Below are 57,671 nucleotides of genomic sequence, written 5' to 3'. Positions count from 1 at the left end.
GCCGGCATCGCCGAGGCGACGCCGGGCGGTGGTGACGACCAGGGGCTCACGGCCGTCACGGTCCACGGGGCGACGTACGGCGTCACTCAGCCGATCACCCTCTTCGCCCCGGCAGAGGAACGGCGGTTCGGCATCGCAGGCTCCGACCCCGCCGGCGGCTCGGTGCGGCCCGCCGACCCCGAGCGGGTCGCCACGTCGTACTTGGAGGACCTCTTCCGCCGCGGCCGCGTCGACGTACCCGCCGAGCACCGCTCCGAGGCGGCGTTCGTCGACGACAACCCCTCCCGGCTCAAGACGCACGAGATCACACGGAGCACGACCGGCGAGGGTCTGGTCTTGGTCCGGCGGTGCTTCGACTGAGCAGTTCAGCAGAACTCAACGGACAAAGCGCAGACGGCGGACGGTAAGCCGTCCGTCGTCCCCGCGCTTGATGACGTGCGTCGTCCTGGGCGTCGGCTCCTCCCCCTCGAACACCGCCTCGCCCCGCGCCAGCAGGTCGCTGATGAATTTCTCGGTCGCTCGGCGCTCGGCGTCATCGCTCTGTCCGCCTTCACCGGTACCCTCCGGGCCTTCATTACTGTTTGCACCCATATAGTGCACTTTATTTCATTGACGGCAGGATGCCTGGATTCGTTCATTTCCAGGAACAGCGTTTGTCGATGGGTCGCGGCGGGCCCGGCGGCTGCCTTAAGAGGCTTTGTGAGGGGCGTCCGCGAGCGATTCGGCTGCCGAGGCCGGCTGGTCGTCCCGGATCGGCAATGGCCGCCGTGTCATCGCGCCGCAGGTCCGCGCTGAAACCGGCGCGCTCGAGCGCTTCGGCGCCCTGCGTGGTCACCGCGGCGAGCGCGAGCCGGTCAGAGACGGTCTGCACGACAAGGTCTCGGTCTCGTTCACGGCCCGCGGTCAACCCGGGTCACACACGGGCGCCCCGACCGGCGTCTCCATCACCGGCATCCCCGCGTCCGCCCCTCACGGCCACTGTCGCGGTCTCCGCGCCGGGACCGGTCCCCATGCCGGTCGATACCGACGCAGCGCGGGCGCAGGTGGGACGGCGAGGCCGGGCTCACCGAGATGACCCGCGCCCTGAGGGCGCAGCCGGAAGCTCTGCAACACGCCGTGGCAGGCGCGCTCGCCGGGGCGGGCACTGTCCGTTGCGGCCGGGTCGAATCAGGCTCCTTCCGAGGGGACCGGCGTCACGGCCGACGATCCATTGGGCGCCGAGGCTTCGAGCCAGTACGCAGTTGGTCAAGTGGCATGGCTTGGGGCGCCGTCGCCGGGTCGTTCGGTCAGTACTTGGCGGCCAGACTGACCTGAGTGTCGCCTCCGGCGCCTTCGAGCCGCCACCGCAGCCACTTGCGGTCGGGCGCGTTGGTGTTCACCGAGAGCCAGTGTCCCGGAACGACCTTGCCCTGCCAGTTCTGGACCCAGAAGCACTCCTGGCCGCTGCACTGCCACACGTCGACGAAGAGAGTGGCGTTGTGCGACCCCTCGCGGCCGACCATCGCGATCCCCGTCCCGAAACCCACGGCCCGATTCGTCCCGCAGGTCGCCCAGTCCCAACCCTGTACGCACGACTGGGCGCCGTTGCAGAACGTGTTCCGGAACCAGATCTGCTCGTCCGTGGCGCGCGCCGCGGGCTCGCCGTAGCCGGCCCACTCACCACTGGCCTGCTTTCCGGCCTCGGGCGGTCCCTGAACCTCGCCCGGAGTGGCGGGAAGCTGGTCGATCGCGCGACCGCCCTCCACGATCGCCATCGTACCGTCGGGGAACGCGAGGATCTGGATGGCGTGGTCGTCCCCAAGTGCCATCGTTGTCTGAACGCGCGGAGGCAGCAGCGCCTGCTTGATGTCGGTGGTCATCGTCATCTCAGACTTCCTCTCTGTGGCCAGGGACGCGCGGCGGCGCACCCTGCCAAGACGAGTGTGCTGAAGGGGAATTGGGGGCCGCCGGTGCGTCCGGTCACGAACTTCCACCCGAACGGCCCCTGTCGTTTTCAGTCTGTCACGGCGCCTGTCGATGCGCTCGCCCGCTGCCCGGGCCGTCGAACCGGCTCAGCATCCCCTTTGAACTGGGCGAAGTCGGCGGCCACGGCGTCGGCGTCGACCGCCAAGCCGGCTCTCATCCAGCCCTTCACTCCCGCAGGACCCCGGGGCAGCCGACGGCGGCGAGGCGCTGAAGCACGCTGCGGCCGCGAGACTCTCAGCCGGGACCGGGCCGGACTGCGGCTCACCGGTGCTCGCGGCTTGGTGCGCTGCGTGGATGGGCAGGCGGTTTCCACCGCCGCCCGTGTGCACCTCGTGCAGCGCCATTGTCCCCAGTTCGCAGCCGCGTGTGGTGGCCGGGGAACCCCTTGCGCTCGCATCGGTGACCACATCAGCCGGCACATCTGCCGAAGGGCTTCACCTGGCGGGACTACCGTGAGCCGGTCGTCCGCGCGCGCGTCCAGCTGGCCCTGTCCACCGAACGGCTCCGTCCCGCATTCGGCTCTGTCGCGTAGTCGGTGGTGGCGCAGCGCGTTGATCACTGGAGGGGGATGCGGTGGCGGAGTAGGGCGAACCGGGCCCGGCCGTGTCTCTGCCGCGTGATCCTCTTGGTTCGCGTGTTGACGCCCTCGGTGCGCCGTTGCGAGGGGCAGGGTGAGGCCCGCATTGACCGCGGACCGGTCAAAAGTTCGAGGCCGTTCACGAAGGCGTGCAGGTGGGGTAGGGCGCAGGCGCCGACGGCTGTAGCCCATTGGTTGAGCCTGGCGTCGTTGCCGGTGCTGAGGGTGAGGGGTGCGGCGAACCCTGCGACGAGTTAGGTGAGTTCGGTCATCTCACGACAGGCGGCGAGGTCTCGCACGAGCGCGGAGTCCTTGTCCCGCAGGTTGTCGGGACGGGTCAGGACAAGGCGGGTGAGCCGGCGGGGCGTGGTGACAGGTCGGTCGCTCTCGGCACGACCCTGGGTGATGCAGCGGTCGAGGAGCGTGCGGCTGCCGGTGGAGCCCAGCTCTTTGATCTCGCCGAAGCGCTGGAGCACGAGGACGGCGGGGTCGGCTGTCCGGCGTTCGTGTAGGGGTCGCGGTAGGGGTCGCCAGGGTGGGCCGGGAGCGCGGTGCCCGACGCAGGGCCGGGGGTTCGCGGGTGCGTGCGTAGCGTTTGACGCTGTTGAACGATGGATTCAGGCGGCGGCCGCACTCGGAGGTTGTGCAGTGCCCGGAGTAGCGTGGAGATGGACGCCTTCCCAGCAAGCCCATCAGGCACGCCGACAGCGCCCTGGGCCGTATGCGCTGGAGCGAGCCGGAGGAGGGCCACGATGGCCGAGTCCCCGCGCATCTCGTACCTCAAGGTGAACGGTGCCGCCAGAGCCGCGACCGGAGAAGTCGGCGTGGCGGGCACGAAGGAGAACAGCCGGCCCGATGTGCTGCTCTTCCAGCAAGGGCTCAAGAAGGTGGTGGGCTTGGACTACTCGTCCGGACCCGGCATATTCGGCCCCGCGACCAAAGCGGCAACGACGAAGTTCCAGCGGTCGCATGGCTGGAGCGGAGCCGACGCGGACGGCATCCCCGGACCGGAGACCTGCAGACTGCTGGCCGACGAATCCGGCCTTTTCAAGGTCGTCGATCTCGGCGCCGCCCCCGGCGGCAGGATGCCTTCACCGTGTCCCGGGCACAAGGTGACCCACCCCTTCGGAGTCAGGAACGCGCGCTACGCAGCCGGCTACCACACGGGAGACGACTATGCCGCGCCAACCGGAGCCAAGCTTGTCGCGGTCCGGCCCGGCACCGTGGAGTTCTTCAACGGAGGTGCATATGGCAAGGTGGCCAGACTCCGGGCCGACAACGGCCGCGACTACTGGTGCTGCCACATGGAACGCAATGGAAAAGCGGGCCGGGTCAAGGCCGGCGACGTGATCGGCTACGTCGGCACCACCGGCAACGTAACCGGCCCGCACCTTCACTTCGAAGACCGGCCTCGCAACGCCGGGTACGGCCACGTGCGCAAGCCGCAGTGGTAGCGCAATCCGTCCGCGCGCGGCTGGCCGACAGCAGCTGCCGGCAGGGCCCCGACGAGCGACGCCGCAGAGGCAGGGCTGCCGGTGGCCGGTATTCTCCGGGGTACTGACGTGGAATGCGCGACGTCGTGTCCGCGGTGCCTGGCAGGGTGTGGCGGGTGCTGAACCGGCGGGGTCACGCGGTGGCCCGCTGCACCGTCGAACGCCTCCTGCTCGAGCCCGGCATCGCTGACGCCCGTCCGGGGCCGGAAGGCAGCCGCGGTGACCGCGGCCTGTGTGGCTTTCTCTCCTCAGATCGTGAACGGCCGCTGTCGAAGGAATCGGTTGCTGGGCCGACCGGTCACGAAGAGGTTCGGGCTCTGGGTGGCCGGCATCCGCTTGAGGATCTCGCGGTGGAATGCCTTGTAACCGCCCGGGAACTTGCCGCCGTTCCACACCTGAAGAAGGGTGCCGGTGAACAGGCCGTTACGCAGCCCGTCGGCGGCCAGCTGGTTGTCCTGGCACGCCGAGATCAGCACAGCGCTCGCGCCGAGTTCCCGGCTGTCCCGTGCGTCCAGCTCACGCTGGATGGCGTCGTAGAAGCCCTGGTCACGCCGGTAAAGCTCATCCTGCTTGTCCAGGGGCATGAGCCTGGATGTCGTCTCGATCTGGTTGGGGTCGGTCGTCTGGAACTGCTCTTCCATGGCTTCTGGCGTGAGCAGTTGCCGGACCCGCAGCCCCGTTCCACTGTGACAGCAGTCCAGGAAGGCCAGGATGCGAACGCCCTCGGCGAAAGCCTCCAGTTCCTTGTACAGCTCGTCGTCGATGTACTCGCGGTCGAAGAAGCACATCGTCTCATCGAGCCGGTCCGGCTCGTCCTCGGGCCCGTTGATGTCGGGGACTTGCCCGCCATGGCCCGAGTAGGTGAACAGCAGGATGTCACCCGGCGACAGGACCTTGGCTGCCCTGCGTAGTTCGGTGTTCACGTTGCCGACGGTCGCCTCGGCGGTCAGGAGCATGGTCCGGTCCTTGAACCCGGCTTGTTTGGCGAGCTGTTCCATGTCGCGAGCGTCGTTCTCGCAGGCGATGAGCTTGCCGTCCCAGCCGTTGTACTTGTCAGGGTCGACGTTGTTGAGTCCGATGTGGATGGACATGCTCTGAGCCATGGACTGGCTCCTTCCGTACGAGTGACAGCGCCCCGTGGGTCGCCCGCGGGTACCGAGAGCCGGTCATGGGGCCGAAAGCCCGGCCGATGGAAAGGGCCGGCTCCCGCTCCCTCCCCACTCCCGGCATGATCCTAATCGCCCGATTAGATGCCCAGTGTTCTATGTAGATCTATTTGGGTGATGTTGGGATGCATGCGGGCGTGCAGACACGGGCGGCACGGTAGGTAGCCAGTCATGGCCACTCCCCCCGATCCGTCACCGGATACCGCAACGGCGAGCCGTGAATCGCTGGCCCACCGCAAGGGCTACGACGAGCGCTTCCTCGGGCCGGCTGTGCCGCTGCCCCGGCCGACCGATCCGGGCATCGAAACGGTGATCCTGCCCTACACGCACTTCAGCGTGGTGTTCCGTCCGGACCGGCGCCTGGCAACGGCCACGGCTGTTGCGATCAACGGCGGCGAGCTGATGGACGTGGACCGCAACGACAACTGGCGTTTCGACCCCCGCCTTCCCGAGAGCCAGCAGGCCGGGCATGCGGTGTACAAGGACAACCCGCTGGACAAAGGACACCTGGTGCGCAGGCTCGATCCGGTATGGGGTCAGGCGCCGGAAGCAACCGTGGCCAACGGTGACACGTTCCACTACACCAACGCTGCTCCGCAGATGGACATCTTCAACCAGGGCAAGGAACTGTGGCAGGGGCTGGAAAACTTCCTCCTCGATCACGCCGGGCAGTTCGACCGCAAGCTGACGGTGTTCACCGGAGCAGTCCTTGAGGACTCCGATCCGCCGTACCGGGGCATCCAGGTCCCTCTTCGCTTCTGGAAGGTCGCCGGTTTCCTGCAGGACGGCGACTTGGCGTCCACCGCGTACGTCCTGGACCAAAGCCCCGACCTCAGCAAAGACGCTGCCGCCCGGGCCCTGGACGAAGCGGCCAGAGCCGGCGATCCCCCACCGCTGGGCGCCTTCCGCACCTTCCAGGTACCGGTCGCCGACGTCGCAGACATCACCGGACTGGACCTGGGCCCCCTGCCGGCCGCCGACCGCCTGCCTGCCGGGGCCCGCGCCGCCAAGCGCTGGACACAGCTGGAATCGTTCGACGACATCGTCGTATAGGGCCCCGCAGACTCGCCGGGCCTGGTGTCCTGGAGATCCGCAGGGCAACCGGCCGCCCGTGCACGCCACGGGTTGCCATTCCTTGGCGGGAGCACGGACGGCCGCTGCCCCGTACAGCGGGCGACCCGACGCTCGGCCCCGACCGGTACGCGGAAGAGGACGAGGCGCTCGCCGGTCTCGCCGCCGGGCACCACGACCTCTCGATCGGCACCATCCGGCCGCGTTAACCGGCTGCTCCTGCGGACGCAGACGCATGACCCCAGGCCGCGTCGATGGCAGTACGCCGGGTAACGCCGAACGGCGGCCCGGGCAAGCGCCCACCACGCATTCGTATCGGACAGTGGCTCCAACCGGCGCCGCCGGCGCCGGACCGTCCGTGACCAGAACCGACTGCCGACGCCCTGCCCCGCCGTTCGCCTTGCGTGAGCACCTGTTGGTGCACCGCCGCGACAGCGCCGGCACAGCCTCGTCCGACGAGGGGCATGGCACGGGTCGCGAGGTCCCGTGCCCGCGGGCCCGGCCGCCGCCACGGTGGTGCTGTCGGCACACAACACCACCCTTGGCCGGGCCGGGAGCACCCGGGTGCCCCGGCAAGCAGCCCGGAATACGGCTCGTTCCCCGGCCATCGCCCGTACTGCCGGCGCCCTGGTGACCTTGACCCGCGCGAACAGACCCCCTGGCCCCGTACCCGGATCGTCCCCTGCGACCTCCCCATACGATCACCGCCTGGCTTTACTTGGGGCGCCCCGGCAGATGAGGCCGTCAGCCAGGAAAGGCCCCTGCGAAAGGCACCGAGCCGTGGGGGGGCGTCGTTCTCCCGCCGGGGGTGGCGACGCTGAGTTGCGGGCCTTGCTACCCGGTGCGACGGTGTAGCGGGGGCAACGCCGACTGCCTGGCAACCGACAGCCTTGCAGGTCACGGCATCACGCGTCGACACGCGGCTGAACCGCTCCCCGCCACCCACCCTTGGCGCCTGACGACCCGTGAATCGGCGTGCCCCCATCCAGCCGGGGGGAAGCACACAGAAAGCGGGAAGAACCAATGGCGAACGGCCCCATGGACAGGCGTGCCTTCGGCGAACAGCCCCATCGGCCCAACGGCCCCGGTATAGGTCAAGGCGCTGAGTACACCGGCCGCTACGTGGTCCTGCTCGACCCGAGCAACCAGGAAAACGGACTGAACGCACTGCGATCGGCCGCCGACATCGCGCCTGTCGAACGCGTTCGAGGAACGGAGACCGGGAATGTCTCCGAACTCCTCGAGCGCCCCGACGTCTCGGTACTCTTCGAGGAACTCGGCGCCGCCGTCGTCGAGGTACGGCCCGAGCAGCGCCACGCACTGGTGACCACGGCCGAGGCGGAGCCCTCGATCATCGCGGCGGAGCCGGAACGCATGGTCTACGCCTTGCCGATCACCGCCCCGCAGCAGGCACCGACCGAATTCTTCCCCGCCTACCGCAGCGACGAAGACGTGGTCGCCCGCCACACCAGGGCCGAAGTCGCCGCCGTCCAGGGCCCGGCCTGGGACGAGCAGCAGTGGACCTGGGGCCTGCAGGCAATCCGGGCCAACCTGTCCAGCCTGACCGGACGCGATGTGAAGATCGCTGTCCTGGACACTGGCGTGGACACCGACCACCCGGACCTGGCCGGACGCATCGAGGCGACAGCCTCGTTCGTGCCCGGCGAAATCGTCGAGGACGGCCACGGCCACGGAACACACTGCATCGGCACCGCCGCCGGCCCGGCCAACCCCCAGCAAGGACCCCGCTACGGCGTGGCCTGCGAAGCCCGGATCCTCGCAGCGAAGGTCCTCAGCAACGCAGGCAGCGGCACCGACGGCCAGATCCTGGCCGGCATGGCCTGGGCCGTCGCCCACGGCGCGCGAGTGATCTCCATGTCGCTCGGCGCACGAGTCCAACCCGGTGAGCTCTTCCCGCAGACATACGAGAAACTGGCCCAGCGCGCACTCGAACGCGGGACGGTCATCGTCGCAGCCGCAGGCAACGACAGCCGTCGGCCCCCGACCATCGAGCCTGTCAGCCGGCCCGCCAACTGCCCCTCCATCCTCGCGGTGGCCGCCCTCGACAAGGGCCTCACACCGGCGTTCTTCTCCAACGGTGCCATCAACGGCCAGGGGGGCGAGATCAACATCGCCGCGCCCGGCTGGCAGGTGCGCTCGGCTGCTCCCGGAGGCGAGTACCAGTCCATGGGCGGCACCAGCATGGCCACGCCGCACGTCGCGGGTGTCCTCGCACTCCTCGCCCAGGCGAACCCCAACGCTTCCGCGGCCGACCTCGTGGCCAGCCTCAAATCCGGCGCCTTCCCGCTGACGCAACCCGTCAGGGACATCGGCGCGGGCCTCCTCCAGGCCCCGTGAACAAGTCGTCCCAGTCCGCGCCGGTCGGGGTCATCCTCGCGGTCGACCCCGACCGGTTCGCAGACGTGGTCATAGCCTTGAGGCAGGCCGGACTGACCATCACCAGCCAACAACCAATCCTCGGCACCCTCTCCGGCACCATCACAGAGAACCGGATACCCGCCCTGCAAGCAATCGACGGCGTCGAATCCCTCGACCGGGAACGCACCACCGAACTACCACCCCCCCAATCCCCCATCCAGTGAGCCCAAGGAAAGCCGTAATCGTTCCGGGGTCACCGGCCAGAAGCCGTGGGCGCACTCCCGGCACGGTCAGAAGGTGGCTGCGGATCTGGGAGCCGGTGAGGCGCTGGTGCAAGTGCTCGTCGAGATAACCGCTCAGCTGCCTGACGATCACTTCCGGGTCCCCGACGAACAGCAGCTCGTACTCGGAGACCACCAGGCGGCGCAAGGCTTCCGGTGAGTAGTGCTCCACGTACACGGCCTGCAGATACCGCCAGCCGACCTCCCGGTCGACCGGCGGGGGAGGCCGGCATCTGGCGCCCACTCTCGGAGCGATCCGTCGCTGCGCTCGCTCAGGCCTTGACCGCCTCGGTCTTGCCCAGTGCTCTGCTCAACCTCATGCACAGGGCGGTCACCGACAGCATCGGCTTCCGCCGGTACGGACACAACAGGTCTCGAACGGCACGGTTGGTGTGGCAGGCCGTAAGCAGTACCCCCGTGGAGCACCCCGTCGAGGCCGTTGTGACGGTCAAGCTCCCCGAGGTCTACGGCTCCACCCCCACAGCTCCGATTGCGAACGTCACCATCGACGTCATCTCCCGGGTCCGGCGCTACGCCGAAACCCTTGAGCGCGTGCCGGAGGACTACCGGTACCCAGTACCAGACCTGGCGGCGTTGTTCGACGGTATCCTGGAGACCGCCGTCAGCCGTGATGTCGTCACGGAACTCGCCCGTATCACTGACATCGACACCGCCCTGGTAGCGCAGCCCCGTGAACTCCACCTTGCCGCGGACCGGCAGGTGGCCCACCTGCTACACGAGGAAGGGCTGCGACAGGTCCCGAATGTCGGCGCGCCAACCCCGCCCTGGACCTGCGCCTCGCCGCCGAGCGCCAGGAACAGGTGGACGACTGGCTGCGCCAGCTCGGTCTGGACGCCGGCTTGAACGGCATGGAAGCGCTGTTGGAGCGCTACCGAGCCACGCCCACACCGGCGGCATAGCTCCCTTCGGAAGAGCTATAGCCCCGCGATGCGTCTGCGGGCCCAAGTACGGCGGCTACTCAGGTCGACACGCCACTTCTCACCAGATCGCCGGTGGCTGTCACCGGGCTCTGATGCTGAACCGGCCGCCGGCCCGCAGACGGCGTCCCAGCTGGTGATCTGTGTGAGGCAGAGTGCGGGCAGGGCGGCACACGGTATTTACTGCGGCGGCGGGGAGAACCGATACAAGTGGCCCCTGTCCGCCAACTTCCTGCCTGCTGACGATCAGCCTGAAATGATGAAGGTCATGGACGCAGTGATTGCCATCAAGGGTGCCGACGAGGTCGGGGAGTTGGCCGCGCTTGCCGGTTGGCTCCGCGCGGAGCGCGAGTTGCAGGGCGCAGTCCAGCTCGTGCGCAAGGACATTGCAGAAGGGGAGCTGGGCAGCGGGCTTGATGTGGTCAGCGTCGCTGTGGGTTCCGGCGGTGTCGGCGTGGCGTTGGCCCAATCACTGGTCGCGTGGCTCCGCACCCGGCGTTCAGACGTCAAGGTGACCGTCACCGCCAATGGCCGCACGGTCGAGGTCGATGCCCGGCGCGTCAGCGATCCCACGGCTCTGATCACCCGAGTGCTGGACAGCAACGATGACGCCGGGAACTGATCGAATCGAGCGGCCCGGCTCCCGTGCCGTGCTCATCGGTGTCTCCACCTACCAGGATCCGGCTTTCCCGTTCGTGCCTGCCGCCGAGAAGAGCCTGCGGGGCGTGCACCAGATGCTCGTCGACCAGGAGTTGGGCGGCTGGTCCGTCGACCAAGTCTTTCCCATCCTAAATCCGGACGATTGCCGTCGTGTGATGCGCGATCTGCGCCACCATGCTCTGAACACCACCGGTGTGCTGCTGGTGTACTTCGTGGGACACGGCACCCTCACCACGAAAGGGGATCTCGTACTCGCCGTGAGCGACACCGTCGCCGACGAACCGGACATCACCGGACTGGAGTACGAGAAGATCCGAAGCGTTCTACACGAAAGCCCCGCCCGGGTCAAAGCCGTTGTGCTCGACTGCTGCTACTCCGGTCGCATTATCAAGGTCCTCGGTGGGGATCAACAGCACTTGGCCAATATCACTGATGTGCAAGGCACTTACACCCTTACAGCGGCCGACCTCGCCGCAGACGCAGGGCAAGACGACACCTGTACGCCCTTCACCGGGGAACTACTCGATCTGATTGGCGCGGGGGTCGCGGGCGGTCCGCCTGTGCTCACCTTCGCGGATGTGTATCCCCGCCTGAGGCAGAGGCTGCTCGCCCATGGCCTCCCGCGCCCCAACCAGCGCGGCACGGATACCGCCGACAAATGTCCCGTGGCCAAGAACGCGTCCGGCAAGACCGTGAATGCCAGGCAGGTAGTACCCTCGGCCCGCCTTAGAGCATCTGATCCGCCCGTGCCCATGGAATCCCCGGCACCGCCGCTCACACGCTCGATGAGCGGCATACAGCACTCACCCGGGCCGGACGGTCCGTTCAGCATCTCGTGGACGGGAAAGGAGCCGCTGTCCGCCTATGCCGATACTCGGCCGCTGCGTGTCCGGGTCAATGCGTTAGCGATCACGTTGGCTGTGGCGCTGGTGGGTGTCTTCCTCTTGCTGGCGCTGGTGGGGCCAGACGAGATATTTACGTCCGAGCCCGGACATCCCGGCGGATGGATGGTCATGTTCATGATATTCGGCGGCATCGGAGTGTTTGCACTCGGAATGCTCCTCCTTGTCGTCGTGATGATGTGCCCCCTTGGCAAGTCCTCTTGGTCCCTGGAGATTGGGCGGCCGGGCATCAGGACTACCGGCGGCTTCGGCAAACATGAGTACCGATGGAGCCATGTGCAGACGTTCATCGTCGAGGAAGTCCTCGGCAGCGGGGGGGTGCACGGATGCAGCACCGGACTCCACGTGAAATTCATGGGGGGCGCTGAGCGCTCGACTCATCCCCGTCCGGCAGGGTGGCCGTACCTAATACGTCCCCTTGCCCGTGCCGGAATGGTCCCTATCTGCGCTTTCGGGCCGATGACGGACCAGCAGCGGGCCGCACTGAACGAAGCCCTCGCCCGGTACGGTCAGGGTAAGAACGACGCCGACGCCTGGGGTGAATAGGGGGCCGAGTGGCCGTTCCGTGCAGGGCTCAACGGGTCGGCTGTACCTCTCACGCTCATACGCTGCCGGCGGTCAGGCGGCTTATTCGAAGCCGACGGTGGTGAAGTCCTGATCGTGGAGCGGGGTGAAGTCGACGTCGGGCTTCGGGTCGTAGGCGTCGGGCTGGATGCTCCACGCCCTGGGCGCCTACACCGTCACCCTCCTAAACCGTGGCGACACGCCCTCCGCCGCTTCGAAGAACGTGCGGCTGTCCGCGAGAGGCTGCGTTTGGCTCATCAACTACGGAGGCGCTGGCTGCGACTCGCCGACCAGTCCCGGAAGGACGAATGCGTCACTGTCATCGACGTGCCACCGTCAGCTAGAGGAGGTCTGGTGCCTCTGTGGCAGGGCGTTTGCGTGTGGCTTGAGTGCACTGTCCAGCAGTCCAGCGTGCCGGGTTGGTGCGTTGGGCTGCACTCGCATGACGTGCACTATGTGGTCGCGCACGGCAGCGTTGCGCAGGCTGCCGGACTGCTGCCACGCAGGATATCGAGCAGGCCGGGACTGGACGTCTCCTGCAGAGCCTCAATCATTTCCAGTTCTTCGATGTCGACGATTTCTGCTGGATCGGTATCCGGCTTCTCGAACGGTCCTCTCGCCCGTGCGCGTTCCGTGCATCTGTCGTGCGATCCGCTTGGTTTTCGTGTTGATGCCCTCGGTGGGGCCGTTGCTGTACGGAAGCGTGAGCGCGGCGATCGCCGCGTCCCGGTCTCGCACCAGACCCCGGGCGAAGGAGTGCAGATGGGGCAGATCGGTTGCGCGGACCTGGACGATCCAGCGCGAGAGCCCGTCCGCGTTTCCTTCACGAGGTGTCAGGAGCTGGGCGAATTCCGCGATGTGGGCGACCAGTTGGGTCATCTCGGGGCAGGCTGCGGTGAGCCGTGTCAGGAGGTCCTGATGGTCGGTCTTGAGGTTGTCGGGCCTGGTGAGGAGCATCCGTGCGAGCCGACGCGGGGAGATGTGGCTGCGATCGGCGTCCGCCCGGCCTTGGTTGATGTACTTGTAAAGCAGGTTGAGGCAGCCCTCGTAGCCGAGGGCCTTGATCTCTTCGAAGAGGTGCTTGACGGGGACGGCGGGGTCCTCGGCTCGGCGTTTTCGCAGGTGCTCGCGGTAGGGTTCGACGAGGCCGGCGCGGTATTTAGGGACGCGGAGCATCCGCTCGGGCCGGTCGGCTCGTGCGTAGCGTTTGATGGTGTTCAGGGCCAGCTGTAGACGGCGGGCGCATTCGAGCAGGCCCACTCCCTGGTCGAGCAGGTCATGAATCTGGTGCCAGCGTTCCAGGGTGGTTCGGGCCCGTGGCCCGTCATAGATGGGTGCGTCCAGTACGGTGGCCCAGCAGCTGCTGTGCGCCTTCACCTCGCTGGGGGCGGCCTCGCAACAGGTTGTGCCACAGATGCCACCTGTCGGCGACCTGCACCGCGTCGGGCAGGGCGCGGCGGATGGCCTCGGCATACGTCGCGGAGCCGTCGCGACACACGACTTCGACGTCCGGGTGCTCGCGCAGCCACGCTTCCAGCGTGCTGGCCGTGCGGTCAGGCAGAACGTCGATCCGCTCATGCGTCTCGGCGTCGATCACCACGGTGGCATTGCGATGACGCCGGCGCAGGGCGAAATCCTCGACGCCGATCACACGAGGCGTCCGCCCGGTGGGCAACGGGATACGCAGCAGGGTGCGCAGGGCGGTGTGACGGGACAGGCCCACCGCGAGTATCGCCAGCAAACGTGATCCCGCTCGGCCCGCTGACTCTTTGACCACGGCCTTGACCTGCCTGGTCAGACGGGCCGTGCGTCGCTGGTCGCTCCAGCACCCCGGGCACCTGTTCACGAAAGGTGTGGCGGCAGCCTCGCGTGGGGCACACCAGACGCCGAACCCGCACACGGACCACCACCCGTCGCCCGTCGACCGGAACGTCGGCGACCGTCCGCCAGTAATAGCCGTGCACCCGACCCGACGAGGCCCCGCACACCTGGCAGACCGCGGTGTCCAACGGCGTCCGGGCCCGCACCACAATCCGCTCACCCTCGTCGGCCACATCCTCCATGACCAGCGGAGGCAGACCCGAAAACACCATCTGCACAAGCTCGTTGACATCCATCACATGAAAATCAACGACCCTCACAACTCTCCGTCACCACCGAATGTGAGACAGAGCCGTTCTTTGTACAGTCCCCCGGCAACGGCGGTCAGACGAGAGGCAGGCCAGTGATCGCGCCGATCATCTCGGCGGCGCGGGTACTCGCGTCACTGGGGCGCAGCCGTCCGGCGAGGACAGCCTCGAGCATCGCGTGGAGCTGTGCGGAGACGCGAGCGTAAGGGGGTGTGGACGGACGCACAACGGCGTGCTCGAGTATGGCCCCCGTTACTTTGAGGAACTGCGACTCACCGGCGGCTTGGTCGAGCGCGGTACGTCGTGGGGCGATCTGCCAAGTCGACTGGGACATTCGCTCCATGGCTTCGACAGACGTGACGGCGCGGAGCACCCGCCTGGCCAACTGCGGAGATGATGCCTGCCTGAAGATTCCATAGACCATACCTCCGGCGAGGGCGGCCGAGTTGCCGCGTGGCCCGGCGGGCATGGCGATGAACCCGAAGTGGTCGAGTACCTCTTCCGTGGTCAGCCCGGACGCCGAACCGAGGGCCGGGGCGTCGTAGCTGCCTCCGAAGGCCAGACAGGCCTTGCCGTGCGCGAGCTGCTGAATCGGGTGATGACGCTCATAGGTGACCACCTCGGCGGGGATGATGCCCTCGTCCAGAAGCTGCCGTAGGAACGTCAGGCATTCGGTGGTCGCCGCCGTGTCCAAGGTGACGACGTCGTGGCCGAGGACGGTGGCCCCGTTCGAGGCGAGCAGGGACAGCAGGCAGTACGTCGCTGTCTCCCCCGCGCGGGAGCCGCCCGGCAGCGTCAACGGGACGGCATGGCCGCGCTCGGCCAGTGCCCGGCCGAGCGCGGCAAGCTCATCCCAGGTCTGCGGTGGTTCGTGTCCGACGGCAACAAGATCGTCCCGCCGGTACCACAGCCCGGCGACGTCGGCCTCGGCCTGCACCGCGACGAGCTGGCCATCGAACCGGTTCGCCGACCGGAACGGCTCGACGAAGTCCTGGTCGTACTCGTTGCGGACCCACTCCGCATCGAGCTCCTCCAAAGTGGTCAGGAAGCCGGAGGATGCGAACTCGTGCACCCACACCGAGTCCAGGACCGCCAGATCGGGGCCTTGGCCTTCAGCAACGGTTCGCACCAGCGCCTGGCGCAGATCGGACAGACCTACCTGGACGACGTCCAGCGTGATGTCCGGCGGTGCGGCCTCCCGCAGGAGGGCTTCCCAGCTACCCTCCGGAACTATGACGCGGACCTCGCGGCGAGAGCCGTGCGGCGGCACCCAGTCAGGGTTCACGAAGGAGCCGTGCCGGCGGCGGCGTAGCACCACCCCTTCTTCGGCCAGCTCCGACAGAGCCCGGTTGACCGGGGTCCGGCTGATGTTGTATAGGGAACACAGCTCCTGTTCCGTGGGCAGGCGGCCCTCGGGACCGTACACTCCGTCGATGATCCCCTGCAGGAGCAGCGTTTTGAGCTGGACGTATACCGGCAGCCCCTGACTCGGATCGATCGCCGGGCACATTAACGTCTCCTCCTGTCAGGGTCTTCTCCCCTGCCCGGCCCTCGCAGTGCCCTCATCGACCAGGTGCGGCGCTCGTGCGCCATCTGCAGGCTCGGATCCGTGCATCGGATCCGGCCGCGGAGAAGGTCTCGGCTTGCGAGTCCGTGCAGGTTCACTTCGGATTGTTTATATCAAGGTGCAGCAGACCCATCACCGCTGCGGGCCAGGCGAACCAGTGGCGGGCGAGCCAGCCGCCGGTGTCCTCACGGTAGGTCTCGGGCAGCAGGCCGTCCACCTCGGCTACCAGGTCCAGCCGGTCCAGCACCGCGGTGGCGCGCGCCTCGTCCCCGGTCGCGTGGGCGAAGACCAGTTCCTGAGCGTCACCCAGCGTCCACGTGCCGGGTGTGTGCGCTGATCCGAGTCCTCCGTACTGTCCGCTGACGTAGCCGGGATTGTGTTCGGAGAGTGCAAAGCGCATGGTGGCGACCCAGTGGTCATCGCTCGGGGAGCAGAAGCCCCACTGCGGTGCGAACGCGGTCGGTAGGTCGTTGGCGTCGTGGTAGAGCCGGTACTGCCCGGCGCCATCGCTCTCGTAGGCCCACTGCTTCCCGAACGGGCCGTCACAAGTGAAATTCCGGTGGATGGCGGCGTGCACCTCATCAGCCACCGGGGCCAGTTGGAGAGCCTCGAGTCCCAGCTCAGCCGACCAGGGCGCGAGTTGTGCGGCCGTATGCCAGAACAGGATCTGGGAGGATAGAGAGAAGGGGAGTTCGCTCGGGTCGTCCGCCGGGTTCTCGCTGCCGGCCAACAGCCCGTCCGGTCCCTGCCTGGGCAGGTCGTGCCAGACCTCGGCGACCAGTTTCCCCCATTGCCTCGCTGTATCAGTGTGCCGGTCGTCCCCGGGGGGTGCGGGCCAGCCACCGGTGACCCTGCGGTAGTCGGCGAGTTCCAGGAGCGGATAGAGCTGCTGGTCGGCTTGGACCGCGAGGTCCTTGGGCCGGCCGTCCGGCAGATGGCTGCGCATCCACGGATGTCCGGGGGTCCTCCCTCGGCCCCACAACCAGCGCAGATGCGCGCCGACGACGTCCGTGACGTCCTGGGTCCGCGGGGCGGCGTGCAGCAGGAGCAGGGCCTGGTAGTACGCGTCGCGGGTCCAGCTCAGGGGCAGCAGTCGGTGGTCGGTGAGGATGGTGCGCTCGTCGTGGCCGACGTCCAGAGCGGTGCAGCCGAGGATGTACCGTACGGCGCCGTTCGCTATCCGCTCCAGCGCGCCGGGGCTCTCGCCTCGCGTAATCCGCGGTGCCGTGACCGCGGGGCGCCGCCCGCCTGGCCAGGCGGGCGAGTCCAGGGAGACCGAGACCGTGATCTCCAGGTCTTCCGGCTCGTCCCCGCTCGACCGGATCTCCAGGAGGGCGCCTGACTCGGCTGATGTCCAATCACCAGTCGGTGCCTGCACGGATATCCGGGCGGAGCACGAAAGACGGGGCGCGCGAAGCTCGAGTTCGGCGCCCTGCGCGACCGCTGTGGTGTGCACCTCAAGGGGGGCGGGCGGATTGACCTCGGTGATCTCCGCAAGTGCACACCGGTCGAGCCGTCCGCCGAACCGCAGCACAGCGTGCACGCCGGGGGCCTCGACCCGCAGGCGGTACTGCTGCACGAATTCCTGCCGGTCCGGCAGCGCCCACGCGGTCGCCGAGCAGGACCAGCCATTTCCGCGCCGCTGCCAGACGAGCCTGCCGGCGGCGTCCACGCCGGCACGCCGTTCCGACACGCTTTCAGCGGGCAGCTCCAGACGCAGGAATGCGGAGCTGTCCTCGGTCAACCGGCCGCGGTAACGCCGGACCGCGGGGGCATCCCCACGCCATTCCTCGTCGAAGGGCTGTGCGCCGGACAGCTCCACGAAGCCGTGAACCGGGTGCGGCGCGCCTACCGACAGCCACGACCCGTCGCCGCCGAAGGACGCGGCAACAAGCCCATTACCCACATCGAGCGGTTTGCGCAGCTCTGCGGCCACGGTGGTCTCCTCGTGGGCCTTGGTGACCTTAATCATCGGCCCACCACCGGCGAGGTTCCCAGCCGGTGCACCGCATCGGCCTGGTACAGGTCGGCCAGCCGCATGCCCAGCGCCGGCTCCTGCTGCCGTTCACGATCGATCGCGGACAGGTCGATACTCACCCGCAGCACGCTTTCCTCCGGACCGGCCTCGGCCAGAACGGCTCCAGCGGGGTCGACGATCAAGGATCGTCCACTGAAACCGCTGCCGGTGAGGTTGCAGGCGACCACGAAGATCTGGTTGTCCTGAGCGCGTGCCCTGGTCCGCAGGGTCAGCAGATACTCGTAGCCGATGGGTACCGCCGACGGGATGACCAGGATCTGCGTCCCGGCCAGGGCCAGTGTCGTGGCGAGCTCGGGAAACGCGTGCTCGAAGCAGATGAGCGGGCCAATCCGGCCGGCGGGGGTGTCGACGGTGACCAGCCCCTCACCCGCCGCAAACCTGGGCAGCTCATTGGGGTAGAGGTGGGTCTTGCGGAAGGGGTGCACCGTGCCGTCCGGGAGCACCATGGCCGCGGTGTCGTACAGGACGTCGCCGTCCCGCTCCAGCAAGCCCAGCACGACCGTGGTGCCGAGTTGCGCGGCGACCTCCGCCACAGCGGTCACGGTGGGACCGTCCAGCGGTTCGGCAAGCTCGCGACCCCGCTCGTCGATCATCGTGAGGTCGTATCCGGTGGTGACCAGCTCGGGCGTCACCACCAGACCGGCGCCGGGAGCGTGCGCGCGAAGTGCTTCCAGGAGTCGCTCCACATTGCCGGTGACGTCTCCCGGCTTGGCCGCCAGCTGCAGGGCGACGACGTCGAGTGCACTCATCCTTTGACTCCTCCCGCGAACAGTCCGCGCACGTAGTACCGATTCAGAACAGTGAAGACCAGCAGTGGCGGCAGAATCGCGATGATCGAACCGGCGGAGACCAGGTTCTGCTGGGCCAGGTGGGGGGACTGCAGGTTTGCCAGGCCCACCGTGAGCGGCTGATGGTCACGGTCGAGCAGGGTGAGGCCGAGCAGCAGGTCATTCCAGACGAACACGAAATCGATGATCGCGAAGGACACCAGGCCCGGCTTGGCCAGTGGTAGCACCACGTGCCGGAGCTGCTCCATGTGCGACGCGCCGTCCAGGCGGCTGGCCTCCAGCAGCTCCTCGGGGACGTCGGCGAAGAAACTGGACATCATGAAGACCGCCCAGCCCGCGCCGAACGCGGTGTGCACCAGGATGATCCCCAGATACTGCGCTCCGCCTCCGGCGAGCCCGAGCGCCCGCAGCCAGGGCAGCAGCGGCACGAGGATGATCTGGAGCGGCACGATCATGGTGGTCAGCAGCAGGAAGTACGCCAAGCGCTTGAGGCGGAAGTCCATCCTGGCGAACGCGTACGACGCCATCGATCCGAGGACCAGCGACAATGCCACCGAGCCCAGCGTGATGACGAAGCTGCTCACCACGTACTGGGACAGTCCTTGCTCCCAGGCGCGCTGGTAATTGCCGAACGTCAGGTCGGAAAAGCCGGCACGCCACCAGCCGTCGCGCGTCTGGCTGATCGGTACGACCGAGATCATCAGCGCAGTCACCACCGGGACCAGCCACACCAGGCTGCCGACGGTCAGGGACCCGTACAGCACCGTGGTGGTCAGTCGTCCCCTTCTCATCGGGACTCCTTCCGCGGCAGCATCGATTTCAGATAGGGGAACCCGAGGACCACCAGCGCGGCGGACATCAGCACGGCGACCGCGGCCGCCTGCCCAGCCTGGGGGGTGGTGAGGTAGGCGAACGCCTCCTGCCACGGAAGCAGACCAAGGACCGTCGAGTCCGTGCCGGGGCCGCCCTGGGTCGTCACATAGACGATGTCGAACGTCCGCAGAGCGAAGATCACGCTCACCACGAAGACGATCCGCATGGGCGCCCGCAGGTGAGGCACGATCACGTGGCGCACCATCTGCACCGTCCCGGCGCCGTCCACCTTGGCGGAGTCGAGGAGCTCACTGGGTAGCGACGAGAGCCCTGCGGTGAACGTCACCACTCCATAGCCGGCGAACGCCCAGACCGCGGCGATGATGACGGCGAAGTTGACTAGGTGGATCTGCGTGAAGCCCAGGTTCAGGGTGCCGATGTCGGAGAGCCACTGGCCGGTGCGCAGGTGCAGGGGTCCCCAGTTCAGCTGCCCGTCCAGGTGCAGCGTGTGCAGGACCGCGTTGAGCACTCCGATGTGCCGGTCGGGGTTGTAGATGAAGGTCCAGATCACGCCCGCCGCGGCCAGTGAGATGGTCATCGGAAGCACGAAGACGGTACGGAACAGCGCGGACCAGCGCCGCGCGTGCCAGATGGTGATCGCGATCAGCAGGGACACTGCCGTGACCAACAGCGGAAAGGTGATCAGCCAGAGCAGCGAGTTGAGCGCGGCGTCCCAGAACTCCCGGTCGGTCAGCGCCTGGCGATAGTTGTCCAGCCCGGCGAAGTTCCAGGTGGAGGTGTCCAGCGGTTTCCATGGCCGCAGCAGACCCCAGGTGAAGAAGCTGCTCAGCACGCTCTGAATGACGGGCCACAGATAGAACATCGCGAAGACGGCCATCAGCGGCGTCACGAACCCGTAGCCCGCTCGGCTGCCCTTCCTCGGGCTCCCGGGGCGCCGCCCCCGTCCGCCGCGCTCGGCGGACGGGGTGCGGCGCACCCGCGTCGATTGCTTGACGGTGGTGCTCATCGGCGTCTCTCAGTGCCCGGACCGGGTGTCGACCTGCTTCATCGTGGCGATGAAGCTGGTCACGTCGCGGTCGCGGACGAACTGGGCCAGCGCCTGCCGGTACTTGACCTGGATCTCCCCGCCGATCCAGTCGTCGAGGTCGTAGCCGGCCTGGTCCGAGGCGGACTTAGGCCACAGCGCAGCGGCGTTCCTGTCATTGACGTCGGGGTACGCGCTTGCCGGGACCTTGGCGTTGGGCGCGACGAATCCGCCGAGCTTGGCCCAGATCGACTGCGCCGGGGCCGAGCCGAGGTACTCCAGCAGTGCCCGGGCGGCGGCCGGATTCTTGGAGTCCTTGGCTCCCACGAAGAGGTCACCGCTCACGAACTGCGGCGCGGGCGTGTTCCCGTACGGGGGCATGAGGAAGAAGGACAGATCCTTCCCCGGCTGGAGCTTCTTGCCGCACTCCTGCGGGTCGACCAGGTTGATGAAGGCGCCCTGGTTCTCGAAGAGGTACTTGCCCGCGACCCTCGCGCAGGTGGCGTCGGAGAACGAGCTCGACAGGGCGTCGTCCGGGAAGTAGGAGCCGATCAGGTCACCGAACACCTTGAAGGACTTGACGATCCGCGGGTCGTCCCAGCCGATCTTGCCTCGGGCGAGGTCGTTGAACGCGGTTGCGCCCGCCACGCGGAGGATCACCGAGTCGGTCCACTGCGTGAGGGGCCACTGGTCCTTGCCTCCGACCGCGAAGGGCGCCACGCCCGCAGCCTTCGCCTTGTCGAGGACTGCGGTGAACTCCGGCCACGTCTTCGGCACCGACAGCTTGAGCTTGGCCAGTTGCTTCGGGTCGTACCAGATCAGGGCGTTGACGTTGCCCTTGAACAGGACGGCGTCGGTATGCCCGTCAGATCCTTGGGCGATGTCCCGCAGCGACGGCGCGTACTCCCCATCCGCGACCCACTTGTCCCAGGTCGAGTCGAGGTTCATCAGCAGTCCTTGCTGGGAGAACGACCGGACCAGTCCGGGCAGGGCCACGGCAACGTCCGGCGGGGATCCCTGGGCGAACTGCTGGGTCAATAGGGCCTGGCCCTGGTCGAAGGGAAGAGGTTCGACCTGGACCTTGACCGAGGGGTACTTGGCCTCGAATCCCTTGATGACGGCGGCGAAGGCATCCCCCTCACTGCCGGTCCAGTTGGTAACGACACGAAGCTTGCCTTCGACCTTTCCGCCGCTCGAAGCAATGCTGGTCGAGCTGCCGCATGCGGCCAATCCGGCGAGGAGCAGCGCTGTCGCGGCTCCGGTCACGACATGTGCGCGTCTGCCCGTCATGAAGCTCACAGGTTCCCTCCGGGTCTTCTCAGTCATCAGCGGTAAGCCGCCGGAAGCATTTGTCATTGTGGAGTGACGAATGGGGTGCGGCCCAGACTGAAGGAGTGCTTCCGGATCTGTCAACCCCCTCCAGCTAGGAGAAGCCGAGCACCGGAGAACGGTGGAGCAGTCATGGCACCGTCGTCGTGGGTGCCGGGCTGCTGGGCCACCGGGCTGGGCGGGCAGCCAGTGGGAGGTATCCTCTTGCGGCTCGTCCTGGGGCGAACGCTCGGTGTTCGACGTCGGGACACGTCAGCCTTCCCGCCCCCTCCGCACCATCGGCAGGCTCGCCGCACCGAGGGCGGGCGCCGAGCCATACCGCTCAGGCTGCGGCTACCCGCTGCTGGTGCGCTTGGACAACGTCGACGAACACCTGGCCTGCCGGCTCCACCCTGAGCGCTTTATCCGACAGGCCCTTGATGTCTACGGCAACTATTGGTCACTGCTATTGACGCCGGCAAAGGTCAAGAGCAATGCTTTCGTAGCCACATCAACCGCAAGGATCGGGCGCTTGATGGCCGGTAGGGCGTTGCGCCAATGAAATACATGGGCGCTCCAACCCGTGCCGCACCTCCCGGTCCGAAGGACCGCGCTCCTCGGCCTGACGGCCCCATTCGAGCACTCGCCCGCCCTCATCGATGAGCGCGACCGCGTCATCGTTGGGCATGCGAACGCACCTCCCTCTTCGCCCCTGCCCCACCAGGCCGACAACAAGCCCGATCAGCGGAAGGCGCCTACGACGGGGAGTAACCCGATCGAGCGGCTGACATCGTGCGGGTCGGGGGCCACCCCAAAATCGAACATGCGAGCGAATATCGAAATGCGGTCGAGCTACCGCCCTCGGGGCCGCCGGGGAGCCGCCGCCAGCGCGAGGCGGACGGACCTCATGCGCTTTTAAGGGACTCCGCTCCGCGTGGGCGGGAGTCAGCAGGTTCCATTCCCGGAGCAGGCTTTCGGGACCGGTGGGAATGTGTGGCCCTGCACATCCGTGCTGGTGAAGCGGTGGCCTTTACCGCACGTGCACTCATAGATGCCGCTGACCGGGACCTTTTCTCCGGGGCGGTGCATACGGGTCTTCTCGTCCATCCTGACCTCGGAGCGATACAGCTTGGATAGTGCGACCCGCCTCCACGGAACGAGTTCCGTCCCGCTGGGCCGGCGCCCCCGTCGCCCTACGCGATGCAGCGTGCAGACGAGAAAGGCAACCTGGCAGCATGCTTTCGAGCGAGCCGCCCGAGGTCATCGTGTACCCGCCGATCGACAGCCATCGAAATGTGACTGTCCGTGGCTGCTACGCCGGAGCCGCGCATCGTATGGCTGACCTCCTCGACATCCTCCGCCGCTCAGGGGTCGACTGTGACCAGATCGAGTTGACCGATCCGGCGGTGGTGGAGTGGCGTGGGGGCGGTCCCGAGGTGTGGGAGTGACGCGGCTTCGCCCGAGTGGATGAAGCCGCAAGCCACCCCGATGGGACGTGCCCGGCTCGGGCCCGCCCGGTCCACGTGATGTGACCTCTCGCAGGGTCAGGCGGGCAGCTGCGCCGACCCCGCCCTCCGGGGCAACTCCAAGTCACACGGACTCCCGCAGAACGACGCCCACACACCGTTGCGATCCCAGCCAAGCGGCGTCTTGGGTGCTGGCGAGCCAGGTCCGCGTACGGTCGGCGAGGACGTGGCTGGCCGAGCCGTGCCGCACGTTATCCGATCCGCCGCTACATCATCTGGCGGAACGGGCACTCCTCTGACCAGCGCCTTCGCAAGGTCGTGACTAGGGCGAACATCGCCTGAATCAAGCCGTGTTGGCGTTCACGGCTGCGCTCAGGCACCAGCCCTTCTGGCATCACGTTGCCCGGGCCTGACCGGTCAGCCACCGCTTCACTTCGTGCCAGGCGGCCCTCTCTTCCGCCGCGGTGCCCCACCACCACCAGAAAGGCGAGTCGTCGGACGTCAACTCCTCCCGCCACCAGTCGAGACTGTCAGCCAGGTGACGGCGGGCGGCCGGTCCCGTCTCCGCCTCCCAGCGGGCGAGCCACGGGGCGACCGAGGAACTCGCGGTCACGCAGCTCTCGAACACCGCACACGCCGAAGTGGGCGGCGACTTCGTTCTCAGGGTCTGCGTCCACCATGCGTCCAGGAATCCGGTCACTGCCCCAGCCTGCTCGCGGGGCCACCGCGACCAGCCTGCCGCGGCCAGTCCACGGGCCATGGAATCGCACTCGGCCTCGCCCTCGGCGAGCAAGACGACGAGCTGCGGCAGAACCCGACGGATGATCGCGGGCTGATCGCCCCAGTGGAAAGGATCTTTCTGCGCGACCCGGCGGACGAGGTCCGCCGGGAGCGGGACGCCGGAAGTCCGCAGCAGCTCGACCTCCCCCTCATCGAAGCACCGGCCACAGCCGGCCTCGTCCGCTTGGGCCGTCATGCCGTCGAAGGTCTTCGCGACCCTCGCTATCGCAGCGACAAGGACACTGCCATCCGGAGAGGTCACCATGCATCCCATCAAGACTCCAGCAGGCTGCCCCAGCCGAAGAGAGCGACGTCACCAGGCGACAACTCAGCCATCCGAACAGGGCGAACCTTGCCTGATGCGGCACTAGTAGTGCTTGGTCAGGTCGGTATTGAGGTGGGTATGTCGCGGTGGCAAGTGGGGCAGGCGCCGGTCCAGGTAGCGAGGAGGATCTGCAGGTCACGGACGACCTGGTAGAGGCTTAGGCCGACGCCGCGTCTTTTGGGGCCCGCCCCAGTCGCTGCAGGGTGCAGAACGCATGGGCGACGGAGACGAGGGTGACGTGGTGGTGCCAGCCGTTCCAGGTCCGGCCCTCGAAGTGCGCCAGGCCCAGGGCCTGCTTCATCTCCCGGTAGTCGTGCTCGATGCGCCAGCGGAGCTTGGCGAGACGGACCAGGGTGGTCAACGCGGTGTCCTCGGGCAGGTCGGACAGCCAGAACTGGACCGGTTCCTTTTCACCCGCGGGCCACTCGGCCAGCAGCCAGCACGCCGGCAGCTCGACACCCTCGGTGGCCTGCCGGATCTCACGTCCGGCGGGCCGGATCCGCAAGACAACGAACCTTGAGTAGATCCGCTTGACGCCTGAACGGCCGGTGCCGGGCCGCGATCCCTCACGCCACTGCACCGGCCGTGCCGCCGTCCGGCCTGCCTCGATGACCAGTTCCTTCACCGAACGGGCAGGCTTGGGGTATTTCAGCCCCGGTGGCCGACCGGTCCCGCAGTACGCCTCGGTGACCGGTGCCGCATCGCCCGGCTGGGCCGACAGCGTGCTGGAGATTCCCACCACGTAGTGCATGCCCCGCGCGTTCAGGCCAAGCCGAAAAGCCGCGGCATCGCCGTATCCGGCGTCCGCGATCGCCAGCGGCACATCGATCCCCCACGAGCGGGTCTCATCGGCCATGTCCAGCGCCAGCTGCCACTTCTCGACATGGCCGACGTCCTCGGGGATGCCGCAGGCCGCACGGCGTGCAACCTTGTCCGGGTCCGCCTTCGGCGAGGACGGATCCCAGGACGGGGGCAGGAACAGCCGCCAGTTCACGGCCGCCGAGGCATGGTCACGGGCCAGATGGAGCGAGACACCCACCTGGCAGTTGGTGACCTTCCCGGCGGTACCGGTGTACTGCCGCGACACACACGCCGAGGCGTTTCCGTCCTTCAGGAAACCAGTGTCGTCAAAGACCAGCACAGTGGGCCGGATCACCGATTCCATCTTCCACGCCAGACGAGCCCGGATATGAGCCGGATCCCAAGGGCTGGTGGTGATGAAGTGGGCCAGCGCCTGCCGGTTGCCGTCCTCTCCCAGCCCGGCGGCCATCGGCTCGACCGACTTGCGTCGCACGTCAGTCATCAGACCACGCAGATACACCTGCCCCCACCGGCGCTGATCCTTGCGCGCGAACGGCTCGAACACCTCCGCCGCAAACGCCTCCAACCCACCACGCACCACAGCAACTTCGTCCGGAGTCACACCTTCCCAACGCCAGACCAGCCCAACAAGACACGCAACAACTCAGCCGACCTGACCAAGCACTACTAGCTTGTACAAACCCCGGTCGACGGTCTGGTCGGACGGCTGATGCATTACCGTGCGGGCATGGCTCAGGAGACGAACGGACTGCAGTATCCCTGGGTACGGCGCATCTACTCGCCGGAGTTCCCTCCGCGGCTTGGGGCCACGGGTTGGCTCGACCCGATGGCTCCGCGGCAGCGCAATTCCGAGGAGCCCGCGCTCGCATCTCTCGGCGACCTCGAAGCTCTCCAGGTGATCGTGCTGCTCGGTCCGGGCGGTATGGGCAAGAGCGCCGCCCTGAGCGACGAAAAGAATCGCCTCGGCACCGCGACACATCTGATTGATCTGGGGGCCCCGCATGTCGCCCAAGCCCCCGAGATGCATCTGGGAAAGGCGTTGCCGCCGACTGAGGCGGCGCCTTGGCATGTGCTGCTGGACTCCTTCGATGAGGAGGCTGGGCGGGACGTGATGGTGGCGCTCGGTGCCTGGCTGGACAAGTTGGAGGATCCCGCTCGTGCTGCCCTGCGTCTTCGCGTGGCGAGTCGCCCAGGGCTGGTGGCCCAGAACGACCGCCTGTTGCGCCTACTGCGGCAGGTATTCGGGGATGAAGCTGTGCACATCCGTGTCCTGGCCCCGTTGACGCGCCATGATGTGGAGACGGCCGCGCAGGCAGCCGGTGTGCGGGATGCCCATGCGTTCTTGACCGCAATCGAACGTCGTGCGCTGGTCGGACTGGCCAGTGTGCCGCAAACCCTTCAATCTCTCCTGGAGGCTGAGAAGTCGGGTGCGGCGTTGCCCGACACTGCGGCTGATGCCTATAGGCGGCAATGCGAGGCGCTGTGCGATGAACTGAACTATGGACGGCAGCGGCGGGCAGGCAGGATGCAGTCGGTACGTTCCGCCGAGCGGTTGGCGGGAGCGCTGCAGTTTTGTTCCTCCGCCCATGTGCTTGACGACGCGCGTGGTCGCATTGCTTCCTCCGGAGGGGTGGAACTCTTCCGGCTCACGTCTGGTTCTGCACCCGAGTTTGAAGGGGTGGCCGGTGGGTGCACGGAGGACGTGCTGCGTTGGCTGACGGATACCGCTCTGCTGCGTCCCGACGGGGCTGTGCCCGGGCGATGGGCTTTCCAGCAGCGGGATGTCCGCGAGTTCCTCGCGGCGGAGTTCCTGCTGCGTCGGCGCGTTGCCGATGATGTTCTGCTGTCACTGCTTCTGGTGGGTGACCAGGACGCGAGGCATGTCCCGGCTGTGCACCGCGAGGTTGCCGGCTGGGTTGCTCTGAAACGCGAGGTGGTCTTTGACCAACTCCTACGGCATGATCCGCTCGCACTGCTCGTGCACGACCTGCCTGTCAGCCGACGTGCGCAGGTCGTGGCTTCGTTGGTCGCGGAGACGATGCGCCGCGACACCGACATCCTGCCGCAGCAGCCCCCGACAGTCCTCAGCCGCCTGGACCATGAAGGTCTGACCGAACAGCTCGTGGACCTCCTGTCCCCGCCCGATCCACGGCAGCCAGCAACACGGCCGGATTACCGGCGGCTGCAGGCGGGCTTTGCCTTGGCGAAGGCTTGCCCCGGCCGGGTTTCGGGCCCTACGGTTCTAGACCTGGCAGAAGATGACAACATTTCTCCCGGGTGGCGGGCGGAAGCTCTCAGCCTCCTGCCAGATCAGCTGGAGAAGGACATCCAGGATCGGCTGGTTGGCCTGGCCGCGTCAGGCCAACCGGAGGTAGCCGCGGCCGCTGTGCTGCGGCTGTGGCCCGCGCACATGACCACCAGCGTGATGCTTGATGCGCTGGCGAGGAATTCGTGGGGCGGTATTTCGGCAGCACGGATCACCGATGCCCTGGGCCCGGGCGATCTGGACAGCGTCCTCGACTGGCTGACCACCCAGCTCAGCGGGGAACGTCACGGACAGGTCATCAGTGCGATGCATCTGTTGCTCCGCTGGGCACTGCAGCACTTTGTGCCGCTGCCTGATGCTGATGCGACGCTGAAGGACACGGCGCCAGGGTCGGACTCGGAGCCACTCGACCCGCGGCTGGTGACGATCTTCGCCAAGGCTGTTTCCCGGCCTCAGTCGTTTGACGAGCCTCTGGCGATCAACCCTTTCGTTGCCTTGAACGACGCCCCGAAGTGGCGCCGTCGGCTGGCAGCACAGGTCCTCGCCGCCGTCGACGATGACGACGTCCCCGAGCTGTTCTACGGACCTATCCCGCTCTTCCCGTCCTCGGACAGCCTGTACTGGGCGCGCCAAGCAGCCGCAGAACTCCCCAAGGTCCTAGACGACCGGCTGGGGTATCCGCTGCGCCTACCCATGCCGCCGCCGGAGGACCTCGCGGACCTGGCCGCGATACGTCAAAGCGACGAGGTGCTCGCCGAACGCACGCGGCCCTGGTTCACTCCCGCCGCCGTGCAGAAGCCAGTCCACGAGAGCGAGCCGACGCCCGACCCGGAGCATCTCAGGGCAGCCATCCAAGCCGCCGCCTCCGAGCTCTCCTCTGAGAACCTCCTCCGCCACTGGGACAGGTTGGTCCGTCTGCTCCACCCTCCAACGGAGCACGGCGCGCCCTGGGAATGGCGCCTGAACCTGGCCGAGACCTCGGCCTACGATGGGCTGGACGAGCCGATGCGGGCTGCACTCCAGCGTGTGGCCGACCGGGTGCTGGTCGACGCGGAACCCTTCACCGCCCTGGGCGTGGGCCCATCGGGTGTCTACCTCACAGATGTTCCGGTCCTGCAGGCTCTGACGTTCACGCAGGACCCACCGGAACTTGCTTCGGAGCAGTGGGCTGGCCTTGCCCTCGCGTTGACTGTATCGACGCGGTTAAACGGTGACGACGACGAGCTGCGGTTTCAGCTTCTGCGACAGTGCGTCAGCCGGGCGGGCGAGAGCTTTCGCGCAGTAGTGGCACCGGCCCTGGGGCAGTTGCGTGACGCGCAGGCACTTCTCCACACGGTCTATCGGCTTCTGCTCTTGGGGGATGCACCACTGACGGCTGCCTTGTTGGCATGGGACTCGTCCTTCGCCCGCTCTCTGGGAACCAGACGACCCGTACTCGAGGCCTTCGCCCGGTCCTCGGAGCCAGACGCGCTTGCCCATCTCCGCGCGATTGCCGGCCAGGATCCGCGGGGCATGGCTGCCCCTCAGCTGCAGACTTGGGCTACGACGGCCGATCTCCTGCTGCTGTACGGGGACCAGGACGATTGGCCGGCCCTGTGGACAGCGATAACCTCCTCTTCCGCGATCACGGCAGCCTGGGCCGAGTCAGCGGACCCGATGCCCCATCGCCTGCTCATGTTCAACCTCCCCCGCAGCATGCACTGGCCGAAGGCCTACTACGTCCTGGAACCGGCCGAAGCCGGCCGCCTGTACGACCTCCTCCACGCTGAGGGGCACGTCACGTATCCGATGCCCGGGCAACGCTTCCCCGTCAGTCGTCACCCCGGCGTCGCCCGCGCTGCACTGAACAACCTACTTCCCGAACTCATCGCCAGACGCGTCACTCCGGACGCGGTCACCGAGCTCCGCCGCCTCAGCTCCGCGCACCCCGATCATCCCGGGCTGCGGAGCATGGCCGCCGAGCACGCACGAGCCGTCGCGGCCCTGGGCGCTCCCATGAGCTGGAAGGAATTCGACGAACTCACCACTCACAAGGGCGCCCGGCTGATTCACAACCGTGAGGATCTCCAGCGGCTGGTCTTGCAGTGCCTTGCGGAACTCGACAGGCAGATCGGCGATTCACGCGGCTGGGCCCCGCTGCTGTGGAACCAGATCCGACGTCACGCCACGCTCCGCTGGCCGATCTGGGAGGAATCACTGAGCGACTTTGTGCGGAATTTCCTGGAGAACCGCCTCAAGGTCGACTACCAGGTGATCAACCGGGAAGTCGAGATTCAGCCTAGCGATATAGAGGGCAAAGTCCTCGACATCCTCATCCAGGCCTTCGACCCAAACCAGCCGGATACCGACGCTCTTGCCGTGGTGATCGAGGTCAAGGGCTGCTGGAACCCGGAAATCAAGAACAGCCTGTCCAGCCAGCTCGCCCGCGGCTACCTCGAAGGCCACCCGAACTGGGCCGGAATCTTCCTCGTCGCACACTTCGGCCACGACCACTGGCACCAACCCATGCTGCGAAAGCGTCACAAAGCTCCACAGTCACACACCGCAGCCAGCATCCGCGAGGAGCTCCATACGCAAGCCGAGCAGGAGCGCAACAACGGCTACCTAGTCGACGCCGTGGTTCTCGATTGCAGCCTCCCCACACCATCCCCACATGCCAAGCCTCGCAGCAACAGAACGCGACGCTCCCCCGCCCCGGACACAGCCCCTTCCTAACCGGACAGCGAATTTCCTTCAGTTGTGGAGTCCGGCGACCGGCTGCGGGACCGAGCGTCGGTGTTTACGCGCCCCAGGGAACGCGGGCGAGGACGAGTCCGCGGACGTCGGCGGCTCCAGTCGCTCGGAGTCAGAGCGCAACATGCTGGAGCTGTGAGCCGCTAGTGAAGACGTCGTCTACGAGCAGGATGGTGGATCCCCGGACCGCAGCAATCGCCGGGATCGAACTACCGTGCTCGTAGGCCGCATTCACTTCTACGCAGAGCTCTGCACGAGCCTGCCCCAGGATCTTGCTGTCCTTGTCGACTGGCTGCTGCCCTGATCTGTCCATCGAGGATTGCGATCATCGCGCACCACACATGCACACGGCAGGCAAACCCCGCCATGGTCTCCGCCCCGCTGCTGACAGCAGGAAATGCAGCCACAGCCCCGGCTCGCGTCGCCGGGCGGCGCGTTTGTGGGGCCCCGGGCGCGCCAGGCCGGGCGGGCTGTCAAATCCGTCGCGGCGCGGCGGCAGAAGCTGTCAGCATCAGTAAGACGATCACGAGGGCTGGGGGTATTTCGATGGCGACGGTGCAGCAGCCCACTTCCGCGCAGCTGCGAAAAGTGCAGTGGAAGTTGATCGACCGGGTGTTCGCCCGTTACTCGACCAAGTCGCTGCTGGAGGTGTTGGAGGCTGCACTAGCCTCCCCGGGCTGCTCACGCTTCCATGATCATCTGTTGTTGGGGTGGACCCGCGTCCTGCGCACGGCCCCGCACGCCGGAACTGAGGCCGGCGCCAGCGACCTGCCGGCAATGATGCAGGCCCTGATGGGTGCCGCGCCCGGGCGCGGCACGACAACCGAGGCCGAACCGAACGATCCGCGTGCGCTGGTGCGTTTCGAGATCGCAGGGCAACGGTTGCTGGTCCATCCCGGAGAGCTCGATCATCCCCTTCCTTTTCTGCGCGGGGCGCAGCTGACCGCACTTGCAGTTGATGACCAGTTGATCGCGGTGCACGGGTTCGCCTTGACCGACGTGCTCGAGCTGGTGCTGCACTACACCGACCATGCCGTCACCGCGCTCGCGCCGTCCTGGCCAAAGGAATACACGGACCGCGCCCCGGATGACATCGCGTGCGGGATCGCCCCCGGCGAGGTGGAGGCCGCCCGTACGCTCGTCGGCCTGGACCCGGCGGTACTGGCTGGCCGGTGCCGAGAGCCGGAGCGGGCCCGGCGGGCGCTGGAGTGGATGACCGCGGACCTGGCCGGACTGCCACTGCGGTACCACCCGGCCGGACGGCTGCTGGGCCCGGTCCTGGCCGTCCGGGCTCACGGCCGCCGGCGCATGGTCCCGGTCTCTGTCGCCCTGGACACCTTTGCCGCGGCAGCTGCCCGCCTGATCGCCGACGTCCCTGACCAGGACGCCGCCGAGGAGCGGCTTCAGGAGCTGACGGTGCATCGCACCGCGCAACTGCTCGGCCTGACCGAGGCTCCTACCCGGCTCAGGAACGTGGAACTGATGTCCGCGCCGGACCTGCGCTACGACATAGCGGTTGCCAGTGCCCTGGGCCGGGGCCTGTCCAGCAGGATCGAAAAGGCCCGCGCCGCGCTGCCCCCACCGGAGACCAGGCGCGGTCGGTTGGTCGTCTACGGCGGTCCCCTCGCCCTTGGCCCCGAACTCGTCACGGACACCGTCTACCTGCATGTCGAAGAGCTCGCCGACGTCCTCGCCGGCGCCGAGGGCAACCCGGCACTACTGGCGTGGTTCGTCGCGGAGCTGACCAGTCATCCCGGCGTTGCCGGGATCTTCCACCGCGATCCGTTGGACGCCTGGGATGCCTGGCGGAGCACGGGCACGCTGCTGATGCCCGGACCGGACCGGCAGGAGGTCGTCGTCGTTCCTCCGGCAGGGTTCGATCCGTCGTGGAGGTACGCGTCCGCCTGGGCGCGGTTCGACGACGTGCTGGCCGCTGCCGGGCTGCCCGGCGGGGTGCACTGGCGTTCCGCCCGGATGGCCGACCCCGACCCCGGCGTTCCCGGACAGCACGCTGATGTGGTGTACCCGGGCAGCAATGACACCGCTGGGCTGGTGGTGCGGGTCAGTACGGTCCCGCCGCTGGCGGTCGTGGCGAGCCCATCCTGTGACCCCGGCACTGTCCTGGGCCTGGAGGACATGGCTGGCCTGGCGGACAGTATTCGCACCACCTTGGCTGCTTCCCCGGTTCTGGCCGGCCACATGGCGCTGCCCGACGGTGCTCCGGTCGTCATCACATTGACCGAGACTTCGGGTTCCCTCCAGGCCCCCTTTCCAGAGCCCGAGGAGGCCGACGGCGACGGCGAGGATCGGGACCCTGCAAACGCGCCGGCCAAGCAGCTGCCGGTCCGGGTTGCCACCGACCCCGCCACCGCGAGGATCGGCATCGAACTCGACGCGCGACTGTTGACCACCTTCACCGGCGACGGGCACGCCGGGCATCAGGTCCTCGGCCAGCTGCTGCACCAGCTGACCGACCGGATCCGCCACGGCCGCGATGCCGGACCAGGCACCAGCCTCGAGGAGTTCGCGGCCGCCTGGGACGCCGCGCACCCGGTGCTGCGCTTGACGACCACCGCCACCTACTGGCCCGCTGTCGCTCCCCGCTACACCCTGCCGCGCTCCGACCACCTGCACGCCCGCGCCCGGCGCACCGCGGCCGCCGCCGTCCGCGACGCCGGCGTGCCGGCCGGGACCTGGCACGGACCGGACGCCTACGCCAGGGGCGGACCCGGCGAGAAACTACTGCACGCCCTGGAGGCCGAACTCGGCCAGCAGATCCAAGCCCACGAACCGCGACTGGTCACCGAGCTGGCACGGTACCTGAACGCGGCCTGGGCAGAACGCACCCGCGGAATGCACGAGGCGATGGTGAATCTTGCCGCGCCCTGGGCTGCGAACTGGGAACAGGAAGCAGGCCGACGCCAGGTGGAAGCCGCCACCGCCACCTCGGCCCTGCAGCTCCTCCTTCAACACGCGATCGTCCACCCGCCCGCCGGTGACTGGACGGCGGACATGGTGGCAGTCGCAGACCTGGTCGCCCTGGCCGAGCTGGTCCTGCACTGCGGCACCACCGCCGTCGCCGCCTCCAGGGGTCTGCACGACCTGCATCTGGCGATCGACCCGAGCGGCGCGTTCACCCTCACTGAGCAATCCCAGGACAAGGAGCAACCCGCCTACGAGGGGACCGGGCCGACCCACCTCGGGTTCGACGTCGACGCCTACCAGCATGCCCGGCACAAGCGCTTCCTCGCCCGTTCCCGCACCGCCGAGCCCGATGCGAACGACTCGTCCGCCGACCCGGCGGCCCTGCTCGGCGCGTCTGCGCGTACTCCGGTCCCGTTTGCGCCGCCGCGCTTGCCTCCTGGCAGTCCGTTGGCCCAGGCCGACCAGCTCCTTCATCAGCACTGGGGATTCGGCTTTGCTGCATTGCACGCGGTGCTGGCCACCGCCGCCGACTGGCCCACCGGCTCTGACGGCATCGCCAGCGTCACCCCCGAGGCCCTGGCGGCCGAGGCCGCCAGGTGGTCTGGGCTGCCCGACGCCGATATCGAAGCCGCGGTCGTCCGGCTGCGCCTCCACCCGGCCAACGCTGCCCCCGCCCACGCACACGCCTACACCGAGGTCGAACGCCGTACCCGGCTCACCACCCATCCCCTCATTGACCACAACGGCAAGCTGCTGCTCCTGCCCTGGCTCCTCACCAACACCCAGGACCTGTTCGGCACCTACCTCGACGAAGGCCGGCTCCCCCACCCCGACCTGCCCCAGCCCGTAAAGAACGCCCTCAGCCGCCATGGCCAGCGCCTCGACAAGCAACTCGAATCCGACATCGAAGCCGTCGCTCACAACCTCGGACTCCCTCACCGCAGCCGCCTGCTGGAGAAGACCGCTGCCCAGCACGGTATCCCCGACCTGACGGGCGAGATCGACCTCCTCGTCGCCGACCCCACCACGGCCAGGCTCTGGGTCCTCGAAGCGAAGAACCCCGAAGGCGCCGTCGCTCCCCACAACGTCCGCCAGCACATCCAGAAGTTCCGCGGTTACCAGCGCACCCTGCTCACCAAAGCCGCCACCATCCGGACCCACACCACCGCAGCCGCCCAACTCTGCGGGGCGGACACCAAAGACATCGACTGGACCGTGATCCCGCTCATCGTCACCTCCGCCATCGAGCCTGCCGCCTTCCTCGCCGACCCACAGGTCGCCTACACCACCGCAGAGCTCCTCCCCCAGGTCCTGGCCGACCCGCGAAACCCGCACCCCGGCTGGAACGACCCCCAGGACCAGGCACCGTGACCCTGCCACCCCAACCGGCGGAAGCTGCCTGCAACATGGCGGCGGTACCGAAGTCTCACTGCCGGCCCGTGACAGGGCCCGGCCAGGTTACGAAAATCCAGTGCACACGCGAGTGGGCCGGCCACAGCGGACGGGGGAGCACGCTGCGACCGGCGCGCAAGGCTCCCCCCTCCTTTTCCGGCCCCAAGCGCCGGATGGCGACGCGTGGAGGGGCGCGCGCTGTAGTGCAAAGGACGCCACGCGCCCCGTGGCGTCCTGCACGCCTACCCCATTCAGCCGGTACTGGGGCGCGTCGGCGCCCCCATCTGCGGGTGTAGGCAGGAAGCTCGTCGTGTGAGGTCGGGGCAGCGCCGGGCGGAACCCCGAGCACGGCGCCCGTCCGCTGAAGGCCTGTGCTGCCACTCCCAGCAGGAGCATCCATCGACCACCTCACCCGGCGCAGGCGCAGCAGCGCCTGCGTGAACGCCCTGGTTCGGCAACCGGGCCGATCAAGGATGCAGGGTCCCGAACCTACGCTGGAGCGGCGGTGTCGCCCTCGGTGACCTCGTCCGGTGAAGGTGCTTCCTCCGCGGTGTCCTTGCCTGGTTGCATGGCCGCCTGGACGTCGCCGATGAGGTTGATTGTGGTGATCCGTGGTCGCTGTCCCAGGCCGTTCAGCGCGATGATCGAAACGAGTCCCCAGAGGATGGCGGCCAGGCCCGCTGCGGTGTCCCGTCCGGATTCTCCGGTCCCCGCCCATGCCATCGCGACCGTACTCAGCCCCCACAGCAACCATGTCAGCCGGGCCGCGAAAGCGTGAAGCACGGTGGACATCACCAGCGCCACAATGCCGAAGCCGAGCCACAGGACATGCGCGGCCGAGGGGGTCAGGGGCAGGTCAGCGGTGTGAGCCTGCAGGAAGCGCGTGACCGGTTCGTTGATGGTGCGTATCGCTAGGTACATGTGGTGATCGGCATGGAGCGTTCCGGTGACTTTGACCAGGCCTGCCGCGATGGCGTACAGGCCAGGTATGACCAGGGGTATCAGGCAGATCCACATCCACACGGGGGCGTCGCGCCATCTGCCAGACAGGACGGTCTCGAGGTCGTCGGCGCGGCGGTCGATCCATTGCGGGTCCGTCACCATGAGCCAGGGCCGCTTCTTGGGAAGCCCGGTGGATTGGTCCGGGGACTGGCTCGGTGCTCGCAGGTCCGCGGAAAGGTCGGTAAAGGCTGCGCGGGTGGTGCGCTGCAGAGCGGGGTCGTAGCCGGCAACGGTCACAACGAAGAACAAGATCATCCACGGCACGGTGAGCAGCCACCACCATGGACCCCAGGACAGGCCGGCCTGCACCGTGGCTGCTGCCCCGGCAGTAGCCAGCGCGGCGGTCAGGCAGCGCAGTACACGGGGCGCAAGGGTGGCATAAGTGACCGACAGCGGTCGCGGCAGGGGTTCGTTGCGTGCCGTCGCGCGGACCCACGGCCACAGGGCAGCAATCAGGTGCCAGGGCTCGGCAACCAGGACAAGTCCGGCCAGGGCGATCGGGTCGGTGATCAGGATCCAGCCGGGCGTGTGCACGGTGAGGGCCACCACATGGAGCGAGGCACCTCCGGCGGCTATCAGGCAGCCGAGGGTGCGGCCCAGCAGCGTCGTGGCGGTGTACCAGCGCTCGCTGCGCCGCACCGTGATGTCGGTGGCCGCGGTGGAGGCCGCCAGGCCCATGTGCGCCGCCGCGTCGCTGCGCAGCGCGTGGCCGTGGTCGAGCAGAGTGCGGGCAGTACGCAGAGCCTGGGCAGGGTCAGCCAGAAAGGCCTCCTGGTCCAGGTCCGGTCCGAGGGGCTCCGGTTCCTCTGCGGCCTGCTGGTCCGTGGGGTCGACCAGACGGAGCAGGGCGAGTTCTTCCTCCAGTTCAAGGCAGCGCCGGCGTGCGGCGGCAGCGAGTGCCTCCGCCTCGTCTCGGGCTTGTCGGGCCTCGACGAGGTCGTGTTCGGTCTGCTGGAGCTGCTCGATGGCGCGGGCGAGGTTCTCCTGGGCCTGATCGGCATTCGTGCTGTCCGGCGAGGCGGCGGCGAGCTGTTCGATCTGCAGGCGCAGCTGGGTGTTGAGTGCGGACAGCAGGACCACGAGTTCCTGGGCTGTGGCCAGGTCCTGCGCCAGACGGTGGCTGTTGGCGTCGGCCTGGGCCAGGCGGCCGCGGCTCTCGGCGACATACCGTGCCGCGGGTGCAGCGCCCAGCGGTGGCCGCCGTACTGCCACGTCTGCACTCGGCGGGTGGGTCGCCCGCTCCCACAGCCGCATGGCCCGCGTCTTGGTCGTCTCGAGCTGGCCCGGTGGGGCGGTGGCCTGGACCAGTTTCAAGACCACGTCCATCGGCGGGACCGTGCCCGACAGATGGTTGCCGATGCTCGAGCGGGACCAGTTGAGCTCCTTGGCAAGGTCGTCGTAGGTCTTGCCCGACTGCTCGCGCAGCTCGCGAAGGAACTCGGCTAACACGCGGGCCTGGGGTGTCTCCGCCCGGATCGGCGCCGGCTTGCGGCCCCGCTTGCCCCCACCTGCCATCCACTCCCCCATCAGCGCATTCATTTGTCCTGGACATACCCAGCAATGTCCAGAGTCGACCTGCGCGAACCCTCCGCGGGCGGTGTGGACAATTCCCGGCCGCCGCAAGCTCAAGGGGTACCGCTCAACCCCACCGCTTTCCGGGAGCCGACTGATGCGTACCACCGCCTCCACAAACCGCCGTTCCTCCACCACCCGACACCCTGTCCACGGCTCCTCGGCCCGCCGCCGCATGCGCACCCGCCACGGGGACATCGGCATCGACACCGCCACGAGTCTGCTCATCGACCTTCACCGCACCCCGGACAGCGCCGGTGCTCTGCCGCGCGGTCGCGCTGCCGGCCGCTACAGCTGCCTGTCCTGCGGGCGGACGCTGGAGCTGTGCGGCCCCCGCGACCACGCCGACTTCACCGCCCGCTTCCGCCACACGCGCCTGGAGCCCGATCGCTGCCCGGCGCGACCCGAGCACCTGGCCCGCGTGCGCTCTGCTGTCGCCGACGCACAATCGCTCGCCCACGAGCTGACCGCCTCCGTGCCCACGGTACGGATCCAGCTGGCCGTCACCGCCGCGGAACCGGGCGCGATACCCGTACTGTCACTACGGGTGCACGCCCCGTCCGGGATCAGCGTGATCCACCTCCCCCACGGCGAACTCGCCGGCCACCAGGCCAGCCGGATCCTTGCCGTCCGGGACCCTGATGTCCGGCAGTGGGTCCTGTTCAACCGTCATGCCCCCGCCCATTACCGCACGGCCGGCCAGATCCACGTCCGCACCCGGCGGCAAGACCACCACATCGACAAGATCACCCCCACCCCCGGCCAGCGACGACTCGCCCAGTCCCACCTCGCCGTGGCATGGCGCGACCATGGCACGCTACTCCTGCCGTTCGGCGGGCACCCCGTCACCCATCAACCGCGCACGGGCGAGAACTGGAGCGGACCGGCAGCGTCCTGGCAGCAAGACTGGAAGATCAGCCACCCCAGGCCCGCCGACGGCGCTGTCTGGTGGGGCCTGCTTCCGTTGCCCCTGCGCGCGGTGGTCGCACCCACCCTGCTTGGCGCAGCGACCACTGCGATGGCAGAGCTGGAATCAGCCCAAACCGGCCGCGAGGCCTACCGGCGCAGCAAGGCCCGCGAACGCTACGCCCTCCAGGCCAGCAGCCGCCCCGTCAGACCACAACAACTCCACCTCCCGATAGCTACCGCCACCGCAGCCGCCACGGAACCGGGTCCCCAGGCAGCCGGCGAGCATCCTCCGACCACTGCCGGCTCGGCGCCCGAACTCCGAGCCATCGCCGTCCGGCAAAGTCGGCCGCGCCGGTGGCGTCTCTGGCGAAGCCTCCTGGCCCGGCTACGCCGCCGCTGAACAGGTCAACGTGAGGGCCACCGGGGTGCCGGTTCGACGGGCATAGTCACCAAGACCCGGCAGGCCCGGACGGCGCTCGGCAACTTACGCGGTCAAGGTCCGGACCGACGGTCGGTGCGCCTCCTGCAGCGCGGCGTTCTCGACGAGGCGCAGCTGGGTGAAGGCGGCGGCCGTATCGCCAGCGGCCGGGTGGAACGCCCCCTGCACCGCGATCTGGTGGATCTCGATGACCGCCCGCCGCGACCGCGACCGATCTCCTTGAAGGCATCACCAAGGTTCCGCCCCCCCTTGCACTTTTCCGGTCACAGGCAACGAGGAGTTGATCGTCTTCGAGCAGGACATCGACCAGCCTCACGAAGGCGCCATCGTCACTGCAAAGGCCTTCGCCCTTGCCATCGCAGCTACTGACCCGCCACGGGCAAGCTGCTGCGGAGCGGCGTTTCCGGCGTGCTGCGCGTGACGTCCTGGATGTGGCGCCGTACGGGATCAGGTGACCGCGCGGCTTTGGCACGTTGCGGGCTCAGGTCGGGTGAGGACCGCGGAGCGGGAGGCGCAGGGATTGCCCTGTATCAGCTTCCCGCCGCGCGGTCCCCGGGCAGCCGGCACGCCAGGGTCTGTCAGTCACTTCTCCACCGGTGTGCGGCTGTGCCTCGCCATTCGACCCAGCGCGGGTCGTCCACCACCAGGTCCGGCTCCGGCAAGCCAGCCGAGCGCAGGATGAGCAGCGGGTCGTGCTCGGAACACGCCGTGCCGACGTAGTCGTCCTCCATCCGGTCCTCGCGGTGCATCGTCACCAGCCAGCCGCCGTGCGGCGACAAGCCGTGCACCACAAACCGCGCACCCTCCATCACCCCAGCCTGCCGCACGACCAGAACCTGTGCAGTCCAGCAACCGGCTTCCTCACCCCTGCCCCGGGCAGGGCCACGCCACCGCCGTTGGAGTGGAGGCCAGCCCTGGCGACGCCGCGCCTTCCCTCAGCCACGCCACGGATCGAGTTCAGTGAACCGTGCGCGCCTGCGTCACCATCACCGCCGGTGCGCGCAACTGCGGGGCCCCCCGGCCCCCCTTGGGCCCCGCCCACGACTCACCGCTCCCCCGAGACATGGCAGCCCCCCGATCTTTCCCGTCACCGGATTGGCACGTCGGAGTTTTGTCCACCAAGCGTGCGGCCGTCACTCACGACAGCCCTCAGTCGGCGTCGGGATGGCCGGACTCCTCGAGAAGCCGAGCCGCCAGGTCGTCGGCCCACTGCACAGCCCAGGAGCGCAGCGCGGCAATCGTGGTGTCGTCGAGGCCGTAGGCGGCGAAGGCTTCGTCGTCGGTCCACTCGGCGCCGGCGAGGTTGGCCTGGAGGTCTTCTCGTTCGAAGCGGCCCCGGGCGTGTCGGCGGCCGAACTCTTCCAGGTCGGTGGTGGACCAGCGCCGGGAGGCAGCGAACACGTCGATCAGGTCCCGAGGGGCGCCCCGGTCGCCGAGGGCGCGCACTTTGGTTCCGATCACGTCTTCCTCGGCAAGGACGGGCCCGTAGGGACTGTGGGTGATGGGTCGCCAGAAGATCTCTTTGAGGATGTCGACCTCGCACTCCTGCCTCGTGGCGGGGTCGGACACGGTGAAGCGGGCGGACAGCGGGGCGATCTCCAGTGACTGCACGTGCCAGCCGCGTGCTTCCAGGCCGGTGCGGAGTGTGGTGGCGATGTCGGTCATGGGTGCCGGGTTCTGCGTGGCGACGTCGAGGTCCTGGCTGGGGCGGTTGACCAGGCGGTGGGCGCGGACGGCGTAGCCGCCGGTGAGGACGAGCGGGTAGGGGGAGCCGAGGGCGATGACGTCGGCCAGGAGCCGCGCGTGCAGCTCCGGCATGTCCGTCACGCGGCGGCCCGGGCGCGGTCGGCGAGCTGGGGGAACGTCTCCTCCCACACGGCGCGCACCGTGCGTCCGACCAGGCCACGCAGGACGGGCCACATCTGCACGAGGAGATCCCGGTTGAGGTAGAGGGGCAGGTCGTCGTGCAGTCCTTCGTGCAGGACAGTGCGGTACAGGCCTATGCGCTGGCGGGGCTTTTCCAGGTCGTACGAGGTCATCCCCGACCAGGCGACATGCAGCGGCAGATCCACGACCCCGCGGGCAGGCCCGCGCAGCTCGTCCAACGAGGCCGGCAGACGCCGCCGGAACTTCTCCCGGTACAGCGCCAGGTCCTCGGCGTACACGCCGGACGGGTCTGCGGTCCCCGGCACCGGGGGCTGCGAGCTGGCTGCCATGCCCCCATTATGGCCTCGGGACGACAGCGGGCGAGGCCGGACCCCGCAGCGCGCGACAGGTCAAGGTCGCGCAGGCCGTCACGTCGGGCAGCGCCCGGGTCCGCCGCGGCTGGCGGCGACCAGGGCGCAGGCCGGTACGTGCAGGTGCCGGCCCGCTTCGGCGGGGGCGCGGCGGATGAGGCACGCGCCGAGGAGGTTGCCGCGGCCTGCGGCACCCAGGACAGTGTCATCCCAGACGACGTCCACGCCCTGGCTCACGGGCTGGTCGTGGCCCGGGGCAGGCGGCGGTCGAGTTCGGCATCCAGGCCGTCTTGCTCGGCTGGAGTGGGGGCGTAGCCGTTCCACTCGTTCAAGATGGCGCAGGCCTGCTCGGCGCGCACGGCGCGCTCGGCAGGGGTCGGGAGGCTGTCGGCCAGGCGGGCCAGATAGGCGCGCAGCGACAGGCCTTCGGCGGCGGCGATCTCCGCCAGCCGGTCCCGGGTCTCGGCAGGGATCCGGACGTTCACATCGGGCACGCGGGGTCTCCGTTCACGGTGCTGCAGGACCCTACAGGGGGGTTCGGTTGCGTTCCCGTGTCCGCTTCTGGGACGCGCGCGACACCCGAGACCGGCGGACGAGCCGCAGGCCGGCCCGCGGCCGGCAACGGGCCGGTACGGTGTCACACCCGGACGCCTTGGCTCACCCACGTACATGAGCAGTGCGTGCGGGCAGGAACAAGGTGCCGGCGGCGGTGGCTGTCCCAGCGTCGCAAGAGGAGGAGCAGGCGTGAAGAGCGTCCGGCTGCGCGAGCATCAGGTCGAGGCGAACGCGCGGATCCGGCAGTGGGCGGGATTCCCCACACGCTCCCCCGTGCCCGCCGAGGGGGCGCGGGCCACGCTGGTGTCGGCCACGGGGTCGGGAAAGACGATCACCGCCGCGCAGGCTGCGCTGGACCTGTTCCGGCAGGGCCGGATCCTGGTCATGGTGCCCACCCTGGACCTGCTGGTGCAGACCGCCCAGGCGTGGCGCCAGGTCGGGCACCTCGCGCCGATGGTGGCGGTGTGCTCGCTGGAGGGCGACGAGGTCCTGGAGCAGCTCGGGGTCCGGGCGACGACGAATCCGGTGCGGCTGGCGCTGTGGGCGGGATCCGGGCCGGTGATCGTGCTGGCCACGTACGCCTCGCTGGTGGACCGCGACGACATCGACGACCCGGCGGGCCTGGGACGCGTGCGGGGGCCGCTGGAAGCCGCGCTCGCCGGCGGGGCGCGGTTGTATGGGCAGCGGATGGGCGGCTTCGACCTGGCGGTCGTGGACGAGGCGCATGGCACGGCCGGGGACCTGGGGCGGGCGTGGGCGGCGATCCACGACAACACCCGCATCCCCGTCGCCTACCGGCTGTATATGACCGCGACCCCGCGGATCCTTGCCGCGCCCCGGCCGCCGGTCGGTAAGGACGGCAGCGAGCTCGAGATCGCCTCCATGAGCGACGACCCGGCCGGTACCTACGGCCAGTGGATCTACGAGCTCGGCCTGTCCGAGGCCATCGAACGCGGCATCCTCGCCGGCTTCGAGATCGACGTCCTGGAAATCCAGGACCCCGACCTCACCCTCGACGCCTCGGAACAACAGGTACGCGGCCGGCGCCTGGCCCTCCTGCAGACCGCGCTGCTCGAACACGCCGCCGCACACAACCTGCGCACGGTCATGACGTTCCACCAGCGCGTGGAAGAGGCCGCCGCATTCGCCGCCAAGCTCCCGGAGACCGCAGCGGAGCTGTACGCGAGCGAGCCGTCCGAGCACGCCCTGGCCGAAGCCGGCGCGCTGCCGGCGTCGTCGATCGACGCCGGCTTCTACGACCTCGATCCTCACCGGCACCCGGCCCCGGACCGCGTGTGGGCGCAGTGGCTGTGCGGCGACCACCTGGTCGCCGAGCGACGCGAGGTGCTGCAGCAGTTCGCGCACGGCATCGACGCCCACGGACGCCGCATGCACCGGGCGTTCCTCGCCAGCGTCCGGGTCCTGGGGGAAGGCGTCGACATCACCGGGACACGGGGCGTGGAGGCCGTCTGCTTCGCCGACACCCGCGGCTCGCAGGTCGAGATCGTGCAGAACATCGGCCGCGCCCTGCGCCCCAACCCCGACGGCCGGGCAAAAGTGGCGCGGATCATCGTGCCCGTCTTCCTGCAGCCTGGGGAGGAACCCGACAACATGATCGCCTCAGCCTCATACCGGCCCCTGGTTGCCGTCCTCCAAGGCCTGCGCTCACACTCGGAGCACCTCGTCGAACAGCTCGCCAACCGGGCGCTGAGCCGCGGACCGCGCACGGTCCACGTGCAGCGGGACGCCGACGGCCGCATCATCGGCACCACCGGCGGCGCGGCAGAGGACGGGTCCGGCGACAGGAACCAGGCGCAGGGCGCGGTGGAGTCGGCACTGTTGCACTTCTCCTCGCCCAGGGACCCTGCCACCATCGCTGCGTTTCTGCGCACGCGCGTCTACCGGCCCGAGTCCCTGGTCTGGCTCGAGGGCTACCAGGCGCTGCGCACATGGCGGACCGAGAACGGCATCACCGGCCTGCACGCGGTGCCCTATGACACTGAGGTTGATCTGGGCGTGGTGCGGTTCCCGCTGGGGCGGTGGGTCAACCAGCAGCGAAGGGCGTTGCGGGCAGGGGAACTGGAGGAACGCCGCAGGAGGCTGCTGGATGAGCCCGAAGCCGGCATGGTGTGGGAGCCCGGCGACCAGGCCTGGGAAACCAAACTCGCCGCGTTCCGCGCCTTCCACCGCACCCACGGGCACCTCGCCCCCAGGCAGGACGCCGTCTGGAGCGACGGCCCCGACGGCGAAACCCACCCCGTACCCATCGGACAACACCTGGCCAACCTCCGCCGCAAAGGCGGCCTCGGCAAGAACCCCGAACGCGCCGCAACCCGCGCAGCACAACTCGCCGCCGTCGACCCCGACTGGAACTGCCCCTGGCCACTGGACTGGCAACGCCACCACGCCATCCTGGCCGACCTCGCCACAACCGAACCCGACGGCACGATCGCCGGCATCGCACCCGGCGTCGTGTACGAAGGCGACGATCTCGGGGCATGGATCGCACGGCAGTCCGGGAGCTGGGCCCAGCTGTCCGAGGAGCAGCAGCGGCGGCTGTCGAAGCTGGGCCTGACTCCCGCCGAACAGCCCGCCCCGGTGCCCGTCGAAGGGGCAGCCCCGCGGGCTGGGAAAACCTCGGAGGGCTTCCAACGCGGCCTGGCAGCCCTCGCCCAATACATCGCCCGCGAAGGCCACCACCGCGTGCCCAGAGCCCACACAGAACCGATCACGGTCCAGGCCGCGGAGGGTGAACCGGCGCAGGAGGTGCCGGTTCGCCTGGGTGTGTTCCTGAGTAACCACAAGACCCGACGCAACCGGCTCAGCCTCCAGCAGCGCACCGCGCTCGCCGAACTCGGGGTGGAATGGGCGTAACGCCCTATGCGGCAGGTCCCGGCAGTCGGGCCAGGCGCAGGCGGAAGCGCTCAACCGGAACATCGGCCTGGATGCGGCAGGGACGTGCACTATCGGTGTTCTGCCGGCTCCCAGAGCAGATCGCCAGCGTCGTCCACGACGGGGACACGCGGCTGTGTGGTGCCGCCGAGGGAAGCGTGGCGGAGCAGGGCCGGCGTCCCTGACTGGAAGGCGGCTGCGACGTCTTGGAGCATGGCAGCCACCGAACTCCACAGCTCCACTCCGAGGATCCAGGTCTCGTGGTCCCACAGGAAGACTGCGCCGTACGAATCACCGGGCCGCAAGTCGACGATGAGACCGTCACCGCCAGGGCTCATCGCGATCGGCAGAAACCAGGGCAGGAAACGTGGTTCCGGTTCGCCGTTCGCGTCCAGGGCGGTCCCTTCCTGTTCCGCGACAAGCAACCAGACCTCTCTCGTCTCCAGAGCTTCTTCCAGGCTCACAGGAGCAAACGCTTCCGGGATCCAGTAGTCGGCACTGACGCGCGGCAGGGTCCACCACGCGACCAGGTCGGCGGGAAAACTCACCCCAAGGTCTGCCTCGGTCGCGCGAAGGTGGCTCTCGTCTGCAGCCGCTCTCACAGGGGCCTTCTGGGGAAGTTCCTGGAACCAGGTACCGATACGGTCCCAAGCCTGGTGCACGTCGTGATCAATCGACGTCATGGCCAGGAGTCTTTCAACATGCCGGCAGCCGGGCGAGCCCGAGTGTGCCGGCCGTGCCAGGGTCGGCATGCGCTGATACCACCCACGGCGCAGCGAGCAGCCGGGCCGGGACCGCGCATGGGGAGCTTGGCCCTGCCCCTGTTCGCCTCCATGAGCGGCATACACGGCACGGCACGGTTCCTCGCTCTGAGCAACTCCCGTGCTTCCAAAATCTGCGCGTTCTCGCCCTCCCTCTGATTCATGATCAGAGGCTATTGCGAGTGAGACGGCCAAGTTCGGGAGACTCCTGCCTCCACGACGCCGGTCGCCGCGGCCGCAGGGAACGCTGGCCGCGGATAGCAGGGTAGGTTCAGCCGGCGTCAACGCGGCGCCATGGTCTGACGTACCAGCGTCGTGACCGAGCCATCCGCCTCTCCGCGACGGCCAGGTTCGTGCGGCTGCGCAAGGTGTTTGGGTGGTCCGGTCCCAGTACGCGTGTGCGGTCGTCGAGGACCCGCCGGAACTGCTCGACTGCTTCCGCGTGCTGGCCGAGACGGTGCAGCGCCATAGCGAGGTTGTTGCGACTGGTCAGAGTGCCGGGGTGGTCCGGTCCCCGCTCCCGTGTGTGATCGACGAGATTCTGCCGGTGCAAATCAGCTGCTTCCGCATGCCGGCCCCCATCGTTGAGAGCGTTGGCAAGGTTGTTGCGGCTACTCCGAGTGTCCGGGTGGTCCGGTCCCAGCACCCGCGTGTAGTCGATGAGGTTCTGCCGGTGAAAGTCGATTGCTTCCGCATGCCGTCCGAGGTGGTTCAGCGCATTGGCGACGTTGTTGCGGGCGCTCAGGGTGTGGGCGTGATCCGGTCCCAGGACCCGTGTGTAGTCGGCGAGGCACTGCCGGAACTGCTCGATTGCTTCTGCGTACCGGCCGCTGACGTCCATCACCAGAGCGAGGTTGCTCCGGGTGTCCAGTGTGTCCGGATGATCTGGACCAAGCACACGGGTCCGGTCGATCAGGTTACGCTCGAACAGATTTGCCGCTTCCGCCTGTCGGTCGAGACTCATCAGTGCGGATGCAAGGTCGTTGCGGGCCTCCAGTGTGTCGGGGTGATCCGGCCCCAGCACACGGGTCCGAGCGATGAGGTTACGCTCAAACAGATCGTGTGCTTCGGTGAACCGGCCGAGGGAGACAAGTTCGCGGCCGAGGCCGCTGCGACTCTCCAGGGTGTCGGAATGATCCGGTCCCAGAACGCGCGCTCGGTCCGCGAGGTTCTGCCGGTGCAGGTCGACTGCTTCGGTGTGACGGGTTAGACCGCCGAGCGCGTTGGCGAGGTTGCTGCGGCTGCTCAGGGTGTCTGGGTGATCCGGTCCGAGAACACGTACGCGATCGATGATGTTCTGCTCGTGCAGCTCGACGGCGTCCGCGTTCTGCCTGAGACCGTGCAGCGTGATGCCGAGCCTGTTGCGGCTGTGCAGCGTGTCTGGGTGGTCCGGTCCCAGGACTCGGGTGCGCGTGGCCGCTGCCTGGCGGTTCAAACGAAGGGCCCCGGACATGTCGCCGGCAGCGCTGAGAAGCTGCGCCAACAAATGCTGTGCGCTGGCGAGTTCGAGGCTGTCACGGCATCCCTCGAGTTCGGCGATGGCAAGTACGTGGGGCGCCAGGAGTCTGGCAATGGGCCAGTCGGCAGGGCTCGTGCTGTTCAGGCGTTGCACAGCGGCGACCATGTGATCGGTAACGGCCTGATACCAGTGGCTCGGATCCAGGAACTCGTCCGTCAGGGCGAGGGCGGAAATCTCCCGGATCAGGGGGTGGAGTGACACCTGCGCGATGGCCGAGCCGTCCGGGCCGGTGTCGGGAGTGTCCACGAGACCGTAGGTGTGCAGGCCGTTGATCGCCGCTTCAATGTCAGCCGCCGTTGCCGCTTGGCCGGTGGCCACCGTCACCAGGCTCGGGCTGATGACGGGCAACGGAATCGGCGCGGGGCCGAACAGCGACAGCAGGCGCAGGACGTGGCGCGCACGGGTGTTGCCGCTGAACGTGAGCTGGTCCAGGGAGAGGTCCCAGGTGTGGCGGACGAGGGTGCGGGCAACGTCCGGGTCAGCCGCGTCAGGGTGTTCGGCTCCGAGCAGCTCAGAAAGTTCGTGGTCCAGGGCTTGCATGTAATTGGTGAACGTGCGGTATCGGCTGGCGACGGCGGCCAGGTAGCGGCTGACGGCGTGGAGCGCAAGAGGGAGGCCGCCGAGCCTGTCGGCCAACAGCCGCGCGTCCTCGAGGGTGCCCGCGTCGGGCGCGCCGTCGAGCAGCGTGCTAGCACCGGCATCTGCGTCGAGGGGGGCCAAGCGGTGTAGAACGGCACGGCTGCCCCAGGTGTCGGGGTGAGTGTCGCGGCTGGTGACCAGCAGAAGTCCGCTGCCGCCGGGGCGGATCCAGCCGCGATAGTTGGTCAGGGGCTCACTTCCGGGACCCACCGCAGCGGGCTGGTCGGCATTGTCCACGACCAGCAGCCATGGACGTCCTCGGGCAAGCTGCTGCCACACCACGTCCGGCAAGCTCCCCCGACCGGCACGGACGGCCTCCAGTTGTTCCTCAGGCAGCCCGCAGGCGAGCGCGACCCGGGTCATCTGTTCAGCCAGGTCCGGCTCATCGCGCCACGACACCCAGAACACCGGCATGCCTTGTGCACTGGCGTGCTCTGCCAGCAGGGCGGCCAGAGTGGTCTTGCCGACGCCTCCCGTGCCACACAGCACCGCAAACCGGCCGGCGGGACGATGCAACATCGTCCGCAGCGCGGCCAGCTCGGTCCCCCGGCCGCGAACTGGCCGGCCAGTGTGTACGGGCGCGAGCGACCCGAGCCTGCCGACCAGCACCCGTTCCAAGGGAAGCTGCTGCGGATGCGCGCGTCCTGCGTTGGCATCCAGGCTTCGGGCCCAGAGCTGAAGTCCGACCGCGGCAAGGACCAGAACACCAAAGACGGGCCACACCAACCGGGGATCCTGAGCCCAGGCCGGAACTGTCGCCGTAACGTAGTTCGTGACCACAGCCGTCCCGGCCGCAACCAACGCCGCTCCTGCCGCAGCCGCCGACCCGGCCCGCGCGCTCGCTCCCCGCACATCGCCCCCTTCAGCCTGTCCCGAGCAGCATGACGCCTCCGGCCGGGGCAGGAAGGCACAATGGCGCAACCCGTCTACCGCTTCCCTCCTCGACCGAGTCTCAGTCGCTAGTTCCGCGGCCTATCCGTCCTCTTCCTTGATTTGAGGTGGGCCGAATATCCACAGCAGCGCGCAGGAAATCAGCCCTCCTACGACCAGCCTGATCAGAGCGTCTGCCAGCTTGGCGGTGGAGAACCCGAATACGAGGCGGACGAGGGCTACCATAAAGTCCAGGACAGTTACGCCCAACAGCACGAAGGCCAGGAACGCCAGCGGGACATCGCGCCAGCTTCTACACGCCCTGCGCCCCTCCTCTTCCTGTTTTTTGTCTTCTCTGGAACTGCCCCTGGCCACTGGACTAGCAACGCCACCACGCCATCCTGGCCGACCTCGCCACGACCGAACTCGACGGCACAGTGGCCGGCATCCAGCCCGGCGTGATGTACGAAGGCGATGATCTTGGGGCCTGGCTGGTACGGCAATCCAGGAACTGGGCCGAGCTCAGCGCCGAGCAGCAGCAACGACTCACCGCACTCGGCATCACACCCGCCAAACAGCCCACCCCTCCCCCGGCCGGGCACGACGCTGGTGTGAAGCCGTCGGCCAAGGCGCAGCAGGCCTTCCAACGCGGCCTGACCGCGCTCGCCCGATGGACCGAACGAGAGGGAACGGGCCAGCCCGTACCACGAGGCCACAGCGAAGAAATCGTGATCGAAGGCGAAGCAGAGCCGGTGGCGGTCCGACTCGGCGTGTGGATCTCCAACACCAAAACCAGACGCGACAAACTCACCCCTAACCAGCGCACCGCCCTACAGGAAACGGGCGTTGAGTGGGTGTAACACCGCCTGCAGTCCATCGTTGAACTCAGCGACTGTGCACACTCCCCCACTACGGGACCCCGGGGCGACACGAACCGGGGTCCCGCGCCGTTGCCACCACCAGCAGCGCAAAAGCTACCCGGCAACCAAGCGGATCTTCAGCAAGCCCGGAGGCCCGGTCGGCAAGCGTGCCGGTGACGGCGGTGACATAGGCGCGCACGGTGGTGGAGGGTCGCAGACGCCCATCAGCTGTCACTGATAGCCGAGAAATTCTTCGGAGTGCAAACGCCACCCGGCGTCCTGCTTGACCAGGACCACGGCGGTACGCTCAAAAACGTCGTAGTACCCGGAATCCGGATCGTGGCCATAGGAGAACCACACCGCCTCGATCCGCGTCGTCTCCGGGGTCTCGCTGACGACGGTCACCTCGTCCAGCCTGGTCACGACGTCGAATACACCGATTTTTTCGCTATTGCGCGATCTGGCGTACTCGGCGCAAAAGTCCACAGGGCTCCGGTAGAGCATCTGAACCTCTCGGGTACAAGTTGCAACCGGTTTATATGAGCAAACTGTAAGGCGAAAGACTCCACCTGACTCGACTGCGGGCGCCCAAGCAGATAGATCAACTGGCCATCGGCGGTGATCGACTCCAGCCATGTCCCGGCTGCCCGCACGACCCCCAACGGGCCCCAGCCCAGTGACCCGTGCATGGCCGGGCAGCAAGCGCCAGCAGACATGGCCAATCTCGATCGTTCCGTGTTTTTCGTTTGACCAGCGCTGCTCAGCTTCGGCCGTGCCGTTCCGGCAATCGCAGCGCAACCGCCGCAAGCCTGACGGGTCGACGTCGCGTCCCGCCCTACCAATCGATGTTGACCTGCACGCAGTTCATATAGAGGAACATGCCGGATGCGAAGAGGAGCCAGGCCAGCAGCAGGGTGTAACCATCCCAGGAAGTACGTGCCGCACGCAGCGGTCGCCGGGGCCACATCGCCTTGGCCCTGGGAAGCCAGGAGCGGCGAGCGGAGTAGAGAAACGGGAGCGGTGGCAGGGCGAGGGCAACGATGCACCCGCACAGCCCTGCCACGAGGGCGACGACAAGGATCCCCGCACCGGGCCGGTCCTTGGGCAGGAACATCTGGACGCCTTCTGCGGGCAGCACCGGGGTCCAGAGGATCGAGGCGCCCGTCGCGCACCAGAGCACTGCCAGTGCCAAGGCAAGCGTGTGGGATCGGGTGAGCTGGGGGGGCGTCAGGCGCCGGGCGGCCAGTCGGCCGGCCATCCGGAGAAGTACCGCCGCAGAAGCGACGGCCAGGACGGCCAGGGCTATGCTCTGCGGACTCGTCGGCGCGAAGACCAGTCGCGCAAGGGCGAACCCCGGAGCGAACGCCGCGGCCACCCGGAACATGGAAACGAGCGCACGCGACTCAAGCGGGGCCCGGAACCGGTCGGCGACGACCGGGACAGGCACGGGGTCCGCCAGGCCTGGCGCGGAGTCGGGTCGGCACACCGCGGCGACCAGGGCGAAGAGATGTTCCGGACGCTGTTCACGGAAATCCAGCCACTGATAGCGCCTCAGCGCCCCGTTGTCGTCAGGTATATCCACCTGGTCCAGCAGCACGCAAATCGCACGCGGTGCCCGCTCCCTGATGGCCTCCGTCACATCCGCCCAGTCCACATGCGAGCTGACGAGAACAAGCGTCCAGCCCGCCGGTGCCACAGTCTCAGTGCTCGTGTCAGAGCTTGCCCCAACGCCCGCCATTTGTAGGGCCGTGCGCAGGAATTCGGCCACGGACTCGTCGGCCTGCGCCAGGCACTGCACCTGCAGGACGACGTTCCCAACCGGTCGCCTCTGCCCGACCCCGTTCCGCATGCACAGCAGTCGCCATTCCCACAGAAACCGCGGGTCCCTGCCGCGCCGCGGCACCCCCGGCTGCCCCGCCCCGAGCTGGGTCTCACCAGCCAACTGCCAGATCTCCCGCCACCCTGCCCGGAGTCCCGGGTTCCGACTCGGACGCAGGGCACCCCGCCTCGGTCCCGAGCCTACATACGGGACCTCGGTGGCACGGCGACGCTGGTAGGCGACGCCCATCCCGGCGGGCAGCCACAGGTAGAACCACCGGGACCACAACGCGCAGCCCAGGCAGACCACCGCGGCCGCGACGGCTACGGCCAGGGCCCGGGCCACGGCGGCCGCATCCTCGGTCACCGCCGCCGGAGTGGGCCAGACCTCCCTCGCCACTGTGGGATCGCCGATGTCCGGCAGAGCCAGGATCGCCCTAACGCTGAAACCGCACGCAGCCGACACAGCCCCGCCGCTACCGACCGCGACCACGAGCGAGACCCAGCCGCAGCTCCGCCGCGCGAGGCCGACCGCCACAGCCAGCATCGCCGGTCCGAACGGGGCCACCATCGCGGTCAGCGTGAGGAGGATGTACTGCACACTGTGCCAGCGGCCCAGGCGAAGCCCGTTCAGCGCGTTGCTCTGCCGCCGCAGAGTCGGCTCGTCAAAAGGGCTCCCGGCAAGATGCCCAACCGAGACGTCCAGCCTCACCATGAGCACACTCGCCCACACAAGGGCGGCACCCATGATCACGGCACAGACCACGAACCCAGCTATCGAGGCGGGCACCCGAGGCAGCGACAGTCGCTGCGGCACCAGCCGACCCGGCTTCGACTCCTCGCCGCCCGGCTCAGCGCCCGACCCGCTTTCAAGCCGTTCCCCGGTCCCGACGATCTCTTCGCCGAGCATGTGCATCCGCTGCCAGAAACGAACGCGCAGATCATGCACGGGAAAACCGTCCAGCTCGGACGGCACAACGGTGCCCGCGACCAGGCCGACGTACACCGGGATCCTGCGCTCCAGCGCCCTGCCCCACTCCAGGCGAACGTACTCGGAGGCAATCGCCGCGGGCGAGGCCAGCAGCAGGAGCGCATCGGCCGTCTCCAGCGCGTCGTCCCACGCGGCCTCCCAGTCCATCCCTGGACGCAGCCGCTGCAGATCGAGCCAGGGATCCAACCGTTCGCGTGCCCACAGCGCCGCGGTCACCGCCTCTGCGAAGTGGAAGTCACGCCGCGAGTAGCTAACGAAGACCTTCAGCGGCCGACCACCGCCTGCAGGCGCTCCCTCTAACTCGTCCGGCCCGTCCGCCATCACTGCCCTCACCCGTGCCCCACCCTCGTCCGTTACCCCAGCATTCCCAAGCCGCCCCCGTCCTCCGATCCTCGCGTACCGTGCCGCCGCGAGCTTCCGTTGAGCCGTCACCACTCGGGTCTCCCCCCGTGCGTCGCGGATGGTTTCGACGGCCCCCAAGGTGACGCGTTCGGACAGAACGTCGGATCCGTCGGTGAGGTTGCGGATGGCCAGCCTCACCGCTTCGTCCGGGAAGTTCGCTGTGCGTGATATCCAGCCTAGAGAAGTCGACGCGCTCTCACCGGCGTAGGTCACGGATTCGGCGACCACACCCGCGTAGCCTGTCGGTCGGGCCGGCATCGAACCCACGCCCGAGGACACGAAGCCCACGCCACACACCCCGCGCGCCGAGCGGGAGACCGGAGAGCGGGTGGTTCGCAGGGTGGGGCCGGAAGCCTTCCGGTTCCTGCTCAAGGCAGGTTTCGCCGGGCCGGCCGACATCAGGGCGGGATCAAGTACATCGGTCACGGTCTGAGGTTCGGGATCCGCCACTACCAGTGGCACTGCGAAGTCGCGGTGTCTGCGTTCGCGGAGAAAGCAGACGTACCCTCCACGGCGCGGGATCGCGTGTACGTGGGCAACCTGTACGTCAGATGCGGGCTCGGGCCACTGAACCATCTGCCCAACACCGCGCGCAACGCCCGTCTGACCGAACTCAGAGTCCGGGCGTTCGCCAGCGTTATGCGTGAACTCCTGCCCTTCCTGCTCGGCCCCGACCGCGACACCCTCATGCGCAAAGCCTGAGCAGCGGCCGGGCCGCCGCCTCACGATGGTCGCCAGGGCTTGACTCGGACTTCCCGTGTAGGCAACGAACACCGCCTGGGCGGGGTTCAGCTGCGCAGCCAGCCGAACAGTCCGTTGCCACGGCGTTCGCGTGCCCACTCCGCTTCCGCCTCGGCCCTCTCCCGGTCAAGGCGTTCACGCTCGCTGCGGCAGAGCGGGCACTCGGCTCCGGGCGCCAGGCCGTCGCCCTGCCCGCCGTCGTAGTCGTCCGGATGGACGTCGGTGCCGCAGGCCGGACAGGGCCACATTTCTGCCCGGCGGCGGCGCTGTTCTTCCATGCGTCGCTGCTTGCGGGCCTCCCTGGCCGCGGCGCGGGCTCGTTCGGCAGCCTGCCGGGCCGCATGCCGCTGCTCCTCCCGCTGCCGGTAGGCGCGGTAGTCGTCAGGATTGTCCAGGGCGGCGGTAAGCGCCTCGCGGACGCTGTGGCCGAAGCGCCGCCACACCGCCCCATGCGGGCCATCAGCAGCCAGCCGGTCCAAGGTGGTGACCAGGACAGGCACCGTGAAGTCGTAGGTGCGCCAGCCGTCTGGCGTGCCCCAAGCATCGGTGTAGGGGCCGGTATGCCAGGTGCCCTGCCAGTACCGGGCCGAAAGGCGGGCCACTTCGCTGATGCGGCGCTGCGGCACCTGGGGGTTGACCCGCCGGGTGAAGACGATCGCCACCGGCGGGTAGCCCCCACGACAGGAGTCCTCCCATCGTGTCGACCACAGCGGGACGTCGTCCCCTACGCGGTGGCCGGTCATGGTGCGCTGGAAGAAGCGGTGGTAGCGGGCGATCTTGTCCGCCAGCACAGCTGCCGGTTCGGTGTGGTTGTCGACCTCCACGAACAACACCGGCAGCTGGTCCTGTGGTGCAGTCAGCACCGCGTCGGCCCGCAGGCTGCCCCTGCCGGGCGTGGTGAAGGTTCCGGTGACCGGGAGGATCACTTCCGTCGTCCAGCCGCGCAGGGTGCCCAGGCCGCGAGGCCGGGCGGATACCCGCCGTGACCCCGGCTGGACTGCAGGGGCGGGCTGGGTGCCGGTGGCAGGCCCGGCGCTTCGGGCGGGGGCGGGGGTTTCCGTTGGGGCGGGCCCGGCGCTTACGGGCCTGGCTTCGTCAGCGAGGCAAGGGCTGCGGCGGGGGATGGGGTGGGTGGGTTGTGGTGGTGACTGGCAGAACGCGTCGATGGTGTCGGTCACCTTCAGCGCGTGCCCGGCACCGGCCTTCGCCGCCTCCCGCGCCGTGCCGCCCATCTCCTTCGGCGGGCGGCCGAGTTCGCCGGCGGCCGCCGCCAGCCCCGCCGTAGTCAGGTTCCACACCTGCTCCGCCACCGGCCTGCCCGACCGGCCGGGCCGGTTGGCCGAGCCCACCGACTCCACCAGCCCCGCCGCCTTCAGGTCCTTGCACGCATTGCGGACCGTCTGCACATCCGCCGTCCCCGGCAACACCAGCTGCCGCAGCTGCCCGGCCGTGGCGACCTTCACCACCCCCAGCGCCAGCAGCACCAGACCCCGCACCCGGGCCGTCGACCCATACGGCCACCGCCTGCTCCCCGTCACCCCACACCTCGCCTCCCCCGCCGCCGCTCCACATCCCAACCGGCCCCCCTGGGGGGCCACACCGGCTCCCCGACCGCGGGGCGCGGCCGACGGCCCGCGCACGCACACCCCCCGGGGCTGGGCGGGCACCCCGGGCCCCACCGCAAGCCCCACCACGACCACTCCACCACCCACCACTGACACACAAGCACGGGAGTAAAGGGCTGTCGGCACCGCCGCCACCCACGCACAGGCCCGCTGACCTGCACGAATGCAACACCGGGCACGGGAGGTCACCGTAGGGGACCGCATAGGGGACACCGTAGGGAGCGCTACAGGGGCCACAGAGCTCCGGCACGCCGCCCGGACACGACACCCCGGGCTCGCTCACCGCGGCAAGCCCACACGGCGGCGACACAGCAACGCCGGCCGGCCTTGAGGGTGCCGGCCCTGCTGTCGCGCGGGCGTGTGCCGGGCGTTCCTGGCGTGCGCGTGCACCGATAGCGGCATGCGCCGCTCTACGGTCGGCCAGTGCCGGCTGCCTACCGCTTCACCAGGTCGGCGGGGTCGATGTCCAGGGGAAACGGCTCCGTCACTGCCGTGGTCCGGCCGGCTGGGACCAGCCGGTCGCTGTAGGCGCCGTGCTCCAGGTGCCCGAGGTACAGCCGCGGAGCAGGCTCCAGCTCCAGGCGCCAGTAGTGCTCGATCCCCGCTGCCGCATACAGAGCGGGCTTCACCTTCCGGTCCGCGACGCGGGTGGAGGGAGAGGCGATCTCCACGACGGCGATGACGTCCTGGGCATGCACGGTCACACCGGACAGCACGCCAGTCGCCCTTCGGCGGGGAAGCTCTGCAAGCCCGTCACCGTGCAGCCTCGCAAAGCAGCAACCGCGACCCGTCATAGCGTCAGATTCAGCGGCAGGGGCAGCCCGTGGAGCGGTGAGGTACCGAAAGTCCTGGCGACCTGCGGTGGTGAGCAGATTCGTGCTCCTCACCGGTGACACCAGTGAACCCGGGCGGCCGGATCGCAGGGAGAACGTCGTGTTCGACGCGGTGAGCAACCACGCCTGCGGATCTCGGGGCGTATCCCGCGCTGACCGCGACGGCACACCACGCAACAAGTGCGTCACCGCTGCGCACCAGTGCGGTCTGGGAGGCGCCGAAGCGTGACGCCGTACCGCATCGTGGGGGTCGGTCACAACTAACGGGGGGATGCGGCAATGGAGTTCACTGCCGGTAGACGGATACGGCAGACCGGGCGGCGTTTCCTGGGCGTCGCCGGCGTCGGGCTAGCGGCAATGGCGGCGTGGTTCGTGGCGGAAGGGCGCCCCGACCACCTCACGGACCTTGCGTTTCCTGTGCTTGCCAGCGCTCTGTGCGTGCTCTTGGGAGTGGTGCAATTCGCCCGGCTGCGGAAGCCGTTCCGGCTCGTCGTTGACGACTTCGGAGTGACGACGTACGACGGGGCATTGAGCTGGGCGCAGATCGAGGCTATCGCCCTCCGCTACCCGGAACCGGTGTACGGCGAGGACGGAACCAGCTATCCCGCTCCGCTGCTCACCCTCCGTCCCGTCGCGGGCGTCACGTTGCCGCGCAAGCCCGATCCGACCCGCGACGGACGGCTGCGGTACACCCTGCTCGACACTGACAAGCTCGATCAGGGTATTTCCGAGCTCACCGATGCACTGGCGTACTACGGGGGCGAACGGTTCGAGACGGTCCCCTTGTCCGTGCGGCCTCCCGCTCCCCCCGTCGTGGCCGACGCGGCGTGGAATGTTCCCGGTGGCGAGTGCGTGTTCCTCGGGCGGGAGCCCAACGGAGCGCGGTTCTTGACCCGGCTCGGCGTCGCCTGCGTACTCACTGTGCCTGCCGGTGTAGTGGCAGCCACGTCGGCCGGTCACTTCGGAACGTTCTGGGCCCTCTGGGGCTGGGGCACCGTGATTGCCTGGGGGATGACGATCCACTCCTTCCGACGCTGGAGGCGGCCTCTTCGGCTGCGGATCGGGCCAGGTGGCATCGGGATGCGTGAGTACGCCACCTCCGAGTTCTACGTCCCATGGTCCAAGATCGCCGCGGTTGTCTTCGAGACCCGCCCCGGCACCTCGAAGCAGACCGTCCAACTGACCCTCCTGCCCCTCCCCGGCGCCGACCTCGGCCGGGATCGCACGCACCTCATCGACGGCCACCAGGCCTATACCCTGGTGCGCCTCGACCGGCTGCATGACGGGGAACACGCAGTCGCGCCCGCCCTTGAGACCTACGCGGGCGAATGCTTCAGCCGCTGACCGAAGCGCGGACAGCCAGCCGGGGGGCCTCCACAGCGACAGTCCCCCTCGCGGCCACACCACACGCCGGCCCCGTCTGCGTCGGACACCCAGCGCGCAGCGGGCGAGGCGTGGCTGCCGCAGAGCCCCGGCCGCATCGATCCCATCGAGCCGGCCGGGACCCCGCCCTCGTGGGCCCGGCAACCGGTCCGGTACGAACCGCCATCGACGAGGTCGTCTCGGCGACCAGAGCAGCGATCCGTGCGCGGCCGCGGCAGCCCTCTCGGGCCTGCTGCGGCCGCGCACGGAATACCCACCACCATCCGCCCGGCGGTCGCCGCACGCCCCGAACAGGCGACGTCACCGCGTCCTCTTCGTGCCCGAACCAGCGGGGTCACGGCAGGTCAGTCTCTGAGCCTGTGCCGGAGCCCCGCGCGCAGCAGGTCAGGGATGGCCGTCGTGTCGCCTTCCACGCTCTCCTCGTGGCTGTCCGGTTCGGGGCCATGCTCACCTGGCCAACGTCCAAGGGCTCTTCACCCTGAGAACGGCCAGCTCACGCCAGAGCCCGTCAGGGGCGGGGTGAGGGCGTCGATGAGGACCCGTACCTGCAGCAGGGTGCCGTCGCTGGCGGCTCCCGGTGCCGGGGCAATGACCTGGACGACGAGTACGAACAGTGTGCACAGGCGGCCGTCGGCGACCGCCTGTGGGAGGCCCCGCAGGGATGCTCGCAGAGACTCTTCGCTCCAGCGGATAGGAGCCAGGCCATCGGCGAGATCGCGCTCTTCCACACTGGGTTGCCAAACACCCGTGCGGAAGTCGTCCAGCAGGCCCGCAGTGGCAGACCCCAACAAGTCGGCAGGCACCGTCGTCGTGCGCTTTGTAACGAGACGGCGGTGAGTACGACGCCAGGAGCCGACCACGCGCAGCGGGCACCAAGGAACCCGGATCGGCTTCGGGTGCCTGACCGTGTTGCTCTGGCGGGCATTGTCTATGTAATGCGCAAGGTGTGGACAGGCGGGCCGTCCCCGCCGGTGTGGTGGGCTGCTCGGGCGTGACCGCCTGGCGCCGCCTGCGGCCGGTGCCGCAGCCGCTCCCGGTGTGGGTCGGCGGGTCGGGCTCCCATTACCTGACGTTTTGTCAGAATGGCGTCGGGGGCAATCCCAGGCCCGGGCGAGGCTCGCGCCCGGAGTGCGAGGAAGGCGAAGGAGCGAAGTGGACCTCGAGCAGTACAAGGACAACGTGGCGCATGCGGCCGAGGAGGCCCGTGACTGGTTCTTCAACCAGTACCTC

41 protein-coding genes and 4 pseudogenes (2 of these 45 running past the window's edge) are annotated in these 57,671 nt (G+C 68.5%); 19 read left to right on the top strand and 26 right to left on the bottom strand.

Going from position 1 to position 57,671, the window contains the following annotated elements:
• A protein-coding gene (locus tag OG937_45800; GenBank protein WUD78500.1) for a hypothetical protein crosses the window boundary here: on the top strand, positions 1 to 360 show its 3' portion. It extends 1,032 nt beyond the left edge of the window; 360 of the gene's 1,392 nt are visible here — the last part of the coding sequence; its start codon lies beyond the left edge, outside the window; the stop codon is at positions 358 to 360.
• A 15-nt stretch (positions 361 to 375) separates the two neighbouring features.
• On the opposite strand, the gene OG937_45795 is transcribed toward OG937_45800, so the two are convergent.
• The 3 genes and pseudogenes from OG937_45795 to OG937_45785 form a co-directional block, all read right to left on the bottom strand.
• Positions 376 to 591, bottom strand: coding sequence for a hypothetical protein (locus OG937_45795; GenBank protein ID WUD78499.1), 216 nt, complete (start codon positions 589 to 591; stop codon positions 376 to 378).
• Positions 592 to 1,286: 695 nt separating this feature from the next.
• Positions 1,287 to 1,865 (bottom strand): hypothetical protein, encoded by a 579-nt coding sequence (locus OG937_45790; GenBank protein WUD78498.1) that lies wholly within the window; start codon positions 1,863 to 1,865, stop codon positions 1,287 to 1,289.
• Between the two features lie 655 nt (positions 1,866 to 2,520).
• Positions 2,521 to 3,178, bottom strand: a pseudogene (locus OG937_45785) (transposase).
• Between the two features lie 116 nt (positions 3,179 to 3,294).
• Here OG937_45785 and OG937_45780 point away from each other — a divergent pair.
• Positions 3,295 to 3,996, top strand: a complete 702-nt coding sequence (locus OG937_45780) for a peptidoglycan DD-metalloendopeptidase family protein (GenBank protein ID WUD78497.1) — start codon at positions 3,295 to 3,297, stop codon at positions 3,994 to 3,996.
• Between the two features lie 287 nt (positions 3,997 to 4,283).
• On the opposite strand, the gene OG937_45775 is transcribed toward OG937_45780, so the two are convergent.
• A complete protein-coding gene (locus OG937_45775) occupies positions 4,284 to 5,138 on the bottom strand; it encodes a caspase family protein (GenBank protein WUD78496.1) in 855 nt (284 codons plus the stop codon).
• A 234-nt stretch (positions 5,139 to 5,372) separates the two neighbouring features.
• Here OG937_45775 and OG937_45770 point away from each other — a divergent pair, with 234 nt between their 5' ends.
• From OG937_45770 to OG937_45740, 7 genes are all read left to right on the top strand, one after another.
• The gene (locus OG937_45770) at positions 5,373 to 6,254 is read left to right on the top strand and encodes a DNA/RNA non-specific endonuclease (GenBank protein ID WUD78495.1); all 882 of its coding nucleotides are present in this window, start codon (positions 5,373 to 5,375) and stop codon (positions 6,252 to 6,254) included.
• Between the two features lie 1,056 nt (positions 6,255 to 7,310).
• Complete coding sequence (locus OG937_45765; GenBank protein ID WUD78494.1) at positions 7,311 to 8,630, top strand: S8 family serine peptidase; 1,320 nt, start codon at positions 7,311 to 7,313, stop codon at positions 8,628 to 8,630.
• On the top strand, positions 8,627 to 8,875 hold the full coding sequence (locus OG937_45760; protein ID WUD78493.1) for a hypothetical protein: 249 nt from the start codon (positions 8,627 to 8,629) through the stop codon (positions 8,873 to 8,875). Before OG937_45765 ends, OG937_45760 begins: the two co-directional genes overlap by 4 nt.
• 73 nt (positions 8,876 to 8,948) lie before the next feature.
• Complete coding sequence (locus tag OG937_45755) at positions 8,949 to 9,092, top strand: hypothetical protein (GenBank protein WUD78492.1); 144 nt, start codon at positions 8,949 to 8,951, stop codon at positions 9,090 to 9,092.
• A gap of 257 nt (positions 9,093 to 9,349) precedes the next feature.
• Positions 9,350 to 9,796 carry a hypothetical protein gene (locus OG937_45750; GenBank protein WUD78491.1) on the top strand — a complete coding sequence of 149 codons (447 nt, stop codon included), beginning with the start codon at positions 9,350 to 9,352 and terminating at the stop codon, positions 9,794 to 9,796.
• Between the two features lie 342 nt (positions 9,797 to 10,138).
• Positions 10,139 to 10,492: a hypothetical protein gene (locus tag OG937_45745; GenBank protein WUD78490.1), complete on the top strand. Its 354-nt coding sequence runs from the start codon at positions 10,139 to 10,141 to the stop codon at positions 10,490 to 10,492.
• Complete coding sequence (locus tag OG937_45740; protein ID WUD78489.1) at positions 10,476 to 11,978, top strand: caspase family protein; 1,503 nt, start codon at positions 10,476 to 10,478, stop codon at positions 11,976 to 11,978. Before OG937_45745 ends, OG937_45740 begins: the two co-directional genes overlap by 17 nt.
• 564 nt (positions 11,979 to 12,542) lie before the next feature.
• Here OG937_45740 and OG937_45735 read toward each other — a convergent pair.
• From OG937_45735 to OG937_45705, 7 genes and pseudogenes are all read right to left on the bottom strand, one after another.
• Positions 12,543 to 14,113, bottom strand: a pseudogene (locus OG937_45735) (ISL3 family transposase).
• An 88-nt stretch (positions 14,114 to 14,201) separates the two neighbouring features.
• Entirely contained in the window at positions 14,202 to 15,635 is a 1,434-nt protein-coding gene (locus OG937_45730) for an extracellular solute-binding protein (protein WUD78488.1), read from the bottom strand.
• A gap of 151 nt (positions 15,636 to 15,786) precedes the next feature.
• Entirely contained in the window at positions 15,787 to 17,664 is a 1,878-nt protein-coding gene (locus OG937_45725; protein ID WUD78487.1) for a glycoside hydrolase family 125 protein, read from the bottom strand.
• Positions 17,661 to 18,479 carry a carbon-nitrogen hydrolase family protein gene (locus OG937_45720; GenBank protein WUD78486.1) on the bottom strand — a complete coding sequence of 273 codons (819 nt, stop codon included), beginning with the start codon at positions 18,477 to 18,479 and terminating at the stop codon, positions 17,661 to 17,663. Before OG937_45720 ends, OG937_45725 begins: the two co-directional genes overlap by 4 nt.
• On the bottom strand, positions 18,476 to 19,309 hold the full coding sequence (locus tag OG937_45715; protein ID WUD78485.1) for a carbohydrate ABC transporter permease: 834 nt from the start codon (positions 19,307 to 19,309) through the stop codon (positions 18,476 to 18,478). The genes OG937_45720 and OG937_45715 overlap by 4 nt, the downstream gene beginning before the upstream one ends.
• Positions 19,306 to 20,358: a sugar ABC transporter permease gene (locus OG937_45710; GenBank protein ID WUD78484.1), complete on the bottom strand. Its 1,053-nt coding sequence runs from the start codon at positions 20,356 to 20,358 to the stop codon at positions 19,306 to 19,308. The genes OG937_45715 and OG937_45710 overlap by 4 nt, the downstream gene beginning before the upstream one ends.
• Before the next feature lie 9 nt (positions 20,359 to 20,367).
• Positions 20,368 to 21,666 carry an extracellular solute-binding protein gene (locus tag OG937_45705; protein ID WUD78483.1) on the bottom strand — a complete coding sequence of 433 codons (1,299 nt, stop codon included), beginning with the start codon at positions 21,664 to 21,666 and terminating at the stop codon, positions 20,368 to 20,370.
• A gap of 1,253 nt (positions 21,667 to 22,919) precedes the next feature.
• Between OG937_45705 and OG937_45700 the strand changes: the two genes are divergently transcribed.
• Positions 22,920 to 23,132, top strand: coding sequence for a hypothetical protein (locus tag OG937_45700; GenBank protein ID WUD78482.1), 213 nt, complete (start codon positions 22,920 to 22,922; stop codon positions 23,130 to 23,132).
• Positions 23,133 to 23,544: 412 nt separating this feature from the next.
• Here the strand turns inward: OG937_45700 and OG937_45695 are convergent, their stop codons facing one another.
• Positions 23,545 to 24,195, bottom strand: a complete 651-nt coding sequence (locus OG937_45695) for a hypothetical protein (GenBank protein ID WUD78481.1) — start codon at positions 24,193 to 24,195, stop codon at positions 23,545 to 23,547.
• A gap of 217 nt (positions 24,196 to 24,412) precedes the next feature.
• Positions 24,413 to 25,678 carry an IS701 family transposase gene (locus OG937_45690; protein ID WUD78480.1) on the bottom strand — a complete coding sequence of 422 codons (1,266 nt, stop codon included), beginning with the start codon at positions 25,676 to 25,678 and terminating at the stop codon, positions 24,413 to 24,415.
• Positions 25,679 to 25,804: 126 nt separating this feature from the next.
• Between OG937_45690 and OG937_45685 the strand changes: the two genes are divergently transcribed.
• The gene (locus tag OG937_45685) at positions 25,805 to 30,058 is read left to right on the top strand and encodes a hypothetical protein (GenBank protein WUD78479.1); all 4,254 of its coding nucleotides are present in this window, start codon (positions 25,805 to 25,807) and stop codon (positions 30,056 to 30,058) included.
• 564 nt (positions 30,059 to 30,622) lie between these two features.
• Positions 30,623 to 34,372 (top strand): hypothetical protein, encoded by a 3,750-nt coding sequence (locus tag OG937_45680; protein WUD78478.1) that lies wholly within the window; start codon positions 30,623 to 30,625, stop codon positions 34,370 to 34,372.
• A 510-nt stretch (positions 34,373 to 34,882) separates the two neighbouring features.
• Here the strand turns inward: OG937_45680 and OG937_45675 are convergent.
• Positions 34,883 to 36,934 carry a helix-turn-helix domain-containing protein gene (locus OG937_45675; protein WUD78477.1) on the bottom strand — a complete coding sequence of 684 codons (2,052 nt, stop codon included), beginning with the start codon at positions 36,932 to 36,934 and terminating at the stop codon, positions 34,883 to 34,885.
• Between the two features lie 130 nt (positions 36,935 to 37,064).
• On the opposite strand from OG937_45675, the gene OG937_45670 reads away from it, so the two are divergent.
• Positions 37,065 to 38,276 carry a hypothetical protein gene (locus OG937_45670; GenBank protein ID WUD78476.1) on the top strand — a complete coding sequence of 404 codons (1,212 nt, stop codon included), beginning with the start codon at positions 37,065 to 37,067 and terminating at the stop codon, positions 38,274 to 38,276.
• A gap of 617 nt (positions 38,277 to 38,893) precedes the next feature.
• On the opposite strand, the gene OG937_45665 is transcribed toward OG937_45670, so the two are convergent.
• The 5 genes from OG937_45665 to OG937_45645 form a co-directional block, all read right to left on the bottom strand.
• Positions 38,894 to 39,124, bottom strand: a complete 231-nt coding sequence (locus tag OG937_45665; protein ID WUD78475.1) for a hypothetical protein — start codon at positions 39,122 to 39,124, stop codon at positions 38,894 to 38,896.
• A 340-nt stretch (positions 39,125 to 39,464) separates the two neighbouring features.
• Positions 39,465 to 40,133, bottom strand: coding sequence for a nucleotidyl transferase AbiEii/AbiGii toxin family protein (locus OG937_45660; GenBank protein WUD78474.1), 669 nt, complete (start codon positions 40,131 to 40,133; stop codon positions 39,465 to 39,467).
• Between the two features lie 5 nt (positions 40,134 to 40,138).
• Positions 40,139 to 40,531 (bottom strand): hypothetical protein, encoded by a 393-nt coding sequence (locus tag OG937_45655; GenBank protein ID WUD78473.1) that lies wholly within the window; start codon positions 40,529 to 40,531, stop codon positions 40,139 to 40,141.
• Positions 40,532 to 40,609: 78 nt separating this feature from the next.
• Positions 40,610 to 40,789, bottom strand: a complete 180-nt coding sequence (locus tag OG937_45650) for a hypothetical protein (protein ID WUD78472.1) — start codon at positions 40,787 to 40,789, stop codon at positions 40,610 to 40,612.
• Positions 40,786 to 41,046, bottom strand: coding sequence for an Arc family DNA-binding protein (locus OG937_45645; protein WUD78471.1), 261 nt, complete (start codon positions 41,044 to 41,046; stop codon positions 40,786 to 40,788). The genes OG937_45650 and OG937_45645 overlap by 4 nt, the downstream gene beginning before the upstream one ends.
• Before the next feature lie 250 nt (positions 41,047 to 41,296).
• Here OG937_45645 and OG937_45640 point away from each other — a divergent pair, with 250 nt between their 5' ends.
• The gene (locus tag OG937_45640; GenBank protein WUD78470.1) at positions 41,297 to 43,981 is read left to right on the top strand and encodes a Helicase associated domain protein; all 2,685 of its coding nucleotides are present in this window, start codon (positions 41,297 to 41,299) and stop codon (positions 43,979 to 43,981) included.
• An 89-nt stretch (positions 43,982 to 44,070) separates the two neighbouring features.
• On the opposite strand, the gene OG937_45635 is transcribed toward OG937_45640, so the two are convergent.
• From OG937_45635 to OG937_45625, 3 genes are all read right to left on the bottom strand, one after another.
• The gene (locus tag OG937_45635; protein ID WUD78469.1) at positions 44,071 to 44,682 is read right to left on the bottom strand and encodes an SMI1/KNR4 family protein; all 612 of its coding nucleotides are present in this window, start codon (positions 44,680 to 44,682) and stop codon (positions 44,071 to 44,073) included.
• Positions 44,683 to 45,031: 349 nt separating this feature from the next.
• Positions 45,032 to 47,641: a tetratricopeptide repeat protein gene (locus tag OG937_45630; GenBank protein ID WUD79085.1), complete on the bottom strand. Its 2,610-nt coding sequence runs from the start codon at positions 47,639 to 47,641 to the stop codon at positions 45,032 to 45,034.
• Between the two features lie 249 nt (positions 47,642 to 47,890).
• Positions 47,891 to 48,163, bottom strand: a complete 273-nt coding sequence (locus tag OG937_45625; protein WUD78468.1) for a hypothetical protein — start codon at positions 48,161 to 48,163, stop codon at positions 47,891 to 47,893.
• Between OG937_45625 and OG937_45620 the strand changes: the two are divergent.
• Positions 48,145 to 48,648 (top strand): annotated as a pseudogene (locus tag OG937_45620) (helicase associated domain-containing protein). The gene OG937_45625 and the pseudogene OG937_45620 overlap by 19 nt on opposite strands.
• A gap of 231 nt (positions 48,649 to 48,879) precedes the next feature.
• On the opposite strand, the gene OG937_45615 reads toward OG937_45620, so the two are convergent.
• Together OG937_45615 and OG937_45610 are read right to left on the bottom strand one after the other, a co-directional pair.
• Positions 48,880 to 49,071 carry a hypothetical protein gene (locus tag OG937_45615; protein WUD78467.1) on the bottom strand — a complete coding sequence of 64 codons (192 nt, stop codon included), beginning with the start codon at positions 49,069 to 49,071 and terminating at the stop codon, positions 48,880 to 48,882.
• Between the two features lie 412 nt (positions 49,072 to 49,483).
• Positions 49,484 to 52,285: a toll/interleukin-1 receptor domain-containing protein gene (locus OG937_45610; GenBank protein ID WUD78466.1), complete on the bottom strand. Its 2,802-nt coding sequence runs from the start codon at positions 52,283 to 52,285 to the stop codon at positions 49,484 to 49,486.
• A gap of 105 nt (positions 52,286 to 52,390) precedes the next feature.
• Between OG937_45610 and OG937_45605 the strand changes: the two genes are divergently transcribed.
• The gene (locus OG937_45605; protein WUD78465.1) at positions 52,391 to 52,561 is read left to right on the top strand and encodes a hypothetical protein; all 171 of its coding nucleotides are present in this window, start codon (positions 52,391 to 52,393) and stop codon (positions 52,559 to 52,561) included.
• An 86-nt stretch (positions 52,562 to 52,647) separates the two neighbouring features.
• Here the strand turns inward: OG937_45605 and OG937_45600 are convergent, their stop codons facing one another.
• Together OG937_45600 and OG937_45595 are read right to left on the bottom strand one after the other, a co-directional pair.
• A complete protein-coding gene (locus tag OG937_45600) occupies positions 52,648 to 54,138 on the bottom strand; it encodes a replication-relaxation family protein (protein ID WUD78464.1) in 1,491 nt (496 codons plus the stop codon).
• A 521-nt stretch (positions 54,139 to 54,659) separates the two neighbouring features.
• Positions 54,660 to 54,929 carry a Uma2 family endonuclease gene (locus OG937_45595; protein WUD78463.1) on the bottom strand — a complete coding sequence of 90 codons (270 nt, stop codon included), beginning with the start codon at positions 54,927 to 54,929 and terminating at the stop codon, positions 54,660 to 54,662.
• A gap of 408 nt (positions 54,930 to 55,337) precedes the next feature.
• Here OG937_45595 and OG937_45590 point away from each other — a divergent pair, with 408 nt between their 5' ends.
• From OG937_45590 to OG937_45580, 3 genes and pseudogenes are all read left to right on the top strand, one after another.
• Positions 55,338 to 56,402, top strand: a complete 1,065-nt coding sequence (locus tag OG937_45590) for a hypothetical protein (protein WUD78462.1) — start codon at positions 55,338 to 55,340, stop codon at positions 56,400 to 56,402.
• Positions 56,403 to 57,316: 914 nt separating this feature from the next.
• A pseudogene (locus tag OG937_45585) lies at positions 57,317 to 57,456 on the top strand (IS5/IS1182 family transposase).
• Positions 57,457 to 57,593: 137 nt separating this feature from the next.
• Positions 57,594 to 57,671, top strand: partial view of a hypothetical protein gene (locus tag OG937_45580; GenBank protein ID WUD79102.1) — the 5' portion only. The gene runs 420 nt beyond the window's last position; the window shows 78 of its 498 coding nt (coding positions 1-78); it begins with the start codon at positions 57,594 to 57,596; its stop codon lies off the right edge, out of view.

The sequence above is a fragment of the Streptomyces sp. NBC_00510 genome, from assembly GCA_036013505.1.
GTDB lineage: Bacteria > Actinomycetota > Actinomycetes > Streptomycetales > Streptomycetaceae > Actinacidiphila.
This window is presented reverse-complemented; position numbering and strand designations above follow the sequence as displayed.

Bases quoted from the DNA above. Each gene is read 5' to 3' on its own strand.
- OG937_45730 (WUD78488.1), bottom strand. From the start codon at position 15,635: ATGTGCCCGGCGATCGATCCGAGTCAGGGGCTGCCGGTATACGTCCAG.
- OG937_45725 (WUD78487.1), bottom strand. From the start codon at position 17,664: ATGATTAAGGTCACCAAGGCCCACGAGGAGACCACCGTGGCCGCAGAG.
- OG937_45765 (WUD78494.1), top strand. From the start codon at position 7,311: ATGGACAGGCGTGCCTTCGGCGAACAGCCCCATCGGCCCAACGGCCCC.
- OG937_45590 (WUD78462.1), top strand. From the start codon at position 55,338: ATGGAGTTCACTGCCGGTAGACGGATACGGCAGACCGGGCGGCGTTTC.
- OG937_45700 (WUD78482.1), top strand. From the start codon at position 22,920: ATGCTTTCGAGCGAGCCGCCCGAGGTCATCGTGTACCCGCCGATCGAC.
- OG937_45675 (WUD78477.1), bottom strand. From the start codon at position 36,934: ATGAATGCGCTGATGGGGGAGTGGATGGCAGGTGGGGGCAAGCGGGGC.
- OG937_45770 (WUD78495.1), top strand. From the start codon at position 5,373: ATGGCCACTCCCCCCGATCCGTCACCGGATACCGCAACGGCGAGCCGT.
- OG937_45680 (WUD78478.1), top strand. From the start codon at position 30,623: ATGGCGACGGTGCAGCAGCCCACTTCCGCGCAGCTGCGAAAAGTGCAG.
- OG937_45660 (WUD78474.1), bottom strand. From the start codon at position 40,133: ATGCCGGAGCTGCACGCGCGGCTCCTGGCCGACGTCATCGCCCTCGGC.
- OG937_45710 (WUD78484.1), bottom strand. From the start codon at position 20,358: ATGAGCACCACCGTCAAGCAATCGACGCGGGTGCGCCGCACCCCGTCC.
- OG937_45655 (WUD78473.1), bottom strand. From the start codon at position 40,531: ATGGCAGCCAGCTCGCAGCCCCCGGTGCCGGGGACCGCAGACCCGTCC.
- OG937_45775 (WUD78496.1), bottom strand. From the start codon at position 5,138: ATGGCTCAGAGCATGTCCATCCACATCGGACTCAACAACGTCGACCCT.
- OG937_45720 (WUD78486.1), bottom strand. From the start codon at position 18,479: ATGAGTGCACTCGACGTCGTCGCCCTGCAGCTGGCGGCCAAGCCGGGA.
- OG937_45780 (WUD78497.1), top strand. From the start codon at position 3,295: ATGGCCGAGTCCCCGCGCATCTCGTACCTCAAGGTGAACGGTGCCGCC.
- OG937_45740 (WUD78489.1), top strand. From the start codon at position 10,476: ATGACGCCGGGAACTGATCGAATCGAGCGGCCCGGCTCCCGTGCCGTG.
- OG937_45790 (WUD78498.1), bottom strand. From the start codon at position 1,865: ATGACGATGACCACCGACATCAAGCAGGCGCTGCTGCCTCCGCGCGTT.
- OG937_45685 (WUD78479.1), top strand. From the start codon at position 25,805: ATGGCTCAGGAGACGAACGGACTGCAGTATCCCTGGGTACGGCGCATC.
- OG937_45695 (WUD78481.1), bottom strand. From the start codon at position 24,195: ATGGTGACCTCTCCGGATGGCAGTGTCCTTGTCGCTGCGATAGCGAGG.
- OG937_45795 (WUD78499.1), bottom strand. From the start codon at position 591: ATGGGTGCAAACAGTAATGAAGGCCCGGAGGGTACCGGTGAAGGCGGA.
- OG937_45635 (WUD78469.1), bottom strand. From the start codon at position 44,682: ATGACGTCGATTGATCACGACGTGCACCAGGCTTGGGACCGTATCGGT.
- OG937_45745 (WUD78490.1), top strand. From the start codon at position 10,139: ATGGACGCAGTGATTGCCATCAAGGGTGCCGACGAGGTCGGGGAGTTG.
- OG937_45705 (WUD78483.1), bottom strand. From the start codon at position 21,666: ATGACGGGCAGACGCGCACATGTCGTGACCGGAGCCGCGACAGCGCTG.
- OG937_45665 (WUD78475.1), bottom strand. From the start codon at position 39,124: ATGGAGGGTGCGCGGTTTGTGGTGCACGGCTTGTCGCCGCACGGCGGC.
- OG937_45715 (WUD78485.1), bottom strand. From the start codon at position 19,309: ATGAGAAGGGGACGACTGACCACCACGGTGCTGTACGGGTCCCTGACC.
- OG937_45670 (WUD78476.1), top strand. From the start codon at position 37,065: ATGCGTACCACCGCCTCCACAAACCGCCGTTCCTCCACCACCCGACAC.